Source organism: Streptosporangium sp. NPDC000563, assembly GCF_040299985.1.
In the GTDB taxonomy this organism is placed as follows: domain Bacteria; phylum Actinomycetota; class Actinomycetes; order Streptosporangiales; family Streptosporangiaceae; genus Streptosporangium.
Map to the genome: position 1 here is coordinate 459,906 of NZ_JBEPDA010000002.1, position 57,671 is coordinate 517,576.

Here is a 57,671-nt window from a genome sequence, read left to right on the forward strand (position 1 = left end):
GACTCAGCGACAAATGTGGCCACTCACGTCACGCCGATCCCCCGCTCTGTTCGGGGATGGCGGCGATGAGTACGCTTGAAGATCGGAAGGAACGATACCGGAGCCAACGACGAGCACGGAGGCGGATCGCCATCGGGGATCGCGGTGACATCCAGGTGGGCCGTGGCGTCCTGAGCGTCGCGTCCGGGCTGATCCTGGTGATTCTCGCGACGGTGGGCTACACGCTGCCGCCGCCGTTCGACCCGACTCCCCTGCACGCCGATCCGGTCTTCCAGACCCTTCCCCCCCAGCCGCCCGCAGAGCTCCGGCCGGTCGCCGCGAACCGGCAGATCACCACGCAGGACATCACCGTCACGGCCGAGGACGGTACGCCACTGGGTGCGACGATCCGCGCGCCGGTCGCCCCCGGACGGCACCCGGCGCTGGTCTTCGTGCAGGGCGCGGGCCCCGGGGTCAGGGGCGAGTTCACGACCCAGGCCGAGTGGCTGGCCAGGTCCGGGATCGTCACCCTCGTCTACGACAAGCGGACCGTGGGCTACGACTTCCTCAAGCGCGACTTCGGCCTCCTCGCCCGCGACGCCCTGCGCGTGCTGAAGGAGCTGCGCTCACGCGAGGACGTCGACCCGGCCAGGGTGGGACTCTGGGGGGTGAGCGAGGGCAGCTGGGTGGTGCCCATCGCGGCCAACGAGAGCACCGCCGTCGGGTTCACCGTGCTGGTGTCGGCCCCCAACGTCTCCCCCATGCGGCAGGTGACGTGGGCGCTGGGCGAGCAGCTCCAGCGGCTGTACGCGCCCAGCGGCGTGCGCGAGCTGCTCATCCGCGCGATCGGCGCCGTCGACGCGGACTTCCTGCGCTACGACGGCCTGCCCGCGCTGCGCGAGATGCGGCAGCCGGTCCTGGCCCTGTACGGCACGCGCGATCCCTCGATCCCGTTCGTGGAGAGCAGCAAGGCGTTGACCGACGCCCTCACCGAGGGCGGCAACGACGACTACACGATCCGCTACCTCGACCGCGCCGACCACGGCATGCGCTTCCACGGCGGTCCCCTCGTCCCCGACTACCTGCGGACGCTGTCCAACTGGGTGACGGGCCTGCCGGACACGGCCAAGCCCTCGGTGCACATCGCCGGCGCCACACCGGTCCAGCGCCTGGAGGCGAGCGACGTTCCCGCCGCCCCCTGGTACGCCGGGGGCACGATGATCGGCCTGACGCTCTGCCTGGCCGTGGTCGGCTACGTGGTCGGGCCGGTCGCGGAGATGGCGGCGCGACTGCGGGGTCGCGCCACCGCGGCGCAGGCCGACGTCCTGATCTGGCCGCCGATCCGGCGGCGGTTCCGCCGGATGGCGTGGACCGGGGTCGGGCTGCTCGTCTCGGTGGTGGCGTTCATCACGCTGCTCGTGCTGTTCTCGGTCAACCAGGCCGGGGCGTGGCCCGCGGTGCTCGCCGGGTGGCTGGTCATCAGGATCCTGGCGCTGCTGATGCTGCTGCAGGAGGTCACGGGCGTGGCGGCCGTCGTGTCGGGACTGCGCGAGGGCTGGCAGCCCTCGCGCCCGCAGAGCTTCGCGGTCGCCGGGGTGCTGGGCGGCACCGGCCTGCTGCTGGTGGCCGCCGCCTACTACGGCCTGTTCTCCTTCCCCTGGTAGGGCTCACCGTTGGACCGGGAATCGCCGTCCGGGGACAGTCCGGGGACAGTCCGGGGACAGTCCGGGGACAGTCCGGGGACAGTCCGGGGACAGTCCGGGGACAGTCCGGGGACATCGTCACGGAGGAAAAAGCTCGGCCCGGCATCGGCCGGGCCGAGCGTGGATGCGCCTACGGCCGCTTCGCCGGAGAGATCCGGTAGGCGCGGATGACGGTCTGCTCGACGGTGTTGCCCGCGGTGTCGGTGGACGTGGCCCGCAGGGACGCGAAGCCCCCGGCGGCGGGGTGCCGCAGGGTCACCGCGCCGTTGTGGACCTTCGCCCGGCTCCAGGTGGCGCCGTCGTCGTAGGAGACCTCTACGGCGAGGTCACGGGGCTTGCCCGCGCCGGAGCCCGCCTGCTGCCGTACGATGACCGGCACGCTGTAGGTCCGGCCGCCCGGTGCGCTGTTGTGCGCGTCCAGCGCGGGAGAGAACCCGACGACGGAGATCGGCAGGGGCAGCGGGCTCTCACCTCCGACGTGTTGCGAGCGGAAGGTCCAGGCGGTGGAGGTGCGGGTGGACAGGGTGGCCGGGGCGCCCCGCTCGGACTCCATGACCAGCCGGTAGTCCGCCGCGCCTGCCGGGACGGTGAACTCGCCCCACGTCGAGGGCTCCTCACCGACCAGGACGCCGTCGCGGTAGAGGGCGATGCGCGCCTTGGTGGTCGCCGCCCGACCGGCCCGGCCGGCCCCGTCGCCGTACGGCGGCACGGCCGCCCAGATCAGGTCACCGGTACGGGACATGCCCGCGGATCCATCGCCCACCGGAGGCAGGGTGGGGCCGAAGACGCCCCGGTTCCACGACTCCCGGTAGGTGCGGCCGGGGGTGTAGCCGGTGAACGGCGACTCGAACCGGGTCTCCTCCCCTTCTGGACCGTACTCGGCGAAGTAACGTATCCAGCGAGCCCCCGCGTCGGTGTTGACGTGGTGCGTGGAAATCGACGGTGTCGCGATCCTGACGTCCATCAGGTAGACGTTAAGACTTATCCCGGCCGGCCGGGCGCCGCTGGCGGCCCTGCCGTAGACGCCGGTCAGGTGGGCGGCGTAGTCGGTGTGAAGGGTGGCGAGCTCACTCCTGGCGACATCGCGCCGGAACCCGGTGACCATTCCGCCCCTGTGGAACCACGCGAGACCGTAGGTGCGGGGACTGTTGTCGGTGCTGCCGCCGGCGTCCGCCTGTGCCCACAGACCGGTGACTCTGGTGATCGCTCCGTCGTAGGTCCGGGCGGGTCCGAGTTGCGCTGTCGCCATGTTCTCGAACCGGTCGCTCATGTAGGTCCTGCTCGCCATCCACCCGGTAACGGGAGCCGCGTAGGTCACCTGTGCCGCGAGCTGCACGGCGGCCGCGTTCGGCACGGTGGCCGAGAGCGGCCGGCCCAGCCGGGCGTCCAACTCCACGGTCTGGTCCCCGGTCAGGTCCAGACCCGGGTGAATCAGATGGGTGACGTGGCTGTTCCCCTGGCTCCTGTCGAGAAGGCTGCTCGACAGAAGCCACCTGCCCCTCGGCAGCCGCAAGGTGACGGTCTCCCCACCTTCCTCAAGGAAGATCAGTTCCCGGGTCGGGTCGTCGACACTTTCGAGGACGGTGAAGTAGGAGGCGGTCGGCCTGCCGTCGCGAGCGGTGTGCCGCAGGGTGAGGTCGTAGCTCTCGACCTCGTTCTCCACCGCGAGCGGGGTGCTGATCCGCAGGTCGTCGTCGCCGGTGGCGACGAGGTGGCCGCCGACGCCGCCTTCAGGGGTCCGGGTGCCGGTGGTGGCGGTGACCGAGACGTCGGCCTGACCGCCCGCGGGCACCGTGACGGTCGCCGGGCTCACCGTGAACACGCCGTGCCCGTCCTGCCCTTCGACGGACAGCGCGAGGTTCACCGGCGAGATGCCCGGGTTGTGGTAGGTGACCTTTCCGGTGATCGGCGTGTCATCCCCGTGTGGCCATTTCTGCAGGCCGAAACTCACCCCGCCGGGTTCGGCGGTCACCGACATCGTCGTGGCCCGCGCCACGTCGACCCGGCCGGCGCCCTGCTCGAAGATCCCCAGCGCCGGGTTGGGGCGTGCCGAACCCATCAGCACCGCCTTCAGCGTCCCAGGCGTCCAGTCGGGGTGCTGACCTGCCAGGATCGCCGCGGCGCCCGCCACGTGCGGGGTGGCCATCGAGGTGCCCGACATGACGGTGTAGGAGCCGCTGCCCGGTGAATCCTTGGAGCGTGCGGCGGTGATGTCCACCCCCGGCGCGGTGATCTCCGGCTTGAGCGCGGAGTCACCGACGCGCGGACCCCGGCTGGAGAACTCCGCCAGTGCCTCGGCCCCGGTGACGGCGCCGACGGCCAGGGCCGCGTCCGCGCTGGCCGGCGAGCCCACCGACCGCTCGGCGCCGTCGTTGCCCGCGGCGACCACGAAGAGCGTTCCGTAGCGTTCGGTCACCTCGGCCACCGCCAGCTCCAGCGGGTCGGTCTCGGGGGTGTCGGAGCCGCCCAGGCTCAGGTTCGCCACCTTGGCGCCCTGCTCACCGGCCCACTGCATGCCCGCCAGGATCGCCGACTCCTCACACCAGACCCCCTCGCAGACCCGGCCGTTGAGGATCTGCGCGCCGGGGGCGACTCCCCTGTACCTGCCGTGGGAGGCGGCGCCGCTGCCGGCGATGGTGGAGGCCACGTGGGTGCCGTGTCCGACCGGGTCACCGGTGCCGGGCTCGGTGGTGAAGTTCGCCTGCGCGCCCATCCGGTCTGCCAGGTCGGGGTGGGTGGCGTCCACTCCGGTGTCCAGCACCGCCACCTTCACACCGGTGCCGGTGTGGCCCTTCTCCCAGGCGGCGGGCGCGCCGATCTGCGCGACGCTGGTGTCCAGCGACAGCTTGCGCAGCCCGTCCAGCCATATCTTCGGCTTCGTCGCGCCGCCGGAGCGGGCGCGGGCGCCACTCACCACGTCGTCCCAGAACCGGGCGCGCTCCTTTCTCGGCGTCCGTACGGCCACCCCGTCCACGGCGGCCAGGTCGCGTGTCACCTTCGCGCCGCTCGCGGACATCTCGGTGCGCAGCGCGTTCCGCGCCCCCGCCCCCCGGCCGGTCACGATGAGCGGCAGGTCGTCCCTGCGGTCGTCGTAGCCGAACTCGGTGAGCGCGCTCACGTCGAACAGCCGGGGATCCAGGCGGCCCTCGCGCAGCGGCGCGAACGCGTCACTGGGGAAGACCCTCAGTCGCCCGTCGCGCTCGTCGGTGGTGAAGGAGATGCCCTCCCGGCCCTCACCCCGTTCCACCAGGACTGCTCCAGAGCCGGTCACCGTCACCCGGTCACCGGTGATCAGCGTGACGGTGACCGGCGCGGCGGCCGCCGGGGAGGTCCGGCTCACCGGCGCGGGTCCACTCGCGGCCCCCGCCGCCGATGGTCCCGCCGATCCCACCGCCAGCATTCCCGCGACCAGCAGGCTCGTCGTTCTTCGTACGGTTCTCACGTCTTCCCTTCACTGGATGATTCGATGCGCGTTCTTCCACCGGCAGGAAGCCCTCTTCCGCCGAATGGTGGTGTTCGCGTGCCTGTCTCCCCGCGACGCGTTCCCGGGGTCGCGTGGGCCCCGGGACCGCGAAGGCCCCTTCTGGGGAGATAGCGGTCGGCGTACGGAACGCGAGGTCAGCCGGCGGCCGGGATGGCGGGCTTGTCGTCGGTCCAGCCGACCCTGTAGTAGTCGACCCGGCTCTTGCCCTTGTCAGAGGAGTCGACGTAGTGGGCGAGCAGCGTCATCGTGGCGGTGTCCACGACGAACCGCTCCTCCAGCGACCAGCCCTTCTGGTATTTCTGGGCGAGGGGCGGCAGGGCGAGCTTCTGCCCGGAGCGGTTCAGCGGGTCCTTGGCCCGGCCGAGGTCCTTGACACCCTTGGTGGTCTTCAACACCTGGTAGGCGGCGGACCTGACCTTGAGCGGCACCGGGTTCCTGTAGAGCAGATCGATCGCGTACTCGGCCACGTACCGATCCAGGTTGTTCAGCCAGTTGTCGATCGTGGAGTTCGGAGAGGTGGTCTTGGCCTCCTCGGCGGACTTGTCGATCCAGGCCCGCACGTCCTTGACCATGTACGCCCGCAGAGCGGCGGGATCGGTGGGCAGCGACTGGAGCTGCCGGTAGGTGACGAACCGACTCTCGCGCAGCATGAAGCCGCCGGGCCACTTCGGCGTCTTCTTCACGTACCCCTCGCCGGGCTTGGTGGACAGGGAGATCTTCATGCCCTCCGTGCGATAGGTCCACGAGGTCGGCGACCCGTCGGCCTTCCAGGCCGCCCTGTCCTTCTCGCTCTTGGGCCGGGCGCCCAGCTCGCGGTAGGCGCCCCAGAGCTTGCCGTCGGGCGTCTGCCAGTCGACGCTGACCGATCGTTCCGTAACGGTGTAGCCACTGCCGACCGGACGCGGGTGGTCCCTGGTCCCCACCACCTCGACGCGCCAGTAGTCGGCCTCGGGCGGTGTGGCGGCCGCCGCGGGAACGGCGAGCAGACCGGTGAGCAGCAGTCCGGCCAGTACGGTCATCGGATATCTCATCTCTTCTCCTTCAGTGGGTTGTCATCGGCCCAGCGGTTCTCCCTGACGGCGGTGAAATTCAGGAGCATGCCGTCGGCCACGGAGCGGGTCTCGAGGGAAAGGGGTGCTCCGCTGTCCGGATCGACCACCAGCCGCGTCCGCGTCTCCCCGGCGTACGGTCTGGTGGGGAACTCTCCTGAGCGGTACTCGACCGCCTGCCCGGTGCGGCCCAGCACGTCGGTCACCTGTCCGACGGCGTCGGTCTCGGGCATCGAGGCCAGCAGCCGGTAGGCGGCGGCCCTGGTCCCGCTCGTCACCGGCGCGAAGAAGAGCAGGCGGACGACGTTGTCGACGGTCGACCGCTCGTCGGTGCCCTTGAGAAGCTCCCGCAGGTCCTCGGGGGTGCCGGGCAGTTGCTCCAGCTTGGTCAGCGGTCGGCCCGCCATCACGACACGGAAGTCCCAGTCCTCGCTCGAAAACGTGTCCGGCTTCCCCCGCGCCGCCCGTACGACGCCCGGCGGCTCGTCGAACGACAGCATCCCCGGGGTGTTTCCCTCGTAGGTCCACGAGGTCGGCGCTCCGTCCGCGCGCCAGGCCTCCTCGTCCCGGGGCGTCGCGGGCTTGACTCCAAGACGTGTCCAGCGATACCAGGTCCTCGCCTCCGGGTCGGCGGGGATCCAGCTCTCCTCCAACCGGGTCTGCCGCAGCGTGTAGCCACCGCCGGGGGAACGGAACTCCTCGCCGCTGACCAGGGTGCTTCCCCACCACGCGCCGTCGTCGGGCATGGAGGCCACCGAGGTCGCGGCGGCCAGCAGGAACCGCTTGCCGTCCTGCGCGGCGATCACGCCACGCGTGGCGGGCGGGCTCGGCGGCGCCGCCGAGGTGACGACCAGGGTCGCCGCCGCCGCGCCGGCCAGTCCGAGTCCTAGCGCGCTCCACCAGGCGGCCCGCAGGGGTCGCCGTACCCGTTTCGTGGCGAACGCGTCGTTCAGCCGTTCGCGTCCCGCCCGTTCCGCCTCGGGCGACAGCGACGGCACGGGCAACAGCTCCCGCACCGCCTGGTAGTCATCCACTGGAACCTCCATGCAAGGGGTTGACGCCGCCCAGGGCGGCACGGAGCCTCTTACGCACCCGCGACAGCCGGGATCCGACGGTGCCGTACGGGATGCCGAGCGCCTTGGACACCTCTTCGTGGCTCAGTTCGCCCAGCGCGCTCAGCATCAGCACGTCCCGGTCGCCGTCGGGCAGCGCCAGCAGCTCCCCGGCGAGGCGCCCCTGGGCGTTCAGCGCGTCGACGCGGGTCGCCACGCGCTCCTCGTGGCCGTGCTCCGCACTGGGCTGTGCCGCGGCACTGCGCCGTAGCGCCGCGAGCCTCCGGGTCTCGGTACGGCGGTGCAGCCCGATCAGGTTGGTGGCGATGCCGTACAGCCAGGGACGTACCTCGCCGCGCTCGGGGTCGAACCGATCGCGCTTCCTGAACGCCGTGAGAAACACCTCGGCGGCGAGGTCGTCGGCGGCCTGCTGGTCGAGTCGCCTGCCCAGGTAGCCGTGGATCTCGCGGAAATGCCGGTCGTAGATCTCACCGAACCGTTCTGGACTACGGAGCGACAGCTCAAGCAGGGCCGCGTCGCTGATCTCCCCCGGCGGATCGGCTCGGCCGACCGGACGTGTCACTTTGGCAGTCACGCCTTCTACTCAACCGATGGGACATTTCGCTTTCACGCCCCTTCTCACCGACGAGCAGACCTGCCTAGAGGCAGCCGTCGAGCCAGCGGTCCATCTCGGCGAGGACGCGCCTGCGGACCGGTTCGGGTGACAGCACCAGGTCGTGTATCCCGCCCCGCACCCGGACGCACGTCACGTGTGACCCGATGCTGGTCGACCAGCGGGCGATCTGGCCGGGGTCGAGCACGACGTCCGCCTCCTGGGCCTCGGGCATGAAGGCGCGCAGCCGCAGGCCCTTCTCCGCGCAGAGCACCAGCACCGGCACGTCCACCCGGAGGCCGTCGTGCAGCCTGCGCTGCGCCCGGCGGATCGCCCCCAGCCAGGCCGCGTGCACCGGGAACCCTCCGATGGGCTTCCACTCAAGGTCGAAGTCCCACTCGCCGTGGTGGCTGCGGTGCAGGCTCGTACCGTACGCGGTGGCGGCCACCAGGGGCAGGACGGCGCGGGCGGGCAGTCTGGACAGTTGTCTTCGCAGCAGGTCGGCGGCGATCCGCACGGGAAGGGGGACGTTGAGGTCGAGGAAGGGACTGTTGAGCACCAGCGCCTGGACGAGGCCCCGGCCGCGGACGCGGTCGGCCCAGAGCGGGGCGATCAGGCCGCCGGTGGAGTGGGCGTTGAGGACGACGCGGTCGTGCCCGTCGCGCTCGCGGATGACGCGTACCGCCTCGTCGATCTCCGGGAAGTACTCGGTGACGCTGCGCACGAACCCGCGGGTCTGGTGCGGCAGCAACGAGCGGCCGTACTTGCGCAGGTCGAGGCCGTAGAAGTCGAAGCCCCTCGCGACGAAGTGGTCGGCCAGGTGGGTCTGGAAGAAGTAGTCGGTGAAGCCGTGCACGTAGAGCACGGCGCCCCGGGCGGGCTCGGGAGCCCGTCGCCGCACCAGTGAGGCCACCACCGTGCCCTCGTCGTCGTCGGCCATCGGCAGGACCGTGAGCTCGTAGTCGGGACCGAGAACGTCGGGCATGACGGTCAGGGTAGTTCGTGCGAATCATCCGGCCGCATCGGGACCTCCCGAAGGGCTTCGGGGCCTCACGCGGGAAGAGGACCAGGGTGATTCGTCCGGGAAGGCGGTGGTGTTCTCGGCGGCGTCGAGCGCGCGTGAGAGGTCGAGGGTCGCCGGGGATCATCGGGGATCACTGCGGCGGCGCCGTTTTTCGATCTCCGCGAAACCCTGATCGAACCCGATTGCAGTAGAAATGATGAGATATAGGCGTATTAGCTTCCCGGTTTGTTCACCCGTTTGTCGCCCGCGGCCTGGTTTCGCCCCCCTACCATCTCCCCTGCGGCGGTCAAGCGCGAGGAAACGGGGAGCAATTGCGGGACAGATCAAAGCCGCCCGGCGTCGGTGCGGTCATCGGCTGGACGGCACTGGCCGCCGTCGCCCCGGGCGCCGCGCATCTGCGTGCCGGATGGCGCAGGACGGGACTGGCGATCCTGTGCGCGTACGCGGCGCTGTTGCTGGCCCTGCTCTGGGTCGCGCTCACCTCCGACCTCGCCGACCTCGCCGGGCAGCTGGTCGCCTCCTCCTGGCTGACCGTCGTCACAGTGGCCTCCCTCGCGCTCGGCGTCGCCTGGTTCACGCTGATCGTGCACTCGTTCGTGGTGATGAACCCCGGCACGCTGCCCAGTACGGGACAGGCGATCGCCGGAGGCGTGGCGGGGACGCTCGCGGTGGCCGTACTCCTGCCGTTCGGCCTGGTCGGGCAGTACGCGGCGGTCTCGCAGTCGGCACTGGACGACGTCTTCAACGCCCCGTCCACACCGCGTCCCGCGAGCGACGGGGACGGCCGCGAGGAGGACCCCTGGGCGGGCCGCGACCGGGTGAACATCCTGCTGCTCGGAGGCGACGCCGACACCCACCGGGTGGGCGTGCGGACCGACAGCATCAACGTGGCCAGCATCGACGTCAAGTCCGGCAACACCGTGCTGCTCAGCCTGCCGCGCAACCTGGAGAACGTCCGCTTCGTCCCCGGCTCCCCCATGGCGAAACGCTTTCCCGACGGGTTCCGGCTCCCGGCCAACCCCGACGGCTCGCGCGAGGACCTGCTCTTCGCGGTCTGGGAGTACGCCGACTCGCATCCGGAGATCTTCGGGGGCCGTAAGAACCAGGGCACCAAGACGCTCGTCGACACGGTCGGCTACACGCTCGGGCTGAAGATCGACTGGTACGCCCTGGTCAACATGTGGGGGTTCGCCCGGCTGATCGACGCGATCGGAGGCGTGACGCTCACCGTTCCCCAGGACGTGGTCTTCGGCAAGTACGACGAGGGCCTGGTCAAGGCCGGAACCCGCAAACTGCGCGGCGCCGACGCGATGTGGTTCGCCCGCTCGCGCACCAACAGCGACGACTACACCCGGATGGGACGCCAGCGCTGCGTGCTGGGCGCGCTGCTCTCCCAGTCGGACCCGGCGACCGTACTGTCCAGGTTCAACCAGGTCGCGCTCGCCACCAAGGAACTGCTGCGGACCGACATCCCGCGCCCGATGCTGGAGCACCTCGTGCCGCTGGCGCTGAAGGTCAAGAACGCGAAGGTGACCAGCGTCCAGTTCGTCCCACCGCTGATCAACACCGGCTACCCCGACTGGACCAAGATCCGTACGGTCACCGCCAAGGCTCTGCGCGCCTCGGTCGTCACCCGGCGCCCTCTCACCGCCACCGCGGCCCCCGGCGCCACCCCGAAGGCCACCACCGAGCGAGGGCCCACCCGCACCCCCCAGGCTGCGGCTGAGCAAGGGCCCATCCGCACGCCCCTCCCGGGAACGAGCGCCACGGCGAAACCGGACCCGACCACTCCCAAGGGCATCACCGAAGGCTGCGGCTGAGCGAGGGCCACCCGTCTCAGGACGACGGCTCTCCTGGCGACGGTCCTCCGGACGACGGCCGAAGCGCGACCGGGTTCCCCGGACAGGCCGGGGCGCGGTCGACCTCCCGCACGATCCGTCACCGGGCCCTCGGCCACCACATGGCGGGCCGGCGCTCCGGCTTTCACGCCGGGGAGCGCGTCAAGCCAGGTACGACTCCTTGGACAGGCGACGGACCCGGTCCTCGTCGATGCGGTGCCCCAGCCCCACCTGGGTGAGCGGCACGGCCACCACGCCGCCCGACGCGCCGACCGGCGGGTCGACGATCTGCGCGCTGCGCGGCGGCTCGGCCACGTCGCAGGGCAGGTCGCAGCCGGGCAGGCTGGCCGCGGCGACGGTGGCCGCACGGGCCAGCCCAGTGCCCTTTCCTCCAGCGCAGGCGATCTCCCATCCGGCGCGCACCGCGCGGTCGTGCACCCGCCGCACCTCGCGCAGGGAGCCGAGGGCCGCGGGACGGAGCAGCAGCGCCCGGCCCGCCCTCGCGGTGACCGCCTCGTCCAGCTCTTCGGCCGAGGAGACCTCGAGCAGCACCGGGGCGGCGACGCGCTCCTGCAGGTCCGCGTGGTCGCCGAGACTCGCGAGACCGGCGAAGGGGCGCTCGATGACGGAGAGCGTGTAGGCGTCCAGCGCCTCGAGGGCGCCGATGTCGGTGTAGGCGCCGCGGGCGTCCACGCCGATGCCCAGCGCCGGGTACGCCTGACGGACGGCGCGCAGCGGCTCGATGTCCCAGCCCGGGTGAACGTCCAGGGTGACGTGGGCGTACCCGGCGCAGACGTGCCGGTTCACCCGCGCGACCAGGCTCTCCAGGTTGCGCTCCGCGCCGATCCTGACGGTGGCCATGAGCGAGGTGCGGGTGCCGCCCAGCGCGTGGGCGAGCGGCACCCCGCGCATCTTCGCCCACAGATCCCAGCAGGCCATGTCGGCGGCCGACCCTCCGGGAATCGAGCCCAGCTCGTCGGGATGCTCCCAGTCGACGCCGATCAGCGCCTGCGCGAGCCCTTCCTCCAGCGCGACCCAGGTCTTGGGGTCGGCGTCGACGACCTCGCCCCACCCGGTCATCCCGCCATAGTCGGTGAGCCGGACGAGGATGCTCTCCGGCCGCCTGCCGTACGGCAGTATCAGCCGGAACACCTCGAGCTCACGGATACGCGGCATGGACCCCTCGATCTCTCCGAGCCCGAACGACCTCGGACTCCGGCGACTTTCCGTGCCCGGAGAAGCCGGGCCAGGAAACACGAATCCCGCCCGAAGGCGGGACTCCCCCCTCAACACCACGAAGAACGGCGTTCTTCCCATGGTGCCACGGCGTCCGGTGAACGCCTCCGGCGCGAAGGGGGATTCGGTGGAGAGTCCCCCTTCCACCTGAGGTCTCGGACGCGCAGGGGGTTCGGAGCGCAGAGACGAGCAGGTCTCACGTCCTGGGCAGGACCCGGCCGGCGACGAGTGCCCCGGTGGCCGCCATCAGCGCCGTCAGCCAGAAACAGAGCACGTAGACGGCGACCGAGGCGCCCAGGGCCGCGAGGAGCGCCCCGGTGATCGCTACCGCGACGACCGTGTAGACCGACTCGGCGACACCGAGCGACGCGCTGTTCTCCCCCTCCTGCCCCGGGGGCGACAGCTCCAGGACGAGCACGGAAAGCGTCGGGTAGACGATGCCTATACCGAAGCCCAGGATGATCTCGCCGAGGAAGGCGGTGGCGACCGGGACGACGGCGAAGACGGTCAGGCCCATCAGCGCGAGGCCCGCGGCGATCATCACCGAGCCGGAACGCAGCACCACAACCCGGTCGAACCGCTTGCGGCCCACCAGCCAGGACCCGAACGACCAGCTCAGCGCACCGCCGGTCAGGGTGAGCCCGGCCATCGTCAGCGACAGGCCACGCTCCTGGTTCAGCATCAGTGGCAGGAACGCCTCACCGCCGATGGCCGCGCCCGCCGCGATCCCGCGCAGGGAGATCACCGAGGGCAGCCCACGGGCCGCGCGCAGGGTTCCCGGGGGGAGCAGCCGGGGCAGAGCCGCGATCAACGTGGCCAGGCCGGCGGCGAGCAGGACGAACCCGGTGCCGCGCGCCGCGCCGCCAGCCTCCGTGAGCGCCGACGCGCCGTACTGTATGAGCGCCGCCCCTGCCGCGACGAGCAGCGCCCAGCCCAGCCGGCGCGCGATCGAGGACCGGGCGCCGGACGGCCGCTTCGTCACCTCTCCTTCACCCGTCCCTGACACCGCCGCACCCGCGCCGGCCTCCGGAACCGGCTCCATCACCGCCCCCGCCCCTGGTCCCGCTGACACCGGCACCGGTTCCGTCTCGGCCTTCTCCGGCTTCGCCATCGGCGCGGAGGCCAGCCCGCGCCAGAGCAGCAGCGCCGCCGGGAGGAGGATCCCCGTCACGCCGATGAAGACCCAGCGCCAGCCCACGTTCTCCACCACGATGCCGGTGATCACCGGTCCCACCATGGAGGGCACCACCCAGGCCGTCGCGAAGATCGAGAACACCCGGGGATGAAGCTCCGCCGGGTAGGACCGCGAGACCAGCACGTACATCGAGACCTGCAGGATGCCCGCGCCGAATCCCTGTACGAACCGGCCCACGATGAACGCGTCCATCGTCGGCGCCGCCCCGGCGACGACCAGCCCGACGGCGAAGATCGCCACCCCGGTCCACAACGGCGCGACCGGCCCTTTGCGATCCCCCCACCACCCGCCCAGCACCGTCGCGACCACCCCGGCCGCCAGCGCCCCGCTGAACGCCAGCCCGTACAGCGCGTGACCGTCCAGCTCGTCGGCCACGACCGGCATCGCGGTGGCCACCGCGAGATACTCGAAGGCGGCCAGGAAGATGAGGGCCACCATCCCGACCGTGAGAGCGCGGTGGCTCCGGGCGAATATCCCGGCGGGAGGCTTGTCGGTCATCACGGTGGTCATGGGGTCGACGGTACGGCCACCGCGCGGCGGCACGCATCGGCCCCCGGATCAGCCCTTGGTCGTAGGACCGGTGTCCACCAACGCGGGAGGCCGGGCTCGGGGCATCCATACCGTTTCACGGTGATTCCGGCCGACGCCCACGACGCGGGAGGCCAAGCCCAGCGGAAGCGGCGAAGCGGCGAAGCGGCGAAGCGGCGAAGCGGCGAAGCGGCGAAGAATATTAACGACCGTTCGGTCACATTGTTTGCTAGGGTTCCAGACATGATCGACGGACGACTCCAGCGCGGAGAGCGCACTCGCCGGACGGTCCTCGACGCCGCCGTCCGGCTCGCCTCGGTCGAAGGGCTCGACGGCCTGTCACTCGCCCGGCTGACCGCGACACTCGGCGTGAGCAAGTCCGGACTTTTCACTCATTGGCCCGACAAACAATCGCTTCAACTCGCGATCGTGGAACACGCCAGAAAACAGTGGACCGAGCACATCGTCGAGCCCGCCCTGCGCGGCCCTCGGGGGGTGCGCAGGCTGTGGACCCTGCACGAGCGCCGCATCGACTTCTACCGCGCGGGACACCTGCCCGGCGGCTGCTTCTTCGGCACCGTCGACGGCGAGTTCGACGACCGCCCCGGCCCGGTCCACGACGCCGTCGCCGACGCCGTCGGCAGCTGGATGAACCTGCTGACCCGGCTCAGCGAGCTCGCGATCGAGCTGGGCGAGCTGCGGCCCGGCACCGACCCCGCCCAGCTCGCCTTCGAGATCGAGGCACTCGGCTCGGTCGTGGTCGTCCACACCCACCTGCTCAAACGCGAGCACAGCTACCGGTTCGCGCGCACGGCCGTCCTCGAACGGCTCCGTTCCCTCTCGACCGACCCCGGCATCCTCCCGGAGACCTGACATGACGACCGTCCTGCGGAGCGGGCACATCCAGCCCGTCCAGATCCACTTCGACGACCTCGACGCGATGGGCGTCGTCCACAACGCCCGCTACGTCCTGCTTCTCGAGCGGGCGCTGTCCGACTACTGGGCCGAGCGAGGGTGGCCGTTCGACCCCGCCCGGTCGCACTTCGCCGAGATCTTCTTCGTGGTACGCGAGTTCTCCATCACCTACCACACGCCGATCAACACCGTGGGCGAGGCCGCGGTGCACTTCTGGCTGGAACGCCTGGGCACCACCAGCGTGGTGTACGGCTTCCGTGTGCTGTCGGCCGACCACACCGTCGTGCACGCCGAGGGCCGCCGGGTCCAGGTCAGGCTCGACCCGGCCACGCTGCGACCGAGCCCGATGAGCGAGCACCTGCGCGACTCCCTCAAGCAACTGCTCGCCCTCACGCCCTGACCGCGCCACGAGCCGGCCCGGCCTCCTCAACCCCGACCGCGCCAAGAGCCGGCCCGGGCGCCGCACGTTCCGGCCGCGACACAATCCGGTCCGCGTCCCTCACGCCGCGGACCGCGCCACGACCCGGTTCAGGTCCCTCGGACCACCGACCGTGCCACGGTCCGGTTCAGCTCCAGGCCACGGACCGCGCACGGCGAGCCGGGGCCGTCGTCCCCTGACGTCCCGGTGAGGGCGGGCCCCCGTGGCCCTACCGCCCTCACCGGGACGGGATCAGGTGGCGGTGCGCTCCAGCCTGCGCTCGGCCCACTGGCCGATGTCGCGGCGCTCGATCGCCGCGGCCATCAGGTCGGGGAAGGCGTCGGGAGTGCAGGCGAAGGCGGGCACCCCCATCGCCGCGAGCGCCGCGGCGTTGTCGTGGTCGTAGAAGGGCGCCCCCTCGTCCGAGAGCGCGAGCAACACGATCACCTGGACACCGGACGCGGTCATCTGGGCGACCCTGCGGAGCATCTCCTCCCGTACGCCGCCCTCGTAGAGGTCGCTGATCAGGATGAAGATCGAGTCGTTGGGCCGGGTGATGAGCCCCTGGCTGTAGGCGATGGCCCGGTTGATGTCGGTGCCACCGCCGAGCTGGGTGCCGAACAGCAGCTCCACCGGGTCGTGGAGCTGGTCGGTGAGATCGACGACCGCCGTGTCGAAGACGACCAGCGAGGTCCTCAGTGAGCTCATCGAGGCGAGCACCGCGCCGAAGACGCTCGAATAGACGACGGAGGCGGCCATCGACCCGCTCTGGTCGATGCAGAGCACGACCTCGCGCTGGACCGCCCGCTGCCGCCTGCCGTACCCGACGAGCCTGGACGGGATCACCGTGTTGCGCTCGGGCAGGTAGTTCTTCAGGTTGGCCCGGATCGTGCGGTCCCAGTCGATGTCGGCGACCCGCTTGGGCCGGTGGGTCCTCGCCGACCGGTCCAGGGCGCCGGTCACCGCGGCCTTCGTCTTCTGCACCAGTTTCCGCTCCAGCTCGGAGACGACCTTGCGGACCAGCGCCCTGGCCGACTCGCGCGCCTTCTCCGGCATCACCCGGTTGAGCGAGAGGAGCGTGCCGACCATGTGGACGTCCGGCTCGACGGCTTCCAGCATCTCCGGCTCCATCAGCAGCCGGGTCAGGTTCAGCCGCTCGACGGCGTCCTTCTGCATGACCTGGACGACGGTCGAGGGGAAGTAGGAGCGGATGTCGCCCAGCCAGCGCGCCACCCTGGGCGCGGAGGCGCCGAGGCCACCGCTCCGCTCCGACCCCTCGCCGCCGCCGTTGTACAGGGCGGCCAGCGCGCCGTCCATCTGGGCGTCGGTCCCGGTGAGCGAGCACCCTGTGCCGTCCGCGTCGCCGCCCAGGACCATTCGCCAGCGGCGGAGTCTCTCATCCATCGGCGTTGCCCGTCCTTCCAGAGATCGCCGGTCCCAGAATCGTCAGCACGGTCCGCACGGCCGCCGCCGCGCGCTCCTCGTCGAAGTCCTCCGCGTCCGGCGCGAGCTCGCCGCTGCCCGTGCCCAGGGAGCGGACGCGCGAGCCGATCGAGCGCCGCTCCGGGGCGGCGAAGGCGCCGAACGTCCTGCGGAGCAGGGGGAGCACGTCGACGAAGGTCTCGGGGGCGAGCCCGGTGAGCCACTCGTCGATCAGCCCGAGCAGCCGGGGGTCGTGCACGAGCAGCAGTCCGCCCCCCGACAGGAATCCCTCGATCCAGGCGGCCGCCCTGGCCGGCGGGTGTCCCGCCGACATCGCCCGCGACATCCGCCGCCCGACCTCGGCCGTGTCGAGGTCGGCGGCGTCCAGCAGGATCCTGGTGAGCCGTCCCTCGATGAGCCCGTGCAGGTCGGTGCGGCCGCAGGCCCCGCGCAGCGCCACCAGCCACCGCTCCCGCGGCGCCTCCTCCCCGACCTTTCCTGACGCCCCGGAACCCCCCTCGGGAGCGTGGGCGCCGTCCGGGTCGGTGGGGCCGGTATCGAGCAGGGCGACGGCGGCGTGGACGGCGTCGATGTGCCGGATCAGGTCGCGGGCGGCGTCGTCGTCGAGACCGGTGACGGCGCCACCCAGGCCGACGCAGATCCTGGTGAGCATCGCCTCCACGATGGTGGCCAGGCCGGTGGCCGGGGTGCCGCGCACGTCGCCGTAGCGCTGCGCGCGGACCATCGCGGGGAGCGCGTCCATCAGGTGCGTGACGTCGTTGTCGAGAGCGGCCCGCGCCGAGAGGGCGTCGAGCACGTACGGCAGCGCTTCCGGCAGGTCGGCGACGAGGCAGCGCTCCACCAGGCCGGTGAGCCCGGCCAGCGTCACACCGCCGGTCCCGCCCCGCCCGCCACCTCCCGGACCGGCCGCGCCGCCGGAAGCACCGTCTCGGGAGACCGTGCCGGGCGCTCCTCCCCCGTCGGCGAGGTCTCGGACCCGCGCGGCGGCGGCGGCCGGGACGGTCGTGCCCCAGGAACTCGCCTCGATCAGGTCGATGTCGAACTCGGGCCGCCAGGTGAGCGACCACGACTCGCGGAAGGTGCCCTTGCTCCGGCTCTCCTGGGGGGTGCCCCAGCCGACGCCGAGCAGTCGCAGCCGGTGCAGCAGCCTGCTGCGCTCCAGGTCGAGCGGTTTGCGCAGGTCGAGGTCGTACTCCCGATCGAGCGCCTCGGGCTTGAGCCTCACTCGCCGCTGCTCCTCGCGCAGGTGACGCTGGAGAGGGACCATCGGGGTGTCGTCGGGCACCTGGCCGAGCCGCTCCCCGACGACCATACGCCGCTGGATCAGCTCGACCGGCAGGTCGTCGCCCTCGCACAGCACCGCCCTGACCGCCTCGGTGACCTCGGCCAGCCCGGCCAGCGGCCGTCCCCTGAGCACGGCCAGGCTTTCCGCGAGCCGGACCGCCTCGATGACGTGCGCGGAGGAGACCGGCAGGTCCTCCTCGCGGAGCACTCCGGCCGCCGCCGTCAGCCACCGCTCGACCGGCCGGTCGGGGGAGGCGAACAGGTGGTCGTACCAGCCGGGGGAGGTCACTCCCGCGCCGTACCCGCTCCAGGCGGCCAGCCGCCCGTACGTCCACGGCACCCAGGTCATCTCGGCCTTGACCTTGGGCAGTCCTCTGAGCAGCGCGTCGTCGGCCTTCGCCGTGGGCAGCCCGGCTCCCCAGGGCGCGCCCTCGCGCGACGTGCCCGCCAGCGCGGGGACGTGCCAGGCCCCGCAGACCACGGCGATCCGCTCGAACCCGTCTTTCACCGCCCTGCGGATCGTGCGCCGCATGAATGCCTCGCGCCGCGCCTCGTACGCGTCGGCGACGTGCCCCTCGCGGACGGCCTCCATCGCCTCGGCGATCATATGGAACGGGGTGTCGCCGCGGTGCTCGACCGCGTCCTCCCACCACCGCTCCGGGTCGTCGTACCCGGCGGCGCGGGCGAGAGTGCCGATCGGATCGATCCGTACGGACTCCGGGGCGGCGTCGTCCGCCCCGCCGTCCGTGTCGCAGTCCGTGTCGCCGTCGTGGGCCGCTTCGTCCCGGGTGTCGGGGGCCTTGTCGTCCGGTCCTCCCGCTCCGGCGTCCTCCGGTGCCTCCTGCCGCCTGCGCTCCCCCGGCCCGGCGCCCTCGGGCTCGCCGGGACGGGAGGCGAGGCCGTGCACGGCCGGCAGGTCGCAGAAGCGGACCGGGATGTCCGCCGCGACGGCGTGGCGGATCGCCTGCCACTCGGGGGAGAACACCGCGAACGGCCAGAACGCGGCCCTGGACGGCTCACCCGGTACGTGGGCGAGCAACGCGACCGGCGGCCGCAGGTCGGGATCACGGGCCAGTCTGACCAGCTCGTCCGCCTCGGGCGGACCCTCGATGAGAACGACGTCCGGCTTGAGGCGTTCGAGCTCGTCGCGCAGGGACCGCGCCGACCCCGGGCCGTGGTGCCGGATTCCCAGCACGGAGACGCTCATCGGCGTCCCCCGCCCACCCGGGGAGGAAGCGTGACCGGCGGCACCGACGACATGGAAACCGGGAGGGCGAAGACCTGTGAGAGGGTGACCGGACGCGCGAAGACCGGCGGCACGGAGACAGGAACCAGGGGGGCCGAGAACGCGGAGACCGGGAAGGCGCCCGTCTCGGGGGCCACCGCCTCAGCCCGCGTCACGGCAGGCCCGGTAGAAGTCGCGCCAGTCCTGACGCTCGCGCACCACGGTCTCCAGGTATTCACGCCAGACGACGCGGTCGGAGACCGGGTCCTGGATCACGGCGCCGACGATGCCAGAGGCCACGTCGGAAGCACGGAGCACCCCGTCGCCGAAGTGCGCGGCCAGGGCGATGCCGTTGGTGAGGACGGAGATGGCCTCGGCGGTGCTGAGCGTTCCGCTGGGGGACTTGACCTTGGTGCGGCCGTCCTCGGTGACCCCGGTGCGCAGTTCCCTGAAGACCGTGACCACGCGGCGGATCTCCTCCAGGCCGGTGAGGGTCTCGGGCAACTCCAGGGAACGGCCGAGCTGGCCGACCCGCCGGGAGACGATGTCTACCTCCTCCTCGGCGGTGGCGGGGACCGGCAGCACGACGGTGTTGAACCTGCGGCGCAGCGCGCTCGACAGGTCGTTGACGCCCCGGTCGCGGTCGTTCGCGGTGGCGATGATGTTGAAACCACGCGCGGCCTGGACCTCCCGGTTGAGCTCGGGGATCGGCAGCGTCTTCTCCGACAGGACGGTGATCAGCGCGTCCTGGACGTCGGAGGGCATGCGGGTCAGCTCCTCCACGCGGGCGAGCCGCCCCTCGGCCATCGCCCGCATCACCGGGCTCGGCGTGAGCGCCTCCATGGACGGGCCCTCGGCGAGCAGCCTGGCGTAGTTCCAGCCGTAGCGGACGGCCTCCTCCGCGGTGCCCGCCGTCCCCTGCACCAGGAGGGTGGAGTCGCCGCTGATCGCGGCGGCCAGGTGCTCGGACAGCCAGGTCTTGGCGGTGCCGGGCACGCCGAGCAGCAGCAGCGCGCGGTCGGTGGCGAGCGTCGCCACGGCCACCTCGACGATGCGCCGCGGCCCGATGTACTTGGGGGTGATCTGGTCGCCGTCGCCCAGGACGTAGGTGGTCACCGCCCAGGGCGACAGCTTCCAGCCCGGCGGACGGGTGCGATCGTCGCCCTTGGCCAGGATCGCCAGCTCCTCGGCGTACTGGTCTTCGGCGTGGGCCCGCAGAACCGTTGTCACTATCTGAGCTCCTTCAACATGTCGTCACGGAAACGCAGGAGGGCGGCGACCTCCTGGATGGGGGGCTCCGGCGAGAGGCGCCCGGCCATGTCGTGCAGGGTGGGGTCGACGCGTTCGCCGGCGAGTCTGGCCAGCTCCCCGAGGTTCCACGGCTGGGTGCCGGAAACGTCGATGATCTTCTGGAGGACGGCCGTGGCCAGGACGGGCCCCCAGGGGGCCGCGGCCCCGCCGAGGACCATGATCAGCTGACCGTCCAGGCCGTGCCGCCGGACGAAGTCGGCCGCGACGATCTCCTGCTTGTCGCGGGGCAGCGCGGCCAGCAGATCGGCGAGCGGATCCCAGGCGAAGAGCTCCAGCGCCCACTCCGGGTCGCCCTGGATGACGGAGGCCCTGACCCAACCGGCCATGAGCTCCCGACCCCAGTCGACGATCTTCATTCGGACCAGGTCGCGGGGCGGTCGTCCGAGCAGCCGAGGCCAGACGCCGAGCGGGGTGCGGGCCACGGCCTGCTGCAGCCACCAGCTCCGCTCACCGGTCCCCCGGGGCGGTTTCGCCCGGATGCCGTCGCGCTCCATGGTGCTGTCGCAGGCCACCGGCGGGGTGACGTGGATCTCGCCGCCGGAGACGGTGACGTAGCGGGCGACCCGCTCGGCCATGCGCAGGGCCAGGCGCGATCCGGGGAGCCGGGTGAGCAGGTCGGCGGCCTGGTTGCGGACCTCACGGCGGCGGTCGTCGAGCGCGGCCTCCAGGAACGGCTCGTCGTCGGGCGAGAGCCCGGTGACGAGAACCTCCAGGAACGCCGCCCTGTCCTCGGCGGTCTCCTTCTCCCAGCCGGCGGCGAGCAGCTCTCTCGCTCTCGCCGGGTCGGTCGCCCGCAGCGCTCCCAGATGGACGCGGCGGTCACCGAAGGTGCCGAACTCCCAGATCTCGGAGACCTCGTCGGAGCCGGTGGTGGCGGCTCCGGTGACCTCCTCCAGCAGGAAGGCCCACGCCGGGTTCAGCCCGGCCAGCCAGCGTCCGCGGTTTCCCGCGAGGACGCCGAGGTGCGGGCGGATCGACCGGTCCTTGGCCGCGTGGTCGAGAAGCTCGGGCAACAGGTGCGGCGAGAGGCGGTATCCGCGCGCGGCCGCGGTCTCCAGCCACTCGGTGAGCAACCTCGGCTGCTCACCGCCGAGGATGCGGGAGAGCCGCTCCCCCGCGGCGCGCGAGACCGCGGGCTGCTCCTCGGGCGCCGCGACGGCCGACGGCTCGCCCGCGGCGACCGGCCGCCGTCCCGCGCGCATCCGCAGCGTGTGCACGGCCGCGCGACCGAGCAGCTCGACCTCGCTCGCCTCCTGACCCGGCAGAGGGCGCCGGTCGGTCCCGACGAGCGCGGTGGACACCAGGTCCTCCCATTCGGCGGAGGTGCTCACAGGACGATCACCCTGCCTTCCTCGTCCCAGGTCGTGAGAGGGCGCAGCCCTCTCGGGGTCCATTCGGCGGCGACGGTCAGCGGGTGTCCGCCGGAGGTGGCGACCAGCCGCCACGGGGTGCCCGCGGACGGATGGAGCGGCAGACCGCCGGAGGGCCCGGCCAGCAGCCGCGAACCGCTGCCCGCGGGGGTCACCCCCTCCAGCACGAGCGGCCAGGAGTCGAGCCAGGGGTCGCCCGCGAGGGCCTCGGCCACCTCGTCGAGAGCCTGCTCGACGGTGAGGCCTGGCGGCGGCCCCGCCATGGCGCCCCGGTCACGGGCGACGTCATGAGGGGCGGGACCGTCACGAACGTCGCCATGACGACCGGGATCGCGGTGGGCGAGGTCATCGTGAGCGGGATCGCGGTGGGCGGGATCACGGCGAACGGTGTCGTGACGGGCGGTGTCGTGACGGGCGGTGTCGTGACGGGCGGTGTCGTGACGGGCGGCGACCACCGCGCGCAGCGGAGCGGAGCCGGGATAGAACGCCAGGTCGGCGTCGATGGTCGTGCCGGTGACGAGTGAGGCGTCGAGGGCCTGCCCGACCGGGGCGAACGAGAGCACCAGCGCCGCCCGGCCCGTCGCGCGCCCGCGAAGCCAGACCCGGCGCGCGATCAGCCGGTCGTGCTCCTCGTCGCGCCGTCCCAGCACGTCCCACAGGTCGCGCACGGTGCCGCGGGAGAGCACCTCCTCCTTCGTCATCGGAAAGCCGATCCGGTCGCGCACTTTTTCGAGAAGCCCCACGGGAGCCGCTTCCCCGCGCACCGCCTCGTCGTCCAGCGCGCCGGAACGGACCTCGGAGCCGCCGCCCACCCGGAGGGGAAGGCTGCGATGGGCCACGCAGAGCAGGTGCAGCAGCGCGTACTCGCTGAGGAGACGTGCGGGCCAGTCGTCGCCGTCCAGCGCGGCACCGAGGCGCGACAGCGAACCCGCGACGCCGGGCGCCTGGGCGTCGATCAGGCGTTTGACCAGTTCGTCCCACTGATCGTGGCGCCGCGACTTCGCGATGCCCTGCCTGACCTGGTCGGCGAGCCAGCGCTCCAGATCCGACAGCCCCGCGGTCACCCGCTGCTCGCGCTGCGCGGCCCGGCGACCGTCCGCAGGACCGGGCTCGGCGGCCCTGGCCGCGCGGGCCGTCCCCGCCTCCGCCGCCTTGGCCGCGCGACCGCGCCGCCCTTCGAGCCACTCGGCCACCCAGTCGGCGGGCTCCTCGGCGGCCGGAACACCGTCCGCCGACCACAGCAGCAACAGACCGAGGGCGTGTTTGCAGGGAAACTTCCTGCTGGGGCAGTTGCACCGGTAGGCGGGCTCCGACAGGTCGACGCACGCCCGGTAGGGCTTGGAGCCGCTGCCCTTGCACTCGCCCCACACCGCGTCGGCGGTCACGCCGCATCCCGACCACTTGCCGGGGGAGGAAACGCCCTGGGCCGCTTTCTTGGACGAGGCGTCGGGCGCGAGCGCCAGCACCTGATCCCGGTTCCACCGTTCGATCACGGACCGAACCTAGCCAACCCCGCCGACAAATCCGGACCCGTCCGCGACGGCCGTCCCACAGCACGTCGAACGGAACCACACCCCTCAGGGAACCGCACCCCCAACGGCCGTCCCACAGCACGTCGGGCAGAACCGCACCCTCACGGAAGCACACTCCCGAGGGCCGTCCCACAGCACGTCGAACAGAACCGCGTCCCCGGAAGTCCCTAGAATCGGTGCGATGACGACTCCTTCACGTCCTCCGCTCGCCGAGGCCCTCGACCTGCTGCCGCACCCCGAGGGCGGCTGGTTCCGGGAGACCTGGAAGACCTCCGTCGACCTCACCCCGCCCGGGTACGCCGGTGCGCGAGCCACCGCCACCGGAATCTACTTCCTGCTGGAGCCCGGTGAGGAGTCGCGCCCGCACGTGGTCACCTCCGACGAGGTGTGGTTCTGGCACCGGGGCGGCCCGCTGACCCTGATCCTCGGTGGCCACGAGGGCCAGCCCTCGGAGAGCGTGACCCTGGGGCCCAGGGTGGAGGACGGGCAGGTCCTCCAGGCCCTGGTGCCCGGCGGCACCTGGCAGGCCGCCCGTCCCACCGGCGACGAGGGCGTGCTGGTGAGCTGCGTCGTGTCACCGGGCTTCGACTTCGCCGACTTCCGCATGCTTTGACGGAATGCTTTGACGAAGGACGTGCTCGGCTCCGCCGCACGGCCGGGGTCGAGCTCCGCGTGGCCGGACGGGTCGCGTACGGGCCCCGCCGACCTTCCCGTGGCCGGAACGGGCCGCGTACGGGTTCCGCCGCCCTTCGCATGCTCCGATGGACGACAGGGCGGACGGACCGACGCGAGGAGATGACGCGAACGGCCTCCCGCCGAGGTGACGGGCTCCCGGATCGCGGGGAGAATGCGGTCAAGGTCCACACCGGGAGGTCAAAGATGACCAGCGAGATCGTCTCCGTCATCGGCGGAAAGGAAACGTCCAACGGCACGGCCTACGAGTCGGTCAACCCGGCTCGGGTGGACGAGGTGGTCGCGCGGGTCCGGCTGGCGGACGCGAGCACGTTCTCCTCCGCGTGCCGCACGGCCGCCGCCGCGCAACGGGAGTGGGCGCGGGTCCCCGCACCCGTGCGGGGTCGGGTGATCGCCTCGATCGGACGCCTGGTGGAGGCGAACGCCGAGGAACTGGCCCGCCTCGTCACCCGCGAGATCGGCAAGCCGTACGCCGAGGCGCTGGGCGAGGTGCGCGAGATCGTCGACACGTGCGACTTCTTCCTCGGCGAGGGCAGACGGCTGTACGGGCAGACGGTCCCCTCGGAGATGCCGGACAAGAACCTGTTCACCTTCCGGGTCCCCGTTGGGGTGGCCGCGGTGATCACGGCGGGCAACTTCCCCGTGGCGGTGCCGTCGTGGTATCTGGTCCCGGCCCTGCTGTGCGGCAACGCGGTGGTGTGGAAGCCCGCCGAGTACGCGGCGGCCTCCGCGCACGCGCTCTACCGGCTGTTCGTCGCGGCGGGGCTGCCCGACGGCGTGCTAAACCTGGTTCTCGCCGACGGCGCCGCGACGTTCGAGGGGTTGGCGGCGGCCCTGGCGGAGGGCACGGTGCACAAGGTCGGATTCACCGGCTCCACCGAGGTGGGCCGCCGTGTCGGCGAGCTGTGCGGGCGCCACCTGCAGTCTCCGTGCCTGGAGCTGGGCGGCAAGAACCCGATGGTGGTGATGCCCGACGCCGACCTCGACCTGGCCGTGGAGGGCGCGCTGTTCGCGGGCTTCGGCACCGCCGGGCAGCGGTGCACGTCGCTCGGCACGGTGATCGTGCACGAGAGCGTCCACGGGGAGTTTCTCGGCCGGTACGCACGCGCCGTGGCCGGGGCCGCGATCGGCGACCCGGCGGGGGACGTGCTGTGCGGGCCGCTGCTCGACCAGAGGTTCGCCACGCGCTACGAGGAGTATCTGGGCTGGATCCAGCCGCACCACGCGGTCGTCTCCGGCCCCATCGGCCGCATCACCCCGGACAACCCGCGCGGCGACTTCACCGGGGAAGGCGGTCTCTACTATCACCCGGTGATCGTGGACGGCGTCCGCCCCGGCGACCGGCTCTTCCTGGAGGAGACCTTCGGCCCCATCGTCGGCGTGACGTCTTTCGACACGCTGGACGAGGCCGTCGAGCTGGCCAATCTCCCCGGCTACGGGCTCTCCTCCTCCGTCTACACCACCGACCCGGCGTCGGTGTTCCGCTTCCGCGAGGGCATCGGCGCCGGCATGGTCAGTGTCAACAACTCCACCTCGGGCGCGGAGGCCCACCTGCCCTTCGGCGGCAACGGCAAGTCGGGCAACGGCAGCCGCCAGTCGGGCATGTGGGTCCTCGACCAGTTCACCCGCTGGCAGGCGATGAACTGGGACCACTCGGGCAGGCTCCAGAAGGCCCAGATGGACGTCGCCGAGATCGTCCCCGACCTGGACTTCCGCCTTCCGACCTGACCCCTTTCAGTGGTGGGTCACCACGTACTCGAACACCTCGAAGCCGGTGAAGAGCACGAACGCGACGGTGAGGAGGGCGTACAGCAGGACGGGCTGCGCCACGAGGCGACGCGGCCGGGGGACGGCGGGCGAGAGTCCGGGCTCGACGTCGGGAACGGGCGTGAGGTCGGGAACCACGGGGGACGTCGCCGAGGTCGGCTCGGCGGTGACGCGGGGGTGCGCGCTCGGAGGGAGGGCTCGGACGCCGTCGCAACCGCAGACGGGACAGCTCGCCCCCGACCAGGGCGGCTGGACCACGACGCCCGACCGCAGCCAGAGAACGGCATCGTGTCCGTGTCCGTCGCTCAGATGGCGGACGAGGTATTCCTCCTGCCACCGGTGCCCGCAGTGCGCGCACCCCAGCGGCCAGGTCTCGTGAGCACTGAATTCCTCGTGCACGAGGACCCCCTCAGTCGTGTCAACGAATATCCGTCCTGAGTGTGAACTCACTCCCTCGTCACAACAAGTGATGAAACAGTACGAAAACCGTTACGACCACATAGTGAGACTATTTTTCTTGAAATATGAGACTCCTGCTACGGTCCGAAGAGCGCGACGACAAGGGAGGGTTCCCATGACAGGCAAGGACGCCGTCTACACGCACGGGCATCACGAGTCCGTGCTCAGGTCCCACAGGTGGCGTACGGCGGAGAACTCGGCGGGACACCTTCTGCCGCACCTGAGACCGGGCATGAGGCTGCTGGACGTGGGGTGCGGACCGGGCACCATCACGGCCGACCTGGCGGGGCGGATCGCGCCCGGCACGGTCACCGCGGTCGACATCACCGAGGAGGCGCTCGGGCCGGCCCGCGTGGAGGCGGAGCGGCACGGCCGCTCCGACATCACGTTCGCCGTGGCGGACGTGCACGCGCTGGAGTTCCCCGACGACACCTTCGACGTCGTCCACGCCCACCAGGTGCTGCAGCACGTCGGCGACCCGGTCCAGGCGCTGCGCGAGATGCGGCGGGTCTGCGCACCGGGCGGCGTCGTCGCGGTACGCGACAGCGACTACGCCACGTTCACCTGGTTCCCCGACACACCCGCACTGGAGGAGTGGCTGGACCTGTACCAGAGGGTGGCGAGGGCGAACGGCGGCGAACCCGACGCGGGACGGCGGCTGCTGTCGTGGGCGCACGCGGCGGGGTTCACCGACGTCTCGGCCACCTCCTCCGCCTGGTGCTTCGCCACCCCCGACGACCGCGCGTGGTGGGGAGGCATGTGGGCCGATCGGGTCCTGAAGTCGGACATGGCCCGCCAGGCGCTCGCCTCGGGCGCCGCCACCCAGGAGGACCTGCACCGTATTTCGGAGGGCTGGCGGTCCTGGGCCGCGGATCCGGACGGCTGGCTGTCGCTGCTCCACGGCGAGCTGATCTGCCGCGTCTGAGCCTCGACGCCTCGGGAGCCATCTCGCGGACCCGCCTCCCCCGAGGCTTCCCGGCCGCTCCGCCCTCCCGCACGCCCGCGCGATCCGGCGTTCCCGAGGTTCCCCGATCTCGGGCGAGGGGAAGGCCGGCGGACTCGGGGCGCCCGATGGGGGCGCCCCGAGGAAGGGTCAGGGCTGCTGAGTGATCTTGACGTTGTCGATCCCGGCCTCGACCAGGGAGGCGCCCGAGGCGTCACCGGCCTCGATCAGGATGCGGACCGTCTGCCCCGCGAAGGCGGAGAGGTTCGCCGTCGCCACGGCCCAGGCGCCGTTGCGGTTGGAGGCCGCGCCGAGCTGCTGGAACACCTGGGTGGTGGTGGAGCCGACGACCTTCACGCGCAGGAAGTCGGCGCTTGAGGAGTTGGAACCGTGTGCCAGATACCACGACAGCGACAGGTTCAGCGTCCCGGTCGACGGCAGGGTGATGGCCGGGGAGCGGATGCTGGTGATGCCTCCGTCGACGTCGTAGTCGCCGGCCGCGGAACCCGCGAGCCTGCCGGTGACCAGGTCGTTGGTGCCGCTCACGGTGGTGCCGAGCTGCTTGGCGCCACTGGAGTTGGTGGCCTGCGGGACGCCGCGCTCCCACTGGCCCGAGGTGGCGGTGTCGGTCCCCGACGGGTTGGTCGTCCAGCCGGTCGCCGTCTCGAACTCGTCGGAGTAGACGGTCACCGGCGGGGTGCCGGTCCCGCAGTACTGCGACTCCTTGCCGATGATCCGGTAGACGCAGTCGGCGTACTCCAGGAAGCGCAGCGTGGCCTCCTTGTTGCGGGTCGTCTGCGGGCCGATCTGCTCGTCAGGGGGATAGAAGCCCGGCGAGGAGCTGACCGGGTACATCTCGAAGGTGTAGCTGAAGATCTTGTAGACGCCCCACAGCCAGTCGTCGATCGTGCCGTCGGTGATGTAGAGGTCGCTGGCCTGCTGGGGGGTGTAGCTGTTGGTGGAGGCCATGTTCTGTCCCAGGGCCGCGTGCGCGTCGCGGTCGTCCTGGGTGAGGCCGGGGCCGGTGTCGTTGTAGGTGTAGCCGTACGGCCACAGGATCAGCTCGCCGTAGGTGTGCCAGTCGATGTGCGCCTTGATCTGCTGCACGCCGCCGACGACCCGGCTGCGCACCCAGTTGGACACCGCCCTCACCTCGGGGGCCGATTCGGCCGCCGAGCCACGGTAGGTGTCGCTGGAGGCGGAGCCCGAGGAGCCTCCGCAGCAGCCCCAGTTGTAGCCCCAGTTGCGGTTCAGGTCGGTGCCCACCGCCGAGGAACCCGAGTTGGGCTGGCGGTTCTTGCGCCAGGAGCGGTAGGAGCCCGTGGCGATGTCGTACTCGCCGCCGTCGGGGTTGAGGTCCGGCATGATCCAGATCTCGCGGCCGTTGACCAGGTTGGTGATGCGGCTGTCGGTGCCGTACCCGTCGGTGAACAGGTTGAGCAGATAGATCGCCATCTCGACGGTCAGATGCTCGCGGGCGTGCTGGTGGTGGGTGAACAGCACCTCGGGTTCGTTCTCGTCCGTGTTGACGTTGTCGCTGATCTTGACGGCGATCAGGTCGCGTCCCTCGTACGAGGTGCCGTAGCTGATCTTGCGGGCGATCGTCGGGTGGTCGGCGACGATCTGGTTCACCGCCGCGGTCATCTCGGCGTAGTTGTGGTAGCCGGAGTCCGCCGACGGGAAGTCGGCGAGCCGCTCCGGCCCGGTCGGGTATAACGACTTGGGGATCTTCGTGACGGTGTAGCCGAGTTTCTTGATCTCGGCGACCTCCGCCTCGCTGGCGGTGATCACGACCGAGTCGGGGTCGACCTGGTCGATCGCGGCGCCGGTGGCGGCCACCGCGCTTCGCTGCTGGGCGGTGCTCGGCCCCTGGACCTTGTACTGGCTGTTCGGTTGCGGCTCGGCCGAGGCTCCCGCCCCGGTCACACCGAGACATAACAGCGCCAGGGCGGCGAACACCACGATCAGACGGCGTCTCACCTGCGTCCTCCTCAGGCACGCACTCTAGGGTTTTGTCGCATGCCTCCACTGAGAGTCAAACAGCGGCGTTGATTAGCAAAGGCCCAAATTTTTGCGGCAGCGGTAACTTCGCCGCACGGCCGGATGGAACCCCGGGTGAGATCGGGGTGAAACCCGGCCAGAGCTCAGAACGCGACCTCGAACCAGAGGATCCTGGACCCCTCGGGGGCGTCGTCCTGGACGCCCCAGTCGTCGGCGAGCAGATCCACCAGGAACATGCCCCGCCCGCCCTCCGCCTCCGGCTCGTTGCGCACGTGCGGCACCGACGCCCCCGACCCGGCGTCGCAGACCTCGACCAGCACCGCGGCCGATCCCACCGCCACGGTCATCGCGACCTCGCCGCCACCTCCGGAGCCGGAGTGGAGCACCGAGTTCGTCACCACCTCGCTCACCAGCAGGACGACGTCGTCGGACGCGGGATGCCCCTCACCGAGCAGCTCCCTGACCCGGCTCCGCGCCACCGACACCGACTCCGGGACTCCTTTGAGGGTCATCGTCGATCCTGGCGAGACGGCCCGCCGTCCGGTCGTCATGGTTCCTCACTCCCCGACACGCGTATTCCCTGCGCGTCGCCCTCTGAGATGGCACACTCACTCACGGTGAACTGTTCTATCAAGGACTGCAATACCTCATGTTGGGATTCCACAGATTTGCTATCAAAGGACGGAGGGAGGTGGATGCGTGGCCTCTCGACACAGCCCCACGGCCCGTCATCGCCGTCTGATGGCTGAGCTGAGCCGTCTGCGAAAGGACAGTGGGCTGACACGGGGGGAGGTGGCCGAGCGGATCGGTTCCACCGACACCACCGTCTGGAGGTACGAGACGGGCCAGTCCCGGCCTCGCCCCTCCGACGTGTCGGCCCTCACCGAGGTGTACGGCGTGACCGGGGAGGCGAGAGACTCCCTGATCCAGATGGCCGTCGAAGCCAGAAGGCGGAGCTGGTGGCACCCCCACCGTCAGGCTTTCAAACCGGGCTTCGACTCCTACATCGGGCTTGAGGCCGAAGCGTCGCTCGTACGCTCGTACGAGCCGCTGGTCGTCCCCGGCCTGATGCAGACCGAACCGTACGCACGCGCGGTGATCGAGGCGACCTCAGTCGTCCAGACCCCCTCCACGGTCGAGGAGACGGTCTCCGTGCGCATCTCGCGTCAGCGGTTGCTGCACGGGCCCGGTGACCCGATCCACCTTGTCGCCGTGCTCGACGAAGCGGTGATCCGGCGTCGGATCGGCGGTGGCGACATCATGTCGGAGCAGCTGGAGCATCTCGTCCATCTCAGCACGCTGCCCAACGTGGAGATACGGGTCGTCCCGTTCTCCGCGGGGGCGCACCCCGCGATGGACGGCCCGTTCTGCCTGCTCAGCTTCCCCGAACCCGAAGACCCCGACCTGCTCTACCTGGAGCAGGCCGCGAGCGGGGACGTGCCGGACAACCCCGAGCAAGTCCGCCGATACGCCTCCATGTTCGAGAGTCTCTGCGAGATGGCTCTCAGCGAGGAGGCCTCGGCAGCCTTCATCGCCCAGATGGCGAGAAGGTTCTCCTCCCCCTAGCAGTAGAAGGAAGAAAAAAGTGCGAGGGTCCACGATGGATCTGTCCGGCGCCGAGTGGCGTAAGAGCGGTCGCAGCACCAATGGAGGCAACTGCGTGGAGGTCGCGGTCGTCCCCGGCGAGCAGGCGGCCGCCCGGCACAAGGCCAACGCCGATCGGCTGTATCTCGTCCGCGACTCCAAGGATCCGGGCGGCCCGGCGCTGGCGTTCACCCGGAGCGAGTGGGACGCCTTCGTCGGCGGCGTGAAGGACGGCGAGTTCGACTGACGGACCTCCGGGGGAACCAGCCTCACGGTTCCCCCGGAACCTCCGACCACAGCCCGTCCGCGGCCCCGGCCCGGCGGGCTGTGCTCGTCGTCCCTCACCCGCTATCCGTCACCCCTTACCCGTCGCCGTTTCCCACCGCCGCCGCCCGGTCCTCGTCACTCGCCGGCCGTCGCTCGCCGGAGATTCCGGGACCGGCCGGGAGTTCTCAGTGCGGAGGCCGCTCCTCGGTGCCGTTGTAGCCGAGGATCCGCATCGCGACCTGCGGGTCCATCGCCGCGGCGAGCAGCTGGGCACGTTCTACGGCACTGTCCCGTTGAGCCTCGGCCCTGGCCTTGGCCGCCTGTGTCCCCCTGGTGAGCGCGGCCACGATCGCCGCCCCCACGAGTGCCGCGAGCACGGCGACGAACACCACCGTGAGCGTGCCGGAGTCCGGCGAGCCCGCGCGGCCCATCGCGACCGTCCCACCACCGAGCACGTAGGCGCCCAGCGTCGTGAAGACCGCGAGTGCGGCCAGGCTGGCCACGACCACGAACACCATCCGCGACTTCCCGCCGCGCGAGGCGGGCGTCGGTGGCGGTGGCGGTGACGTGGACTGTGACGGCGACGGTGCCGGGCGAGGCATCCGGGTGTCGTCGCCCCAGGGCACGAAGTCGGGTGCGGCCGCGGAGGCCGGCGGCACCGGGGACGCCGGAGACGCCGGAGACACAGCGGTCGACATCGTGGCCGGTAGCGTCGGCACCGGGCTCGACACCGCGTTCGACACCGGGGCGCCGTAGCCGTTACCCGTGAGCATCGCCCCCTGGACGACCACGGCCGCGGGTTCGAGCACGGGCACGGCCTGCGGGACGGGCAGGGCCCGCGCCACGTGGCTGTGCTCGCGGTGCGCCCGCGCCGCCTCCAGGTGATACTCCTCGATCTCGGCGTAGAAGTCGTCCGAGGCGTAGACGGAGCCGTCGATCAACGGCCCCCGCCTGCGTTCCAGGATCGCGACCACGTCGTCACCGTTGAGCGTCTTGTGCGCCTCCAGCGCGTGCGCCAGGCACAGGACGTCCCGCCGGTGTTCGCGCAGCAGCCGCTCGGTGCGGTCGAGCAGGCTCACCAGGTTGAACTCGATGCGCTCGCCCAGCACGTCGGGGGCGAGCGGCTGGCCGCCACCCGGCGTCTTGGTGAAACCGATGCCTCCGCCACCCGGCTTGGGCATCGACTTGCCACCCAGGATCTCCAGCTCCTGCAGCGCGGGCACCGAGGTCACCCCGCGGCCCATGCCCCAGTGCGCCTCCATCAGCGCGGTGAGGTACGTCGCGGAGAACAGGTCACCGGAGACCCCTGAGGAGTTGTCCTCGCCGAAGAACATCCGCTCCCCCGCCAGGGAGGCGAGCGAGACCATGATGTCGGCCTCGTGCTCGGACTTCCAGCGGGTGAACTGGTCTTCCGGCTTGATGCTCGCCACCATGCCGAGGTAGTCGGCGCCCTTCTCGATGGTGGCGATGTCGATCTCCAGGTGGTAGCGGGTGCGGTACGCCGCCACGGCGTGGCAGGCCTCGTGCACGGCCACCGCGTGCCGCTCGCGCTCGATGTACTCCACGTCCTCGGGCGGGCCGAGTTGTTTGAGCCGCTTGGCGCGGGTCACGTCCGACCAGGTGATGGTCTCCCTGCCGTCGCGGATCGCGGTGATGAGCGACTCGTTCACCAGGTCCTTGATCGTGGCACCGGTGGCGTAGGGGGTGATCGTCGCCAGCTTGTCCAGCTGCGCCTCGGTGAGCTCGTGGTCGACCTTGTCGAAGTAACCCCGGTAGGTGCGCACCCGGCCCGCCTTCGAGGGGTAGCCCACCTTGTAGATGCGGTCGATGCGGCCGGGCCGCAGCAGAGCCTCGTCCAGCGAGTTGGGCATGTTGGTGGCCATCATGACCAGGATCCGGTACTTCGGCGGCGGCTTGGGACGCATGCCGAAGAGCCTTCGCACGTGCCGGTTGACGATGCCTCTCGGCTTCTTCAGGCCCGACAGCTCGGTGAGCAGCGCCTGCAACGTGCCCGCGTCACCACCGCCCCCGCCCATGCCGCCCATCATGAAGCGGCTGCGGCCGGTGTCGGGCTCGCTCGGCTCGGCCGCGCCCTTGCGGGTCAGCAGCCACCGGGTGTCCTCGCTGAGGTAGCCGAAGCCGTGGCATCCGGCGGCGTGCGGGGAGAACCCGGGGGCGCCCCTGGGACCCTGCTGCGCCAGCGAGCCGCGTTTGCCGAGGGAGTCGGCCTCGTCGAAGAAGACGATCACGCCGCCGTAGCGCAGTGAGAGCTTGCGGAGCTTCCTGAACAGCGACTTCACCTTCAGGATGCCGATGCCCATGAACATGTTGACGAACGCGCCGGGGTCGACGAACACGTACGGTTTACCGGTCTCCCCGGCCACGGCCTCGGCCATCAGGGTCTTGCCGGTGCCCGGTGGCCCCCACAGCAGCAGGCCGCTGGGCACGTAGCCGCCGCGCTCCTCGATCGCGTCCGGCCGCTCCAGGAAGACGATGTTCTCCTTGACCCGCTCGACGACGTGGTCCTGGCCCCAGACGTCGGTGAAGCGGGTCTTGATGTCGTCGGGGAAGTACGTCTCCACGCCGCCCCGCGACAACAGCCAGAACAGGCCGATGAACTGGAAGGCGATGAAGAAGAACGCGAAGGCGAGCTGCGCCATGTACGGCAGGGCCTGCCAGAGCAGCGCGGGCGCCTGGAACAGGGCGAGCGCCGGAGAGGTGTCCAGCACCTCCCCGAGGATGAGGGCGAGCACCGTGATCCAGAACACCCACTTGATGGCCCGCGCCATCCTGAAGCGGTTCCAGTCGGAGAAGCGGCGATGGGTCCAGCGTTCGAAACCGCCGAAAACACCGCGCGTCCAGAACCGGTTGTATCCGGCGGAACGCTCGCTGACGAAGAAATGGAGTTGCCTCAGGAACTCGGCCCCGAGGAGCCAGAAGATCCACGGCGCCGCGATCGCGGTGATGATCATCGCGTCCTGGAACGTGATGATGCCCTCGTACGAGGCCATCTCACTCCACACCAGAACGAAATAGATGATCGTGAGGATGAGCAGGAATTTAATCCGGTCCCAGAACGGCATCTTCTTTCGCCTGTCGGGGTGCGGATCTGTCGGGCCGGAGCCGGGAGCCCGCAGTCCTTCGAAGTTGGGGGGCGGTGGAGGTGACTGCATGGACGGGCTTCTCCTCACCCGGTGAGTCGCTTGACCTTGAAGGATTGCGCGATCTTCTCGAGTTCCCCGGCGCGCTTCCGGTAACAGGCGGCCGAACAGCGGATCAGCAGGGTGGAGATCTGCTTGCCGTCCTCGGCCAGATAGGAGGTGAGGTCGAAGGTCTCGATCCCGGCCCCCTGGATCGCGTAGTTGAACCGCACGTGCACCCCGCGCAGGCCGTCTCCGGGCCGGAGCACCTCGTCGGCGAGCAGTTCGAAGTCCTGCAACGGGTAACCGGGGATCTTCGCGTACTCCTTGCGTACCGTCTCGGTGACGGGCAGCACGGAGTTGCGCATGGTGTTCAGGGACAACGAGTCCTGCTCCTCGGGGAGGAGCTTGGTGATCCTGGCGAAGACGAACGGCTCGTCTCCGGTGCCGTAGCCGAGAAGGTGGTCTGGAGAGGGCTGGGAGTGGGCGTCGTAGGCGGCCGACCAGATGAGCTGCCTCTGCAGTCGCGCGATGGCCGATTCGGGATCGGCCCCGATGGTCGCCTTGTCCAGCGCGGCCTGGTCGACCTTCCGCCAGGTCGCCGGAACCTTGAAGTAGGTCTGCCCGTCGTCGTGGCGGACGTAGGTGAACTCGGCACGTGCACATCCCGTGAGCCCGCCGACCATGGCGGAGACGACCGCCACAGTCACCACGGCGAACCCGGCCCTTGATCTTTTCACCAGGGCTATACCTCCGCTTTACGGGTTTAACGAGGTGGTTGTGCCCGTTTTTTGCGCGACTCTCTCCTGTCCCGGCTCACCGAACTTCGAAAATCTTGACCAAATCTTTCCGGGAACCCGGCCTCACTTGTTACACAAAGTCGATGTTGGATTCCCGACATCATTGAACCTCCACCCTCCGCCCCAGTGCAGGGGCCGGACGGGCCCACTCCACCTTCTCTGCGGACCGGATCCCCGTAAACCACGGGGATACGGCCCGCTTTGCCGTTTTTTTACCCACATATACGGTTATCCACCCTTTTAGGGGTATAAGGCTGATAATCCCTAAAGTGTGACTCTTTCTGCCTTTGCCGAGAAATGGCATTAAACAGCACCAATGCCTCCTTCTTTGGCGATATACCGGCGAAAACCCCTCAAGGACCGGAACGACGACGAAGCGGCCGACAAGGAGTGATTACCGTGAGGAACGAAGTACGCATAGCCCTCGCCGTGGCCGGCGGCTACCTTCTGGGGCGACGCCAGAAACTGCGACTGGCGATGGCACTGGCCGCCGCCGGGGCGACCGGTCGGCTGAGCGGCGGCCAGAGCGACCTTCTGCAGCAGGCGCTGAAGGTGATCAGTTCCTCCCCGGAACTGGCGAAGATCACCGAAAGCGTGCGTGGCGACCTCGTCGACGCGAGCAAGGCCGCCGCCAAGGCCGCGGTGAGCAGGCAGGTCGACTCGCTCAGCAACAGACTCCATGACCGGGCCGAATCCCTGCGCAACCCCCTGGAGGACCTGGGAGAGGAACCAGAGGAAGGCGAGGAGGGCGAGGAGCCCAGGCGCGGGCGCGTGAAGGGCATCCTGTCCCGCAGGAAGGCACGGCGCCGGGCCGAAGAGGAAGAAGAGTACGAACCGGAGACGGACGAGGAGCAGGAGGAGGAAGAGGAAGAAGAAGAGGAAGAGGAGGCTCCGCCCGTCCGCAGGCGTTCCGCCACTTCCGGGCGCCGCAAGCCTGCGGCCAAGTCCACCGGTAAGGCACCCCGGGACTCCGAGGACGAGGAGGAAGAGGAAGAAGAGGAGGAAGAGGAGCCACGGGCCAGGGCCAAGCGCCGCCCTCCTTCCCGGAGCGGATCCACCTCTTCCCGCACCAAGCCGACGCCCGCCAGGGCACGGAGGTGACCTAGATGGCCGAGACCTCGAAGAAGCGCCCCGACAGTGAGGGCGACAAGGAAGCACCCCCCAGCCGACTCAAACAGGAGTTCCAGAACCTCGCCGGAGCCATTGGGGAGCGGGCTCTGTCAACGGTGAGCGAGAAGATCCAAGGCGCGACCGGCCGGTTGACCGACTACGCAGAAGGCGGCGGGTCCGGCCTGCTCAGCGCGATGACCGGTTCCAAGCACCCCAAAGCGTCCATCGCCGGAAACATGGTGAAGGGCCTGGGCAAGATGGCGATCGGTGGCCTGACCAAGAAACTGACGGGAGGCGGGGGCAAGGGCGGCCAGAGCGGGAAGCTGAAGATGATCAACATCATCGAGACGATCGACATCGGCGCCCCCGTACGCGTCGTCTACGACCAGTGGACCCAGTTCGGCGACTTCCCGAGCTTCATGAAGAAGGTCGAGGGCGTCGACCAGAAGTCCGACGAGAAGCTCGATTGGACGGCGAAGATCTTCCTGTCCCGCCGGACCTGGGAGTCGACGATCCTCGAACAGCTGCCCGACAAGCGGATCATCTGGCGGTCGAAGGGACAGAAAGGGCACGTCGACGGTGCCGTGACCTTCCACGAGATCACTCCCGATCTCACCCGGGTCCTGCTCGTCCTGGAGTACTACCCGCAGGGCCTCTTCGAGCGCACCGGCAACCTGTGGCGCGCCCAGGGCAGGCGTGCGCGCCTGGAACTCAAGCACTTCCGGCGGCACGTCATGAGCCGGGTGCTCCTGAAGCCCGATGACCTTGAGGGATGGCGCGGCGAGATCCGCGACAGCAAGGTCGTCAAGGATCAGGAGACGGCACTTCGCGAGGAGAAGGAAAAGGAGGAGGCCGAGAAGGGCTCCGAGGAGGAGCGCGGCGAGGCCGAGGAGCCGGAAGAGGGCGAGGAGGAGTTCGAAGAAGAGCCCGAGGAGGACGAATTCGAAGAAGGCGAAGAGGAGGAGGAAGAGGAGCCCGAGGAAGAGCCGGAAGAGGAGCGCGCAGCCGACGAGGACGAAGAAGAGGAAGAAGAGGAAGAAGAGGAAGAGCCTCCCAGGCGTCCGCGGCGTCGCAGGTCCGCCGCTTCCCAGAGCGAGGAAGAGAAGCCCAAGCGCCCCACCCGCCGCAGGACGGCCAGTCGTACGTGACCGGACGTGACCGGGAAATTCTCGGGGACAGCGGGGAGGAGACGCCATGAGCATCGTTCAACCTTCGGGAGCCGGTGCGAGCGGTCGCGGATCCTCGTCAGGATTGGCCGATGTCATCGACACGATCCTCGACAAGGGACTCGTGATCGACGCCTACGTCAGGGTCTCCCTGGTCGGGATCGAACTGCTGACGATCGACGCCCGGATCGTGGTGGCCAGCGTCGACACCTATCTACGCTTCGCCGAGGCCGTCAACCGCCTCGACCTCACCCAGACCGGCAAGCAGAAGGGGCTACCGGAACTGGTGGAGGACATGACGCAGGGCGGCAGCAAGGCGAAGGTCAAGGGCGCGACGCAGGGACTGCTGGACGCGGCAGGGGAGAAGATCAAAGGCCTGACGACCGGCGAGGACGAGGACGAGTTCGAGGAGGCCGACGAGGAACGCGAGCCGGCGCCCCGCCGCAGACGGCGCAGGGAGGAGTGAGATGTCCGGTTCCACTGACAAGCGCGGGGCGGTCCGATCGGACAACCCTGGGAGCGGTACCCGCGGGACGACACAGCACGACACCGCTCGCGCCGAACGAGCCGCCACGGCCCGCCCCAAAGGACCCCGATCCAAGGAACACGGCGCCCCCGGGAGCGTCACCGGCACCTACGTGTACGGGATCATTCCGTCCGACGTCGAGCTGACCCCGGGCACCCGAGGCGTGGGAGATCCGCCGAACGTGGTCGAGTTGGTACGCCACAAGGAGATCGCCGCCCTGGTGAGCGACGTCTTCACCGACCGCCCCCTCGGCAGGCCGGACGACCTCATGGCCCACGAGCACCTGCTCGACGCCACCGCCACGCAGGTGCCCGTACTCCCCCTGCGTTTCGGAGCGGTGGTGACGGACGCCCAGGCGGTCGTCGACGAACTGCTCGCCCCCCACTACGACGAGTTCCTCGCCACGCTGAACGAACTGGAAGGACGCGCGGAGTACGTCGTGAAGGGACGCTACGTCGAGCGGGCCATCCTGCGGGAGGTGCTCGACGAGGATCCGGAGATCGCGCGGCTGCGTGAGGCGATCCACGGACGCCCCGAGGAGGCGACGTGGGACACGAGGATGCGGCTCGGAGAGCTGATCAACACGTCGATCGCGGCCAAGCGTGAGGCCGACACCGACGCGTTGGTCGAAGCCTTCGACCCGCTCTGCGTCTCCGCCATCGTCCGCGAGCCCACCCACGAGCGGGACGCCGTCCACGTGGCCCTGCTCGCGGACACCGACCGTGGCCGGGAGATCGAGGAGGCCGTGGACGAGTTCGGGACCCGGTGGGCAGGCCGTGTCGAGCTGCGCCTGCTCGGCCCGCTGGCACCGTACGACTTCGTCAAGACGTAGGCGCCGGGATGTGGAAGGAGGTTGATCGATCGTGGAACCACTGGGGCTCATCTTCGGCCTGCCGCTCGCGCCGCTGCGCGGGCTGATCCGGCTCGCGGAGCTGCTTCAGGAACAGGCCGAGCAGGAACTCCGGAGCCCCGCGGCGGTGAGGCGCCGCCTGGAGGAGCTGGAGGAGGCCAGGGCCTCCGGCGAGATCTCCGAGGAGGAGGAGGCCGCGGCCGCGGAGCGGATCCTCGGAGATCTGCTCACCTAGCCGGTAGGACCGCATCGCTGCGGAGACGACGAGGGGAATGATCCCATGCCTGTCAGGCGCGGAACCCGTGAGAAGCGCTCCGCCGACGATTCCTACGAGACCGCCGGCGACGAGACCTTCGACGAGGACTTCGACGAGGACGAGGAGCCCTACGAGGACCTCTCTGAGGAGGACCTGGACGAAGAGGAGGAAGAGGACGAGGACGAGCCCGCGAAGAAGCCGCGGCGGCGTTCCTCCGCCCTGTCCGCGGCGACCGCCGGAGCTGCGGGGTTGCGGCACATCGCCGACCTGACCTCGAAGGAAACGGAAGGGGTGACGCTGGTACGACGGGCCGAGGACGGCTGGCTGGTCGAGGTCGAGGTCGTCGAGAGCCGCCACATCCCCTCCTCCGGCGACATGCTGTCGCTCTACCAGATCGAGCTGGACGCCACCGGCGACCTGCTGTCGTACCGCAGGGTGAAGCGCTACCGGCGCGGCCGGGCGGACAGTGCCGAGGGGGGCTGACGTGGCCGACGTGATGCGATCCGGCGGGTCCTTTCCGCGCTCCTCCGGCGGGCGGGAGTCCTCCGCCAACCTCGCCGACATCCTGGAGCGGGTGCTCGACAGGGGTGTGGTGATCGTGGGTGACATCCGCGTGAACCTGCTGGACATCGAGCTGCTCACCATCAAGCTGCGCCTGCTCATCGCCTCGGTCGACACGGCGCGGGAGCTGGGGATCGACTGGTGGGAACACGATCCGTGGCTCAGCTCCCGCGACCGCGACCTGATCGAGGAGAACCGCGTCCTGCGCGACCGGCTGTCCGCCGTCGAGGGCGACGAGGAGATGGAGGGCACCCGGCGCCGTTCCCTCGACAGGGGGTCCTCCGGTGACGCCCGGGAGCTTCGGTCGACAGGAAGGTTCAGGGAGGAGCGCGATGGCTGAGACGGGCACATATCTCTACGCGATCGCCCAGGATGTGGGGCACCCTCTCCCGGAGGAGGTGGCGGGCGTGACCGGAGCGCCGGTGCGCGCGATCACCCACGAGGGCCTGGCCGCGTACGTGAGCCCGGTGCCCCTGGAGGAGTTCGGTGAGGAGCCGCTGCGGCGTTTCCTGGAGGACCTGGACTGGGTCGGGGGGACGGCCCGCGCCCACGACCGGGTCGTGGAGGCCGTGGCGAAGGAGGCCCCCACGGCTCCGGTCAGGCTGGTGACGGTCTACAGCAGCGAGGACCAGGTCCGCGACCTGCTCCGGCGCAGGCACGACGACCTCGCCGAGGTGCTCGACCACGTCACCGGATGCAGGGAGTGGGGGGTGAAGGCGTACGCGAAACCGAGCGAGGAGGCCCCTCGCGCCGAGGAGGCCCCCGAGGAGACCGACAGCCCGGGAACGGCGTACCTGAAGCGCCGCCGGGCGAGCCTGCGCGGCAGGGAGGACGCCTGGCGTCTGGCGGCACGGCGGGCCGAGGACATCCACACCACCCTCGCGTCCATCTCGGTCGCCTGCCACCGCCATCGGCCGCAGGACCCGCGACTGTCCGGCCGCGAGGAGACGATGCTGCTCAACGGCGCCTACCTCGTCGCCGAGGACCGCCGTGAGGAGTTCGTCGCGGCCGTCGACGCGCTGCGGGGCGAGGAGATCGAGATACAGCTCACCGGCCCCTGGGCGCCGTACTCCTTCACCTCGGTGGACCTCGGCCCGACCCGTGCGGAGACACTCGATGCCCCGTGACCACCAGCCGAGAGGTGCCGAACTCGCCGCCGCCGGACACATCCCCCCCGAACGCGTGGCACTGGTGGACCTGCTCGACCGGCTGCTGGCCGGCGGGGTGGTCGTGAGCGGGGACCTGGTGCTGTCCATCGCCGACATCGACCTCGTCCGCATCTCCCTGCGCGCCCTCATCACCTCCGTGCGAGCCTCCGACCCGATACCGTCCGCCCACCCGCACGGCGCGGTCGCACTCCCGTGGGACTCCGGCGAGGAGGGGCCGCTGTGACGAACCGCTCCCCTGGCGCCCCTCGGGCGAGCGATGTGAATCCTCTCCCCGGCGTCCCCCCGGCAGAGGACCTCGGCGGCACGGAGGATCCTCGTGTCACCCGGGAGCGGCTCCGCCCTCCCGCGAGGAGACGGTTCAAGGTCACGCGAACCACCCCCGCGGGCAGGGCCGGGAACGCGCGAGGACCGGCGAGGACCGTCCGCTGGAAGGTGAACACCGATCCCGAGGCCGTGGGACGGGACCTGTCCCGCCTCGTGCTCACCCTCGTCGAGCTGATACGGCAGCTGGTGGAACGCCAGTGTGTGCGCCGGATGGACCAGGGGGACCTCTCCGACGAGCAGGTGGAGGTGCTGGGCGTGACACTGATGCGCCTCGAGGAGGCCATGACCGAGCTGTGCGAGCGCTTCGAGCTCTCACCGTCCGATCTCAACCTCGACCTCGGGCCGCTCGGAACCCTCCTGCCCACCGACTGACGACGACGATTTCCACGGTGACGCCACGGTGTCGTCAACGGGGTCTGCCCCACCGACCGGGAGGCGTTCACCCGCGTCCGGTGAGCGCGGGCGAACGCCTCCCGGTCAGAGTCGGCCGATGCCGGCCGATGCCGGCCGATGCCGTTGACGACACCGTGGTCGGTCATCGGGAGAGCCAGGGCCCACCGGGAGGCGTTCGCCTACGTCCTCGGTGTCAGGTCAGATCCTCGCACTTCTTCGCGTCGGGATCGTCGGCCGCCTGCGGCACCCAGCGGACGTTCGCGAACGACGCGGAGAAGGCCCCCTCGGTGTAGACGAGGAACGGGGTGTTGACCACCTCCAGGTCGAGGCCCGCCGCGGCGAAGCAGGCGACGGGGATCTTCACGGTCGACTTCACGCCGACCGGAAGCCCCTGGAAGAGGGAGGTCGCCACCACCTCGGAGAGGCACGGATAGACGCAGTGGACGCCGAGCACGGTCCTCGCGGCCGGCGCCTGGTGGACGATCGTGTCGAAGACCAGCGCCCCCTTCGTGTTGAGGTAGCCCCGCAGGTCCGTACCGCCCGCCGGGTTCTGCAGGTAGAGCTGGGCGGGACCGATGCCGGTCCAGGTCGCCTTCAGAGCGTCCTGCTGCACGTTGACGTCGGAGGGCACCACGGTGATCTCGGCGTGCGCCGCCTCGCCGTCGGCGCCGATCTCGGTGCCGCCCCAGTTCTCGGCGGAGCCGATGAAGCTCCTGTACGGCGCGATGTCGGTGCGGTTGAAGATCTCCAGGTCCTCGCTCGCCTCGCCACCACCGCCCTGCTCACCGCAGCCGAACGGCGGCGCGGTCTCGTCGAGCCTGCCGACCTGCCCGCTCTGACCGTCACGCAGGCCGTACCCGAGCGGGAACAGCGGGTCGTATCCGTCGGCTCCCGGGTTGAGCGGCGACTGGCAGGCGCTCTTCGGCCACGAGTACGGCAGCCTGCCGGTGAAGCCGTCGCGGTGCTTGCCCCGGACGAGCACGTCGGCGACGCCGCCGCCCTCGGTTCCCGGCAGCCACGCCGCGACGAAGGCGTCGGAGCGGTTGAGCTCCTTGTTCATCCACAGCGGCCGGCCGCCGACGTAGACGGTGACGACGGGGGTGCCCTTACCGGTGACCTTGTCGAGCACCGCGAGGTCGGCCGGGTAGATCTTGGCGGCCTCCAGCGTGCGCCGCGCCAGGTCGCCGATGCCCTCGGCGTACGGGGTCTCGCCGATCACCGCGATGACCGCGTCGTACGCCGAGGGGTCGACGCCGTCGCCGGTCTCGCTGAAGGTGACGCGGGACTGGCCGAGCGCCTCGCGCAGCCCGCCGAGGATCGTCGTGCCCCTGGGGAAGTCGGCGTTGACGTTGTTCGTGCCCTGCCAGGTGAGGGTCCATCCGCCGGTCTGGTTCTGCAGGCTGTCGGCGCTCTTGCCGACCACGAGGACCTTGGACTTCGCGGCCAGCGGCAGCACCCTGCCGTTGTTCTTGAGCAGGACCTGCGATTTGCGCACGGCCTCCCTGGCGAGCCTCCTCGTCTCCGCCGCGTCGGCGGACCCGGCGAAGGCGCGCTTGGAGGGCTTGGGGCCGTCGAGCACTCCGGCGCGCAGTTTCACCCGCAGGATGCGCGTCACCGCGTCGTCGATGCGCGCCATCGGGATCGCGCCGCTCTCGACCTGGGCGATCGTGTTGGTGATGAACGCCTTCCAGTCGTTGGGCACCATCACCACGTCGATACCCGCGTTGATCGCCTGGGGACAGCTCGCGTTGGTGCATCCGGCGACCTGGCCGATGCCGTTCCAGTCGGAGACGACGACGCCGTCGAAGCCCATCTTCTGCTTGAGGATGTCGGTGACGACGCGCTTGCTGCCGTGCAGCTTGCCCTCGTCGATACCGAGGTCGGCGTTCTTCCAGCTGTTGAACGAGACCATCACGCTCTGGGCCCCGGCCGCGAGGGCACCGTAGTAGCCCTGACCGTGCACGTTGATCATCTCGGCCTCGGACGAGGGGTTCACACCCTGGTCCACGCCCTTGAGGGTGCCGCCGTCACCGATGAAGTGCTTGGCGGTGGCGATGACGCCGTCCTGGCCGATACCGCGCGGATGCTTGCCCTGCAGGCCCTTGACGGCCTCGTACCCGTACGCCCGGGTGATCCTGGGGTCTTCGGAGAAGCCCTCGTACGTGCGGCCCCACCGGTCGTCGAGGGGGACGGAGACGCTGGGCGCGAACGCCCAGTCCTGGCCGGTGGCGCGCGTCTGCCGGGCGGTCGCCGCCCCGATGTCGCGCACGAGACACGGGTCCTGGGCGGCGCCCAGTCCGATGTTGTGCGGGAAGACGGTGGTGTCGTAGACGTTGTTGTTGCCGTGGACGGCGTCGGTGCCCCAGATGACGGGGATCTTCGCGCGGGTGGCGACGGAGGCGTTCCAGTAGGCGTCGGCGAGGTCGAGCCAGGCCTTACGCGCGGCGTGCTTGTCGCGGCCCGGCCAGGAGCCGCCGCCGTTGAGCACCGAGCCGATGAAGTATCGCCCGACCTCCTCCGGGGTGATCGCGACGATCTCCGGCTGGGTCATCTGGCCGACCTTCTCGGCGAGCGTCATGCCCGCGAGGATCTTCGCCACTCGCTTCTCGTCGGACCGGTTCTGCTCGATCCTGCTCTTGACCTTGGGCCATTCGGAGAGGACGGGCAGCTTCTTCTCGATGCGGGCACAGCCGCGTGCGTCCAGGGCGGGCTTGCCGATCACCGGCTGCCGGCCGCCCGTCGCGGTCTCGGCGCCCGCGCTCGGAATCCCGGTGACGCCCGCTGACAGGACGGCGAGACTCGCCAGCACCGCGAGTCCGCTCCGGCGGGCGCCCTGTCGGGCGAAGGGTCTGATCATCGAGGATCCGTTCTCGAGGTACTGCGATGGACCTGCGGATCCCCCGAGTCCGCACTTCGCAGATCCTGACGCTGTGACACAGCCGAGTCAATACTCTCGCGAGAGCGCTCTCTCATACAAAAACCTGCCCTGCGGATGCCTTACGGCCCTAGAACCGCCTCTACCAGGGGAATCTCAACATCCGTCCCCTTGGTGTTACATTTAAGTGAGAGCGCTCTCAGGAACCGGGCCCGCTCGCGGCGAGACGTCGCGAGCGGGTCGACGGTCAGAGCTCGGCGCCACCGCGGGCGACGGCGAGGCGTCGGCCGCGAGGACGCGGGCACCCGAGGGAAACGGGGAAGCCGATCACCTCGGGGTCCCGTTCAACCACGCGCCTCGGGAAGAAGCTCCTCGGGGATCTCGGGAATCACGTCGGGGACACCGCGCAGGCCGGCGAGCGAGACCACCGCGAGTACGGCGATCATCACCGCGGCGGTGATCGCTGTCACCTGGACCCCGGCGACGAAGGCGAGCCTCGCGGCCTCGGCGACGGCCACCCCCAGCCGCCCGGGAAGTGCCGCGGCCGCCTCCAGCGCGGTGGGCAGCGACTCCACGACGGGGGCGGCCACCTCGCCGGGCAGCCCTTCGGGGAGCCGGAGTTCCCCCCGGTAGACACCGGTCAGGACGCCGCCCAGCACGGCGATACCCAGCGCGCCGCCCAGCTCGAAGGACGTCTCGGAGATCGCCGCCGCGGCACCGGCCCGTTCCCTGGGCACGCTCGCGAGCACGGTGTCGTTGGTGACCGCGAACGTCAGCCCGATGCCCAACCCGCAGACGATCATGGGGCCGAGGAAGTACAGGTAGGAGGTGTCCGGCATGATCCGGCCGTAGCAGGCGAAGGCCACGGCGGCCATCGCCAGGCCGAGCGCCACCGTCCTCGCCCGGCCCCACCGGGCGATCAGACCCGCGGCCAGGACCCCGCCGACCGCCGCCGACAGACCTCCGGGCAGTCCCGCGAGACCGGCCTGAAGGGGTGACCACCCCAGGACGAGCTGGAAGTACCAGGCGAAGATCAACGACAGCGCGGACATGCCGAAGATGGCGATGAGGTTCGCGCCGACCGAGGCGGAGAAGGCCCTGCGCCGGAAGAGGCGGACGTCGATCAGCGGCTCGGCCAGCCGGGTCTGCCGCCGCGCGAACAGCGCCAGGGCGATGATCCCCACCGCACTCCCCGCCAGGACACCGGCGTCGGTGACGCCGTACGCGGCCGCTTCCTTTACAGCGTAGATCAAACCGATCACGCCGGCGATGGACAGCGGAACGCTCACGAGGTCCACCCGCCCCGCGGCGGGGTTGCGCGACTCGGGAAGCACGAGGAAACCGACGACCACGATGAGCAGCATCACCGGCAGGTTGATCAGGAAGACCGACCCCCACCAGAAGTGGTCGAGCAGCAGGCCGCCGACGACCGGCCCCAGGGCGAACCCCGCCGCCCCCATCCCGCTCCACAGGCCGACCGCCGTGGTCCTCTCCTTCGGGTCGGTGAAGACGTTGCGGATGATCGACAGGGTGGAGGGCATGATCGTGGCGCCCGCCACGCCGAGCAGGACCCGGGCGGCGATGAGCAGCTCGGGGGTGGGAGCGTACGCGGTCACCGCCGAGGCCGCCCCGAAGGCCACGGCGCCGATGAGGAGCAGCCTCCTGCGGCCGATCCGGTCGCCGACGTTGCCCATCGTGATCAGCAGCCCGGCGAGCGCGAACCCGTACGCGTCACCGATCCACAGGATCTGGGTGGACGAGGGCCGCAGGTCCGCGACGAGCTGGGGGAGGGCGAGGTGCAGGACGGTGACGTCGACGGAGAGGAGCAGCGCCGCCAGGCAGGCGACGGCGAGGGTCGCCCATTTGCGGCGATCCGTGATCGGGGAGTGATCCTTCATGCCCGCCATCGTGATCGGCGGCGCTGACGGCCCGCGCACCTCCCGCTGACGGCCCCTCACCACCGCCGTGACCGGACCGCGCGGGTCCCCGATCATCTCGGAATCCAGGGCGTCCGGGCGGGATCAGATGGCGAACATCGCGAGCACCTCGCTTCGCGACATGCGGGTTCCCACGCGCCGCTCCCGCTCGTAGGCGGCACCACCGGTCCGGGCGCGGACAGCCGCCGTGACGCCGGTGTCGAGGTTCGCCGCCGGGGTGCCGCCGAGGGCCGTGGCCGCGCCCAGCAGCCGGGCCGCGCCCTCGGCGTCCCCCTCAAGCAGCGCGACCTCCGCCAGCCCTTCGAGCACCAGGCCCGCCGGCGGCGAGTAACGCCGCAGCGCGGGTCCCAGTGCCCTGAGGTGCCAGGCTCTCGCCCCGGCGGCGTCTCCGCCCGACGCGGCGATCCGGCCCAGCTCGACGGTGACCCGCGACCGGATCTCCTCGGTGGCGTACGACTCCTGCGTGCACAGCTCCAGGGCGCCGAGCGCGAGGGCGCGCGCCTCGTCCAGATCCCCTCGGAGCCTCGCGACCTCGGCGAGGCCACGCTGGACCTTCGCCGCCACGTCGGGAACACCCGCCCGGCGGGCGTGACCGGCCGCACGCAGGTACTCGGCGTGAGCGGCCGCGAGATCACCGCCGCGTACGGCCGACGCGGCCTCATGGCAGACGAGCTCCGCGATGTCCTCCTCCGACCCGAGCTCCCGCGCCAGCCGGAGCGCCTCACCGGTCAGCGCGCGCGACGCGGCCGTGTCCTGCCGCAGGTCGGCGAGCCCGGCCAGCTCGGCCAGCGTGAGCGCGCTCCCCCAGCGCTCCCCGATGGAGCCGAACAGCTCCAGCGCCTCCCCGAAGTGGTGCTCGGCGCTCGCGGCGTCGCCTCCGGACAGACAGAAGTAGCCGTGACCGAAGCGGGCCAGCGCCCGCACCCACGGATCGGTGATGACGGGCAGCGGCGGTTCCGGCAGGAAGTCGGGCGGACCGGTGAGCATCGGCCACAACATGGCCAGGAACGGCCACCGGTACGGCCGATCGAGCGGTGGGATGATTCCCTTCAGCCGGACGAGACGCCGGGGCGACCGCGACTCGCCGAAGGTGGCCACGAGCACGCTGATGGCGTACTCCTCCTCCATCCCCTCGATCGGCGCGACCCCCGTCACTCCCTCGGACGGCACCGGCCCCGCCGTGTGCCCGACCGGCTCTTCGACCCGCGCCGATCCGGCGGCCTTCTCGGCCGGTCCTTCGGCCGGTACCGCCCCGGGCGCCTCCCCTGCGGGGGACGGTCCGATCGCGACGAGCAGGTCGGCGGCGAGGCCCGCGCCCTCCGAGCGGCGGCCCCGCAGCCACCAGTACATGGCGAGCCCGGCGACCAGGCGCAGCCCCTGCTCGACCCTGCCGGCGTCGACGGCCCAGCGCAGCGCGGCGTGCAGGTCGTCGCGTTCCTCGTCCAGCCTGCGCAGCCACTCCAGCTGCCCGGCACCGCGCAGGTGGGAGTCCGCCGTGGCCGCCAGGTCCGCGTAGTACGAGGCGTGCGCCTCGCGACGCGCCTCGGTCTCGCCGGTCTCGGCCAGCCGTTCGGCGCAGTACGCGCGGATGGTCTCCAACATCCGGTAACGCTCGCCCACCCGCTCGACGAGCGACTTCTCCGCGAGGGAACTCAGCAGGTCGACGACCTCCTCCTCGCTCGGTCCGCACACCCGGGCGGCCGCCTCCAGCGTGGCGCCGCCCGCGAAGACGGTGAGCCGTCCGGCCAGCGACCGCTCGTCGTCGTCGAGCAGGTCCCAGCTCCAGGCGACCACGGCGCGCAGCGTCTGGTGCCTGGGCAGCGCGGTGCGGCTGCCGCGCGACAGCAGCCGGAAACGGTCGCCCAGCCGGGAGGCCACCTCGGCCACCGGCAGGGAACGCAGGCGCGCCGCGGCGAGTTCCAGCGCGAGCGGCAGGCCATCCAGAGCACGGCAGATGCCCAGCACCTGCTCGACGTTGGCGTCGTCGACGCGGAAACCGGGACGCACGGCCGCCGCCCTGTCGGCGAAGAGCCGCACGGCGGGGTAGGCGAGGGCCTCTTCGGCACCGGTGCCCGCCCTCGGCACCGGCAGCGGCGCGACGGGGTGAAGCACCTCCCCGGTGATACCGAGCGCCTCCCTGCCGGTCGCCAGGACGCGCAGCCCCGGGCAGGCGGCGAGCAGGTGACCGGCGAGCTCGGCGACCTCCGCGACCAGGTGCTCGCAGTTGTCCAGCACGAGCAGCACGGGCCGGTCGGCCAGCGCCGCGACCAGCCTGGCCAGGGGTGCCGGGACCGGGCGTCCGGGGAGCAGGCCGGCGTCGCGGACGCCCAGCGCGCCGAGTACGGCCTGGACCGCCTCTCCCGCGCCGAAGACGGCGGCCAGTTCCACGAAGCACACGTCGCCGGGCTCCTTCGCGGCGACCTCACCGGCCAGCCGGGTCTTGCCCGCGCCGCCGGGACCGACGAGGGTGACCAGTCTCGCCTCGCCGAGCAGCGCGTGGAGCCTGGACATCTCCTCTTTTCTGCCGAAAAAACTGGTCAGCGGGGCCCGCAGTCCCGACCTGACGGGCGCGGCGACCCCGCCCTCGCCGCCCTCGCCGCCCTCGCCGCCGGCGGCACCGTGAGCGGCACCGGCCGCGGGGACGCCGGCGAGGGCGGGGTCGGCCCTGAGCACCGCGAGGTGCACGGCGGCCAGCTCAGCCGACGGGTCCACCCCGAACTCCTCGCCGAGGACCCGTCTCGCCCCCTCGTACACCTCCAGGGCCTCGGCCTGCCTGCCCGAGCCGTACAGGGCGCGCATCAGCTGCCCGTACAGCCGTTCCCTGAAGGGGTGGGCGGCGGTGAGTCCCTGCAACTCGGCGACGAGCTCACGGTGACGGCCCAGCTCCAGCTCCGCCTGGACGCGGTCCTCCACGCAGTCGAGCCTGAGCCCTTCCAGCCTGGCCGAGGGCGCCGGGGCGAACGGCGAGTCCCCCACGTCGGCGAGCGCGGGCCCGCGCCACAGGGAGAGCGCCTCGCCCAGCAGCCGCACGGCCCTGTCGTGCTCGCCGGAGGCGAGTGCCCGGCGACCCTCCGCGACGAGCCCTTCGAATCGGTGGGCGTCGACGGCGTCGGCCCCGGCCGCGAGCCGGTAGCCCGCCGGGTGGAACTCGATCACCTCCTGGTCGCCGAGTGCCCTGCGCAGCCGCGAGACCTGGGACTGCAGGGCGTTGGCGGCGTTCGCGGGCGGGTCGTCGCCGTACAGGCCGCCGATCAGCCGCTCGGTGGTCACGACCTTGCCCACGTCGAGGAGGAGCATCACGAGCAGCGCGCGCATCCCCTGTCCGCCCACGACGACCACGCGGCCACCGTCGAGCCGAATCCGGGTGGGGCCGAGGATGTCGAACCGCATATCCCGATTATCGCGGCATCCCGCCCGCCGCCGATCGGAGTCCGCGCGTGCAACACGAGATGATCCCTGGTACGAAATACATCTACATACCTGGACTTTAGGGAAAAAAGATCTTTCCCTGAGGCCGGAAGCGGCGGGGGCGGACGGGGTAAGGACTCCACTGGCCGTTCCCGGCGGGGAACGGCTGCCGGGGGGCTTCCACACGGAGGTATTCGATGAGACATGTCTACGGCTGGGAACACGGTGAGAACGAACCCGGCGACCTCTTCGGGGTGACCATCGAGAACCTCTTCGCCGAGGTGTGGTCCCGGCAGGGAATCTCGAACCGCGACCGGCGCATGCTGCTGATCGGCCTGCTCGTCGGCCAGGGCATGAACGAGGACGTCGACCTCCAGCTGGACGCGGCGCTGCGAACCGGCGACCTCACCCCCGACGAGCTCCGCGAGATCGTCGTCTTCCTCACCCACTACGCGGGATGGCCCCGGGGCGGCAGGCTCAACAACCAGGTCGAGGAGCTGATCGCCCGCGTCATGAGGTCCTGACCCGTGCTCCGCGCCGGCGACGGCGCTCGAAACCCGATCGCCCGCGTCATGAGGTCCTGCCCCTCCGGCGCGACCATCCCCGGCCGGGCCCACCGCTCCCCCACCCCGTCGGATCGCGGTCATCCGGCGTGGGGCGTCCCGGCGGCCTCCGCCGGGACGCCGGGACGCCCCACGGCGCGAGGTCACGGTCTCTCCTGAGGTCACAGCCTCTCGACGTTCGGCCCCCGGCAGCGGTTGCGGGTGTCGAAGACGAGGGCGCTCGCCCGCTGGACGAGCTCGTAGTCGAAGCAGTCGTGGTCGGTGAGGACCACCACCGCGTCCGCCGCCGCCAGCTCCCGCTCCGAGAACGCGACGACCTCGATCCCCTGCGGCAGCAGGAAGCAGTCCACGTGCGGGTCGGCGGCCCGCACGTCCGCGCCCAGCTTGCGAAGACCCCTCACCACGTCGATCGCCGGTGACTCTCGGCAGTCTCCGGCGTTCTTCTTGTACGCGAGGCCGAGCGCGAGCACCCGGCTGCCGTTGACCGGCTTGCGCAACCGGTTCAGCGCGAGTCCGATCCGGTGCACGACGTGGTCGGGCATGTGGTCGTTGATGTCGTTGGCCAGTTCCACGAACTGGAAGTTGTGCCCCAGACTGCGCTTGACCTTCCACGACAGGTACGACGGGTCGATCGGCAGGCAGTGCCCGCCGACGCCGGGACCGGGGGTGAAGCGCATGTAGCCGAACGGCTTGGTGGCGGCTGCGTCGATGGCCTCCCAGACGTCGATGCCGAGCTGTTGCGCGAAGATCGACAGTTCGTTCACCAAGGCGATGTTGACGTGCCTGAAGGTGTTCTCCAGGAGCTTGCACAGCTCGGCCACCTGCGGCGAGGAGACCGGGACCACCTCGTCCACCATCCTCGCGTAGAACGCCTCGATCCTCTTCAGCGACGCCTCGTCGATCCCGGAGACGACCTTCGGCGTGTTCCCCAGGCGCCAGTGCGCGTTGCCCGGGTCGATCCGCTCGGGGCTGTAGCCCAGATGGAAGTCCTGTGGTGCCCGCAGCCCCGAGCCCTCCTCCAGCAGCGGCAGCAGATACTCCTCGGTGGTCCCCGGATAGGTGGTGGACTCCAGGACCACCGCGGCGCCCCGCCGCAGCAGCGGGGCGAGCGACTCCCCTGCCGCGCCGATGTGGCGCAGGTCGGGAACGCCCTCGCGGAGCGGGGTCGGCACGGTCACCACACAGACGTCGAACCCTTCTGCGGCGGCGTAGTCGGCGGTGGCCAGGTATCGGCCGGACCGGTGGGCCAGGGACAGCGTCTCGTCATCGATGTCCTCGACATAGGACTCGGCGGCGTTGAGGCGCTTGACCCTCCACTCGTCCACATCGATTCCCACGACGTCGAAGCCCGCCCTGACGGCCCCCATCGCAAGTGGCAGACCCACATACCCCTGGCCGATCACAACCAGTTTCTCTTTCACGGCAGAACCCCCGTCGATTCGGGACAAGACACAATCCCGACTGTAAGAGCCCGCTTTCCCGCACCGCTGATTCCGCCATCGTCCGGGCGTGTCGCCCAGGGCCCGGGGCCGCTCAAGCTCTGCACACGAGACCGGACCAACCACCAACAAAGAAACCAAGACCTCTAAACACTGCACAATCACTTCAAATACACTTTTATATATTTTGTACATATATTGCAGGCCACCAACAAAAGAGACGAGCGGAAACCGAGGCGAAGGCAGGTCGCCCCTCACCCACCCAAAAGCCCTCCCCGAACAGCATCAATGCCGATTTAACACCAAAAAATCAGCAATACCCGAAAGTATTATTGAGTAATTTTTCCATCAGCCTCACACCAACATGCACCCTTCCCCGCCACACGGGAACCCGCGCACGCCGACCTTCACGGCAGAGTCGTCAGCGTGTCACGTGACACCTTTCAGCGGCGTAACGATAATCCGAAAATTTCCCTTGACATCCACCTCCGGTCACTTCCTGTAATCAATGCAATAAACCACAAGAAGCTCGACAAAAAATCTCATTTTTCATTCATGACAGATCGCAGGCGACGGACAGCACCGGACGTCTGACGGATCACGAGATCAGTGAGGAGTTGTGTCGCATGTCCAAAACCGTTCGCGACGCGCTCGACCAGATGGTCGACATGACCGCGACCATGATCGATACCAGAGTGGCCCGGAGCAGACCGCTCTTCCTGCTCCGCCCGCGAGGTTCCGCCGGCCGCGTCCTGCTGAAGGCGGCCATGGCGTCCTTCCTCGCGATGGGCGCGGTCGTCGGCACCCCCGGCGGCGCGAGCGCGGCCGCTCCGGTGAACATCGGCAACGCCGCGCCGTTCGGAGTGCTGGCCGGGGCCGCGGTCACCAACGTGAACCTCACGACGGTCACCGGCAATCTGGGGGTGAGCCCGGGAACCACGGTGACCGGCTTTCCACCCGGCACGGTCTCCGGTTCCAAGCAGATAGGGAACGCCGCCGCGGCGCTGGCCATGGCCGACGCGGTCAGCGCCTACAACGACGCCGCCGGGCGCACGCCCGACGCCACGGTGGCCGCCCAGTTGGGCGGGACGACCAAGGGGCCGGGTGTCTACAACTCCGTCAGCGGGGGGTTCTCGATCAGCGGAACCCTCACCCTCGACGCACAGGGCGACCCGAACGCCGTCTTCATCTTCCAGGCGTCCACTCTCGACGTGGCGAACGTCGGCAACATCAACCTCCAGCGCGGAGCCCAGGCCAACAATCTCTTCTGGCAGATCAGCGGCTCGGCGACACTGGGCACGTACTGCACCTTCCGCGGCAATCTCCTCGCGCAGAACTCGGTCACGGTCGGTAGCGGCGCCAACGTCAACGGCCGAGTCTTCGCGCTCAACAACACGGTCGCCATCCAGGGGACCGGCAGCCTGCCGTACACCCGCCTCACCGTGCCGAACGATCCGCCGACCACCACCACCCTCACCTCCTCCCTCAACCCCGCGTGGAGAGGGGACCCGGTCGTCCTGACCGCGACGGTGAACGCGGTCAGCGGCACCGTCGTGCCCGCCGGCGAGGTGGTCTTCAAGGACGGCTCGACGGTCCTCGGCTCGGCCTTCCAGACCGATGGCATCCCCGCCACCATCACGGTCTCCGACCTCTCCGGGGGAAATCACCCGATCGTCGCCGTCTATCTCGGGGGGGACACCTTCGACCACGAGGCTCTGATCCACTTCGCGCCGAGCACGTCACCACCCGTCAACCAGAGCATCTCCGACAGTCTGTGGAACAGTGCGGGGGTCCCCGCCGTTCCCGCGCAGTCCGACCCTCAGGGGGTCGTCCTCGGCGTCAAGTTCCAGGCGGCCAAGAGCGGGACCGCGATCGGCGTCCGGTTCTACAAGGGGGCGCAGAACACCGGCACCCACATCGGCAGCCTGTGGACGAGCAACGGCACCCTCCTGGCCAGCACCACCTTCACCGGCGAGACCGCCAGCGGCTGGCAGCAGGCCAACTTCTCGACACCGGTGGTGCTCACCGCCGGAACCACCTACGTCGTCTCGTACTACGCTCCGGCCGGCAACTACGCGACGACCCGCCCCTACTTCACCTCCCAGTACGTCAACGGCCTGCTCACCGCCCTGGCCGACGGCGCCTCGGGCGGCAACGGCGTCTACACCTACAGCGCGAGCAACGTCTTCCCGACGAACACCTACCAGGCGACGAACTACTGGGTCGACGTCGTGTTCGTCCCGACGGACAGCCTGTGGGACAGGGTGCCGGTTCCCAGCGTCCCTTCGCAGTCCGACCCGCAGGGGGTCGTCCTCGGCGTCAAGTTCAAGGCGGCGACCAACGGGAAGGTGAGCGGGATCCGGTTCTACAAGGGGCCGCAGAACACCGGCACCCACACCGCCAGCCTGTGGGGGATCGACGGCACACTCCTGGCCAGCGCCGTGTTCTCAAACGAGACCGCCACCGGCTGGCAGCAGGTGAACTTCTCACAGCCCGTCGACGTCACCGGCGGCACCACCTACGTCGCGTCCTACCACACCACATCCGGCAACTACTCGACGGACCGCCCGTACTTCACCTCCCAGTACGTCAACGGCGCCCTCACCGCCCTGGCCGACGGTGCCTCGGGCGGCAACGGCGTCTACACCTACAGCGCGAGCAACGTCTTCCCGACGAGCACCTACCAGGCGACGAACTACTGGGTCGACCTGATCTTCCACAGCTGACACGATGTTCGTGTGACCGGTGCCCCCGCGGCACGGGTCCGGTGTCAGGGCGTCCGCTCCTTGAGCGGACGCCACCACCGCTGGTTGTCCCGATACCACCGGATCACCTCGGCCAGGCCGTCGCCGAAGTCCTTGCGGGGCTCGTAGCCGATGGCCCGGATCTTCGTCCAGTCGACGCAGTAGCGGCGGTCGTGCCCGAGCCGGTCGGCCACCGGCTCGACCGCCTCCCAGCCCGTGCCGAGCGCGGCCAGCAGCCGCTCGGTCAGCTCCCGGTTGGTCAGCTCGACGCCGCCGCCGATGTTGTAGACCTCGCCGGGCGCGCCCTTCCTCAGCACCGTCTGGATGCCTCTGCAGTGGTCGTCGACGTGCAGCCAGTCGCGCACGTTGAGCCCGTCACCGTAGAGCGGGACCTTCTCACCGTCGAGGAGGTTGGTGACGAAGAGCGGTATCAGCTTCTCGGGGTGCTGGTAGGGGCCGTAGTTGTTGGAACAGCGGGTCACCCGGACGTCGAGCCCGTGGGTGCGGTGGTAGGCGCGGCAAAGCATGTCGCCACCCGCCTTCGCCGCCGAGTAGGGCGAGTTCGGCAGCAACGGTTCGCTCTCGCTCCAGGCCCCCTCCTCGATAGAGCCGTACACCTCGTCGGTGGAGACCTGAAGGAACGTGCGGACTCCGCCCTCCAGCGCGGCCTGGAGAAGTCTCTGGGTCCCCAGCACGTTCGTCGTCACGAAGTCGCCCGCGCCCGCGATGGACCGGTCGACGTGGCTCTCCGCCGCGAAGTTCACGACCACGTCGTGGCCGGGAACGACGTCCGCGAGAAGCCGCGCGTCGGTGATGTCGCCCCGCACGAACGCGTAACCGGGGTGGCCGTCGAGGGGGGCGAGGTTGGCGAGGTTGCCCGCGTAGGTGAGCTTGTCCAGGACGGTGACCCGCGTGTCCTCGCAGCCGGGCCAGGAGCCGAGCAGCAGGGACCTGGCGTAGTGGGACCCGATGAACCCGGCTCCGCCGGTGACGAGGACTCTCATGCGCGCACCTGGATCCTGCTGTGGTCGCCCACCATGAGCTCGTGGGTGTTGGAGACGCCGACCGCGCGGCTGACCTCGACGCCGCGCCCGATCAGGGAGTGCGCGATACGCGAGACGCCCTGCACAGAGGAACCGTCGAGCACGATGGAGTATTCGATCTCGGCGCCGCCGACCAGGCAGCCGGAGCCGATCGAGGTGAAGGGGCCGACGTAGGAGGAGAGGATCTTGGTGTCCGCGCCGATCACGATCGGACCGCGAAGGACCGAGTTCTCCACCACCGCGCCCGGCTCGACGACGACCCGCCCGGTGACCTCACTCAGGTCGTCCACGGTGCCCCTGATGTCGGGCTCGACACGTTCGAGGACGATGCGGTTGCACTCCAGCATGTCCTGGAGGCGCCCGGTGTCCTTCCAGTAGCCGCTCACAAGGTGCGAGTGGACGCGGAAGCCGTTGTCGAGGAGCCACGCGACGGCGTCCGTGATCTCCAGCTCGCCGCGCGCCGACGGGGTGATCGCCCGGACCGCCTCGTGAACGGCTGGGGAGAAGATGTAGACCCCGACGATCGCGAGGTCGCTGCGCGGGTGCTCCGGCTTCTCCTCCAGCCCGAGGATCTCGCCTTCCGGCCCTATCTCGGCCACTCCGTAGAACTGCGGTTCGGCGACCCTGGTGAGCAGGATCTGCGCGTCGTGGTCGGCCAGGCGGAAGGCGTCCACCAGATCGGTGATGCCGTCCACCAGGAAGTTGTCCCCCAGATACATCACGAACGGCTCGTCGGCGAGGAACTCCCCGGCGATCAGAACGCAGTGCGCCAGCCCGAGGGGAGCCTCCTGGGCGATGTACGTGACGTCCAGCCCGAACCGCGAGCCGTCGCCCACGGCGTCCCGGATCTCGCGGCCCGTGTCGCCGACGACGATGCCCACGTCGGTGATGCCGGCCTGCCGGATCGCCTCAAGCCCGTAATAGAGCACCGGCTTGTTGGCGACCGGGACCAGTTGTTTCGCCGAGGTATGGGTAAGCGGGCGCAACCTCGTTCCCTTACCGCCCGCCAGAACGAGTGCCTTCAACGCTCTTCGAGTCCTTCCGCGAAGAACACATGGCCGTGCGGCCACATGTCCGCCCGACTTTACCGGAACCCGAAATCGACGCCTCTTCACCGGCTCACACCTTTACTGAAGAGCGTACGGCGTTTTGTCGATTTCACACTTTTCCTCGGTCACGGAACACCCACGCCCGGTTTATCGCGTAACTCAGCGGCGGGCTCGTCAGTATCACCATCCCCTGGGCCACCATGATCGGAACCCCGGCGAGTTCCACCAGAAGCGGGACCCCGACGACGGACGCCGCGAGGAAGCTCAGCCCGACCACGTAGAACCGCAGGTAGCCCGCCGGCCAGGAATACCCGGAGTCGCGGAAGACCACCAGCCTGTACCAGGGGTAGACGATCACCACGGTGATCAGGTGGCTGACCACGACCAGGAAAAGATAGGGAACGCCATCTTCAAAGGCCAGCAATCCTAAGCCGAGGAGAACGTAATAGACCATAGCCGTCATGGCGCCGGCGAACAGATATGTGATGCGGTGGCCACCAAAGGCCGAGATCACAGCCGGCCGCCCGAAACGCGGGTTATTGTCACGGACGGTTCCACCTTCGACTTCAACCATGTGACGGCCGCTCCGGATCGTGGTCAGACATTGGGATGAAACAGGATTGTAGTGGGCGACAAGAAATAATCGGGGGATCAATGTCGGTGTCGGTGGTTATTCCGTGTTACCGCTCAGCGCGGACCCTTCCGGCGCTGGTGGACAGGCTCATGCCGGTCCTTCACGGCCTGGCCGTCCGGCACGAGGTGATCCTCGTCGTCGACGGAAGCCCGGACGACACGTGGGAGACCGCCGCGGAGCTGGCCCGCCGGGTCGACGCCGTCCGGGCGATCCGCCTGTCCCGTAACTACGGGCAGCACAACGCGCTGGTCGCCGGCATCAGGGAGGCGGCGTTCGAAGTCGTCGTCACCATGGACGACGACCTGCAACATCCCCCCGAGCAGATCCCCCTCCTCCTGGCCGCGCTCGAAGGCGACCGCCTCGACCTGGTGTACGGCGTCCCGCACGACGAGGAGCACGGGTTCCTGCGGAGTCTCGCGTCCCGGTCGGTCAAGGCCGCCATGGCCGGCGCGCTGGGCATCCGCACCGCGCGTACGATCAGCGCCTTCCGGGCCCTGCGCACGCACATGCGCGACGGGTTCGAGGGCCTGTCGGGACCGCACGCGTCGGTCGACGTGGCCCTGTCATGGGCCACCACGCAGGTGGGCTCCGTCGGCGTGCACATGAACGAGCGCGACCACGGGCGATCGAACTACACGCCGCGCCTGCTGGTCGGGCACGCGATGAACATGCTCCTCGGTTACAGCACCGCTCCGCTCCGCGCGGCGAGCTACCTCGGATTCCTCGTCGGTGTGATCGGCCTGCTGCTGGGGGGCGCCGTCCTGTGGCGTT

Annotated in this window: 46 protein-coding genes (1 of these 46 only partly in view); 22 read left to right on the forward strand and 24 right to left on the reverse strand. The window is 70.2% G+C overall.

Annotated features, from left to right (window positions below; genetic code table 11):
• Positions 1 to 65: 65 nt before the first annotated feature.
• Complete coding sequence (locus tag ABT352_RS10470) at positions 66 to 1,643, forward strand: alpha/beta hydrolase family protein (RefSeq protein WP_350944159.1); 1,578 nt, start codon at positions 66 to 68, stop codon at positions 1,641 to 1,643.
• A gap of 169 nt (positions 1,644 to 1,812) precedes the next feature.
• Here the strand turns inward: ABT352_RS10470 and ABT352_RS10475 are convergent, their stop codons facing one another.
• From ABT352_RS10475 to ABT352_RS10495, 5 genes are all read right to left on the reverse strand, one after another.
• Positions 1,813 to 5,124, reverse strand: coding sequence for a S8 family serine peptidase (locus tag ABT352_RS10475; RefSeq protein ID WP_350944161.1), 3,312 nt, complete (start codon positions 5,122 to 5,124; stop codon positions 1,813 to 1,815).
• Between the two features lie 176 nt (positions 5,125 to 5,300).
• On the reverse strand, positions 5,301 to 6,197 hold the full coding sequence (locus tag ABT352_RS10480) for a hypothetical protein (RefSeq protein WP_350944162.1): 897 nt from the start codon (positions 6,195 to 6,197) through the stop codon (positions 5,301 to 5,303).
• The gene (locus ABT352_RS10485) at positions 6,194 to 7,249 is read right to left on the reverse strand and encodes a CU044_5270 family protein (protein ID WP_350944163.1); all 1,056 of its coding nucleotides are present in this window, start codon (positions 7,247 to 7,249) and stop codon (positions 6,194 to 6,196) included. Before ABT352_RS10485 ends, ABT352_RS10480 begins: the two co-directional genes overlap by 4 nt.
• Positions 7,242 to 7,862: an RNA polymerase sigma factor gene (locus ABT352_RS10490; RefSeq protein WP_350944165.1), complete on the reverse strand. Its 621-nt coding sequence runs from the start codon at positions 7,860 to 7,862 to the stop codon at positions 7,242 to 7,244. The genes ABT352_RS10485 and ABT352_RS10490 overlap by 8 nt, the downstream gene beginning before the upstream one ends.
• Positions 7,863 to 7,926: 64 nt before the next feature.
• Positions 7,927 to 8,865, reverse strand: a complete 939-nt coding sequence (locus tag ABT352_RS10495) for an alpha/beta hydrolase (RefSeq protein ID WP_350944167.1) — start codon at positions 8,863 to 8,865, stop codon at positions 7,927 to 7,929.
• A 350-nt stretch (positions 8,866 to 9,215) separates the two neighbouring features.
• Here ABT352_RS10495 and ABT352_RS10500 point away from each other — a divergent pair, with 350 nt between their 5' ends.
• Positions 9,216 to 10,724, forward strand: a complete 1,509-nt coding sequence (locus tag ABT352_RS10500) for an LCP family protein (protein ID WP_350944168.1) — start codon at positions 9,216 to 9,218, stop codon at positions 10,722 to 10,724.
• 180 nt (positions 10,725 to 10,904) lie between these two features.
• Here ABT352_RS10500 and ABT352_RS10505 read toward each other — a convergent pair whose 3' ends face one another.
• Both ABT352_RS10505 and ABT352_RS10510 read right to left on the reverse strand, forming a co-directional pair.
• Positions 10,905 to 11,918 (reverse strand): enolase C-terminal domain-like protein, encoded by a 1,014-nt coding sequence (locus tag ABT352_RS10505; protein ID WP_350944170.1) that lies wholly within the window; start codon positions 11,916 to 11,918, stop codon positions 10,905 to 10,907.
• Between the two features lie 256 nt (positions 11,919 to 12,174).
• Positions 12,175 to 13,683, reverse strand: coding sequence for an MFS transporter (locus ABT352_RS10510; RefSeq protein WP_350944172.1), 1,509 nt, complete (start codon positions 13,681 to 13,683; stop codon positions 12,175 to 12,177).
• Between the two features lie 261 nt (positions 13,684 to 13,944).
• On the opposite strand from ABT352_RS10510, the gene ABT352_RS10515 reads away from it, so the two are divergent.
• Positions 13,945 to 14,574 (forward strand): TetR/AcrR family transcriptional regulator, encoded by a 630-nt coding sequence (locus tag ABT352_RS10515; RefSeq protein WP_350944174.1) that lies wholly within the window; start codon positions 13,945 to 13,947, stop codon positions 14,572 to 14,574.
• A gap of 1 nt (position 14,575) precedes the next feature.
• Positions 14,576 to 15,016, forward strand: coding sequence for an acyl-CoA thioesterase (locus tag ABT352_RS10520; protein ID WP_350944176.1), 441 nt, complete (start codon positions 14,576 to 14,578; stop codon positions 15,014 to 15,016).
• Between the two features lie 270 nt (positions 15,017 to 15,286).
• On the opposite strand, the gene ABT352_RS10525 is transcribed toward ABT352_RS10520, so the two are convergent.
• The 5 genes from ABT352_RS10525 to ABT352_RS10545 all read right to left on the reverse strand — a co-directional run bounded on the left by ABT352_RS10525 (position 15,287) and on the right by ABT352_RS10545 (position 23,160).
• Positions 15,287 to 16,438: a VWA domain-containing protein gene (locus ABT352_RS10525; protein ID WP_350944177.1), complete on the reverse strand. Its 1,152-nt coding sequence runs from the start codon at positions 16,436 to 16,438 to the stop codon at positions 15,287 to 15,289.
• A complete protein-coding gene (locus ABT352_RS10530; protein WP_350944179.1) occupies positions 16,431 to 18,968 on the reverse strand; it encodes a DUF5682 family protein in 2,538 nt (845 codons plus the stop codon). Before ABT352_RS10530 ends, ABT352_RS10525 begins: the two co-directional genes overlap by 8 nt.
• Before the next feature lie 180 nt (positions 18,969 to 19,148).
• The gene (locus ABT352_RS10535) at positions 19,149 to 20,216 is read right to left on the reverse strand and encodes an ATP-binding protein (RefSeq protein WP_350944181.1); all 1,068 of its coding nucleotides are present in this window, start codon (positions 20,214 to 20,216) and stop codon (positions 19,149 to 19,151) included.
• Complete coding sequence (locus tag ABT352_RS10540) at positions 20,216 to 21,628, reverse strand: DUF5691 domain-containing protein (protein ID WP_350944183.1); 1,413 nt, start codon at positions 21,626 to 21,628, stop codon at positions 20,216 to 20,218. The genes ABT352_RS10535 and ABT352_RS10540 overlap by 1 nt, the downstream gene beginning before the upstream one ends.
• The gene (locus tag ABT352_RS10545; protein WP_350944185.1) at positions 21,625 to 23,160 is read right to left on the reverse strand and encodes an SWIM zinc finger family protein; all 1,536 of its coding nucleotides are present in this window, start codon (positions 23,158 to 23,160) and stop codon (positions 21,625 to 21,627) included. The genes ABT352_RS10540 and ABT352_RS10545 overlap by 4 nt, the downstream gene beginning before the upstream one ends.
• Positions 23,161 to 23,380: 220 nt before the next feature.
• On the opposite strand from ABT352_RS10545, the gene ABT352_RS10550 reads away from it, so the two are divergent.
• Both ABT352_RS10550 and ABT352_RS10555 read left to right on the forward strand, forming a co-directional pair.
• The gene (locus tag ABT352_RS10550) at positions 23,381 to 23,812 is read left to right on the forward strand and encodes a cupin domain-containing protein (RefSeq protein WP_350944187.1); all 432 of its coding nucleotides are present in this window, start codon (positions 23,381 to 23,383) and stop codon (positions 23,810 to 23,812) included.
• Between the two features lie 266 nt (positions 23,813 to 24,078).
• Positions 24,079 to 25,620 (forward strand): aldehyde dehydrogenase family protein, encoded by a 1,542-nt coding sequence (locus ABT352_RS10555; protein ID WP_350944189.1) that lies wholly within the window; start codon positions 24,079 to 24,081, stop codon positions 25,618 to 25,620.
• 6 nt (positions 25,621 to 25,626) lie between these two features.
• Here ABT352_RS10555 and ABT352_RS10560 read toward each other — a convergent pair whose 3' ends face one another.
• Entirely contained in the window at positions 25,627 to 26,058 is a 432-nt protein-coding gene (locus tag ABT352_RS10560; protein ID WP_350944190.1) for a hypothetical protein, read from the reverse strand.
• Positions 26,059 to 26,233: 175 nt separating this feature from the next.
• Between ABT352_RS10560 and ABT352_RS10565 the strand changes: the two genes are divergently transcribed.
• Complete coding sequence (locus ABT352_RS10565) at positions 26,234 to 27,043, forward strand: class I SAM-dependent methyltransferase (RefSeq protein ID WP_350944192.1); 810 nt, start codon at positions 26,234 to 26,236, stop codon at positions 27,041 to 27,043.
• Positions 27,044 to 27,211: 168 nt separating this feature from the next.
• Here the strand turns inward: ABT352_RS10565 and ABT352_RS10570 are convergent, their stop codons facing one another.
• Both ABT352_RS10570 and ABT352_RS10575 read right to left on the reverse strand, forming a co-directional pair.
• A complete protein-coding gene (locus tag ABT352_RS10570; RefSeq protein WP_350944194.1) occupies positions 27,212 to 29,041 on the reverse strand; it encodes a M14 family metallopeptidase in 1,830 nt (609 codons plus the stop codon).
• A 164-nt stretch (positions 29,042 to 29,205) separates the two neighbouring features.
• Complete coding sequence (locus ABT352_RS10575; protein WP_350944196.1) at positions 29,206 to 29,574, reverse strand: ATP-binding protein; 369 nt, start codon at positions 29,572 to 29,574, stop codon at positions 29,206 to 29,208.
• Positions 29,575 to 29,803: 229 nt separating this feature from the next.
• On the opposite strand from ABT352_RS10575, the gene ABT352_RS10580 reads away from it, so the two are divergent.
• Both ABT352_RS10580 and ABT352_RS10585 read left to right on the forward strand, forming a co-directional pair.
• Positions 29,804 to 30,628: a helix-turn-helix domain-containing protein gene (locus ABT352_RS10580; RefSeq protein ID WP_350944197.1), complete on the forward strand. Its 825-nt coding sequence runs from the start codon at positions 29,804 to 29,806 to the stop codon at positions 30,626 to 30,628.
• A 19-nt stretch (positions 30,629 to 30,647) separates the two neighbouring features.
• Positions 30,648 to 30,893 (forward strand): DUF397 domain-containing protein, encoded by a 246-nt coding sequence (locus tag ABT352_RS10585; protein ID WP_389772895.1) that lies wholly within the window; start codon positions 30,648 to 30,650, stop codon positions 30,891 to 30,893.
• Positions 30,894 to 31,098: 205 nt separating this feature from the next.
• Here ABT352_RS10585 and ABT352_RS10590 read toward each other — a convergent pair whose 3' ends face one another.
• Positions 31,099 to 34,086 carry an AAA family ATPase gene (locus tag ABT352_RS10590; RefSeq protein ID WP_350944199.1) on the reverse strand — a complete coding sequence of 996 codons (2,988 nt, stop codon included), beginning with the start codon at positions 34,084 to 34,086 and terminating at the stop codon, positions 31,099 to 31,101.
• Positions 34,087 to 34,100: 14 nt separating this feature from the next.
• Positions 34,101 to 34,793, reverse strand: coding sequence for a hypothetical protein (locus ABT352_RS10595; RefSeq protein ID WP_350944200.1), 693 nt, complete (start codon positions 34,791 to 34,793; stop codon positions 34,101 to 34,103).
• A 459-nt stretch (positions 34,794 to 35,252) separates the two neighbouring features.
• Here ABT352_RS10595 and ABT352_RS10600 point away from each other — a divergent pair, with 459 nt between their 5' ends.
• From ABT352_RS10600 to ABT352_RS10645, 10 genes are read left to right on the forward strand one after another with little or no spacing between them, the layout of a single operon-like run.
• Positions 35,253 to 35,954, forward strand: coding sequence for a hypothetical protein (locus tag ABT352_RS10600; protein WP_350944202.1), 702 nt, complete (start codon positions 35,253 to 35,255; stop codon positions 35,952 to 35,954).
• A gap of 5 nt (positions 35,955 to 35,959) precedes the next feature.
• Positions 35,960 to 37,111: an SRPBCC family protein gene (locus ABT352_RS10605; protein ID WP_350944204.1), complete on the forward strand. Its 1,152-nt coding sequence runs from the start codon at positions 35,960 to 35,962 to the stop codon at positions 37,109 to 37,111.
• A 46-nt stretch (positions 37,112 to 37,157) separates the two neighbouring features.
• Positions 37,158 to 37,595, forward strand: coding sequence for a gas vesicle protein GvpJ (gene gvpJ / locus ABT352_RS10610; protein WP_350944206.1), 438 nt, complete (start codon positions 37,158 to 37,160; stop codon positions 37,593 to 37,595).
• Between the two features lies 1 nt (position 37,596).
• A complete protein-coding gene (locus ABT352_RS10615; protein WP_350944207.1) occupies positions 37,597 to 38,487 on the forward strand; it encodes a GvpL/GvpF family gas vesicle protein in 891 nt (296 codons plus the stop codon).
• A gap of 31 nt (positions 38,488 to 38,518) precedes the next feature.
• Entirely contained in the window at positions 38,519 to 38,740 is a 222-nt protein-coding gene (locus tag ABT352_RS10620) for a gas vesicle protein GvpG (protein WP_350944208.1), read from the forward strand.
• Positions 38,741 to 38,785: 45 nt separating this feature from the next.
• Entirely contained in the window at positions 38,786 to 39,244 is a 459-nt protein-coding gene (gene gvpO, locus ABT352_RS10625) for a gas vesicle protein GvpO (protein ID WP_350944210.1), read from the forward strand.
• Between the two features lies 1 nt (position 39,245).
• A complete protein-coding gene (locus ABT352_RS10630; RefSeq protein ID WP_502992854.1) occupies positions 39,246 to 39,662 on the forward strand; it encodes a gas vesicle protein in 417 nt (138 codons plus the stop codon).
• A complete protein-coding gene (locus ABT352_RS10635; protein ID WP_350944211.1) occupies positions 39,655 to 40,449 on the forward strand; it encodes a GvpL/GvpF family gas vesicle protein in 795 nt (264 codons plus the stop codon). Before ABT352_RS10630 ends, ABT352_RS10635 begins: the two co-directional genes overlap by 8 nt.
• Positions 40,439 to 40,714 carry a gas vesicle protein gene (locus ABT352_RS10640; protein ID WP_350944213.1) on the forward strand — a complete coding sequence of 92 codons (276 nt, stop codon included), beginning with the start codon at positions 40,439 to 40,441 and terminating at the stop codon, positions 40,712 to 40,714. The genes ABT352_RS10635 and ABT352_RS10640 overlap by 11 nt, the downstream gene beginning before the upstream one ends.
• Complete coding sequence (locus ABT352_RS10645; protein ID WP_350944214.1) at positions 40,711 to 41,187, forward strand: gas vesicle protein K; 477 nt, start codon at positions 40,711 to 40,713, stop codon at positions 41,185 to 41,187. Before ABT352_RS10640 ends, ABT352_RS10645 begins: the two co-directional genes overlap by 4 nt.
• Positions 41,188 to 41,401: 214 nt before the next feature.
• On the opposite strand, the gene ABT352_RS10650 is transcribed toward ABT352_RS10645, so the two are convergent.
• The 3 genes from ABT352_RS10650 to ABT352_RS10660 all read right to left on the reverse strand — a co-directional run bounded on the left by ABT352_RS10650 (position 41,402) and on the right by ABT352_RS10660 (position 49,410).
• Entirely contained in the window at positions 41,402 to 44,065 is a 2,664-nt protein-coding gene (locus ABT352_RS10650) for a glycoside hydrolase family 3 N-terminal domain-containing protein (RefSeq protein ID WP_350944216.1), read from the reverse strand.
• A gap of 362 nt (positions 44,066 to 44,427) precedes the next feature.
• Complete coding sequence (locus ABT352_RS10655) at positions 44,428 to 45,981, reverse strand: MFS transporter (protein WP_350944218.1); 1,554 nt, start codon at positions 45,979 to 45,981, stop codon at positions 44,428 to 44,430.
• Between the two features lie 123 nt (positions 45,982 to 46,104).
• Positions 46,105 to 49,410 (reverse strand): AfsR/SARP family transcriptional regulator, encoded by a 3,306-nt coding sequence (locus ABT352_RS10660; RefSeq protein ID WP_350944219.1) that lies wholly within the window; start codon positions 49,408 to 49,410, stop codon positions 46,105 to 46,107.
• Between the two features lie 215 nt (positions 49,411 to 49,625).
• On the opposite strand from ABT352_RS10660, the gene ABT352_RS10665 reads away from it, so the two are divergent.
• On the forward strand, positions 49,626 to 49,952 hold the full coding sequence (locus ABT352_RS10665) for a carboxymuconolactone decarboxylase family protein (RefSeq protein WP_350944221.1): 327 nt from the start codon (positions 49,626 to 49,628) through the stop codon (positions 49,950 to 49,952).
• Positions 49,953 to 50,152: 200 nt separating this feature from the next.
• Here ABT352_RS10665 and ABT352_RS10670 read toward each other — a convergent pair whose 3' ends face one another.
• On the reverse strand, positions 50,153 to 51,412 hold the full coding sequence (locus tag ABT352_RS10670) for a nucleotide sugar dehydrogenase (RefSeq protein WP_350944222.1): 1,260 nt from the start codon (positions 51,410 to 51,412) through the stop codon (positions 50,153 to 50,155).
• A 644-nt stretch (positions 51,413 to 52,056) separates the two neighbouring features.
• Between ABT352_RS10670 and ABT352_RS10675 the strand changes: the two genes are divergently transcribed.
• The gene (locus tag ABT352_RS10675) at positions 52,057 to 54,156 is read left to right on the forward strand and encodes a DUF4082 domain-containing protein (RefSeq protein ID WP_350944224.1); all 2,100 of its coding nucleotides are present in this window, start codon (positions 52,057 to 52,059) and stop codon (positions 54,154 to 54,156) included.
• A 44-nt stretch (positions 54,157 to 54,200) separates the two neighbouring features.
• On the opposite strand, the gene rfbB is transcribed toward ABT352_RS10675, so the two are convergent.
• The 3 genes from rfbB to ABT352_RS10690 form a co-directional block, all read right to left on the reverse strand.
• Entirely contained in the window at positions 54,201 to 55,178 is a 978-nt protein-coding gene (rfbB, locus tag ABT352_RS10680) for a dTDP-glucose 4,6-dehydratase (protein WP_350944225.1), read from the reverse strand.
• Positions 55,175 to 56,242 carry a glucose-1-phosphate thymidylyltransferase gene (locus tag ABT352_RS10685; protein WP_350944226.1) on the reverse strand — a complete coding sequence of 356 codons (1,068 nt, stop codon included), beginning with the start codon at positions 56,240 to 56,242 and terminating at the stop codon, positions 55,175 to 55,177. The genes rfbB and ABT352_RS10685 overlap by 4 nt, the downstream gene beginning before the upstream one ends.
• Before the next feature lie 133 nt (positions 56,243 to 56,375).
• Positions 56,376 to 56,840, reverse strand: coding sequence for a GtrA family protein (locus ABT352_RS10690; RefSeq protein ID WP_350944228.1), 465 nt, complete (start codon positions 56,838 to 56,840; stop codon positions 56,376 to 56,378).
• An 80-nt stretch (positions 56,841 to 56,920) separates the two neighbouring features.
• Here ABT352_RS10690 and ABT352_RS10695 point away from each other — a divergent pair, with 80 nt between their 5' ends.
• Positions 56,921 to 57,671: the 5' portion of a glycosyltransferase family 2 protein gene (locus tag ABT352_RS10695; protein WP_350944230.1), read on the forward strand. It continues 254 nt past the right edge of the window; 751 of the gene's 1,005 nt are visible here — the first part of the coding sequence; its start codon is at positions 56,921 to 56,923; its stop codon lies off the right edge, out of view.

Excerpts from the sequence above, each read along its gene's own strand:
- ABT352_RS10510 (WP_350944172.1), bottom strand. The coding sequence starts at position 13,683 with ATGACCACCGTGATGACCGACAAGCCTCCCGCCGGGATATTCGCCCGG.
- ABT352_RS10635 (WP_350944211.1), top strand. The coding sequence starts at position 39,655 with ATGGCTGAGACGGGCACATATCTCTACGCGATCGCCCAGGATGTGGGG.
- ABT352_RS10605 (WP_350944204.1), top strand. The coding sequence starts at position 35,960 with ATGGCCGAGACCTCGAAGAAGCGCCCCGACAGTGAGGGCGACAAGGAA.
- ABT352_RS10640 (WP_350944213.1), top strand. The coding sequence starts at position 40,439 with ATGCCCCGTGACCACCAGCCGAGAGGTGCCGAACTCGCCGCCGCCGGA.
- ABT352_RS10580 (WP_350944197.1), top strand. The coding sequence starts at position 29,804 with ATGGCTGAGCTGAGCCGTCTGCGAAAGGACAGTGGGCTGACACGGGGG.
- ABT352_RS10470 (WP_350944159.1), top strand. The coding sequence starts at position 66 with ATGAGTACGCTTGAAGATCGGAAGGAACGATACCGGAGCCAACGACGA.
- ABT352_RS10555 (WP_350944189.1), top strand. The coding sequence starts at position 24,079 with ATGACCAGCGAGATCGTCTCCGTCATCGGCGGAAAGGAAACGTCCAAC.
- gvpJ (WP_350944206.1), top strand. The coding sequence starts at position 37,158 with ATGAGCATCGTTCAACCTTCGGGAGCCGGTGCGAGCGGTCGCGGATCC.
- ABT352_RS10665 (WP_350944221.1), top strand. The coding sequence starts at position 49,626 with ATGAGACATGTCTACGGCTGGGAACACGGTGAGAACGAACCCGGCGAC.
- ABT352_RS10575 (WP_350944196.1), bottom strand. The coding sequence starts at position 29,574 with ATGACCCTCAAAGGAGTCCCGGAGTCGGTGTCGGTGGCGCGGAGCCGG.
- ABT352_RS10530 (WP_350944179.1), bottom strand. The coding sequence starts at position 18,968 with ATGAGCGTCTCCGTGCTGGGAATCCGGCACCACGGCCCGGGGTCGGCG.
- ABT352_RS10615 (WP_350944207.1), top strand. The coding sequence starts at position 37,597 with ATGTCCGGTTCCACTGACAAGCGCGGGGCGGTCCGATCGGACAACCCT.
- ABT352_RS10650 (WP_350944216.1), bottom strand. The coding sequence starts at position 44,065 with ATGATCAGACCCTTCGCCCGACAGGGCGCCCGCCGGAGCGGACTCGCG.
- ABT352_RS10590 (WP_350944199.1), bottom strand. The coding sequence starts at position 34,086 with ATGCAGTCACCTCCACCGCCCCCCAACTTCGAAGGACTGCGGGCTCCC.
- ABT352_RS10495 (WP_350944167.1), bottom strand. The coding sequence starts at position 8,865 with ATGCCCGACGTTCTCGGTCCCGACTACGAGCTCACGGTCCTGCCGATG.
- ABT352_RS10690 (WP_350944228.1), bottom strand. The coding sequence starts at position 56,840 with ATGGTTGAAGTCGAAGGTGGAACCGTCCGTGACAATAACCCGCGTTTC.
- ABT352_RS10660 (WP_350944219.1), bottom strand. The coding sequence starts at position 49,410 with ATGCGGTTCGACATCCTCGGCCCCACCCGGATTCGGCTCGACGGTGGC.
- ABT352_RS10515 (WP_350944174.1), top strand. The coding sequence starts at position 13,945 with ATGATCGACGGACGACTCCAGCGCGGAGAGCGCACTCGCCGGACGGTC.
- ABT352_RS10480 (WP_350944162.1), bottom strand. The coding sequence starts at position 6,197 with ATGAGATATCCGATGACCGTACTGGCCGGACTGCTGCTCACCGGTCTG.
- gvpO (WP_350944210.1), top strand. The coding sequence starts at position 38,786 with ATGCCTGTCAGGCGCGGAACCCGTGAGAAGCGCTCCGCCGACGATTCC.
- ABT352_RS10525 (WP_350944177.1), bottom strand. The coding sequence starts at position 16,438 with ATGGATGAGAGACTCCGCCGCTGGCGAATGGTCCTGGGCGGCGACGCG.
- ABT352_RS10655 (WP_350944218.1), bottom strand. The coding sequence starts at position 45,981 with ATGAAGGATCACTCCCCGATCACGGATCGCCGCAAATGGGCGACCCTC.
- rfbB (WP_350944225.1), bottom strand. The coding sequence starts at position 55,178 with ATGAGAGTCCTCGTCACCGGCGGAGCCGGGTTCATCGGGTCCCACTAC.
- ABT352_RS10675 (WP_350944224.1), top strand. The coding sequence starts at position 52,057 with ATGTCCAAAACCGTTCGCGACGCGCTCGACCAGATGGTCGACATGACC.
- ABT352_RS10550 (WP_350944187.1), top strand. The coding sequence starts at position 23,381 with ATGACGACTCCTTCACGTCCTCCGCTCGCCGAGGCCCTCGACCTGCTG.
- ABT352_RS10505 (WP_350944170.1), bottom strand. The coding sequence starts at position 11,918 with ATGCCGCGTATCCGTGAGCTCGAGGTGTTCCGGCTGATACTGCCGTAC.
- ABT352_RS10520 (WP_350944176.1), top strand. The coding sequence starts at position 14,576 with ATGACGACCGTCCTGCGGAGCGGGCACATCCAGCCCGTCCAGATCCAC.
- ABT352_RS10565 (WP_350944192.1), top strand. The coding sequence starts at position 26,234 with ATGACAGGCAAGGACGCCGTCTACACGCACGGGCATCACGAGTCCGTG.